The following is a 55,896-nucleotide window of genomic DNA, read 5'->3' on the forward strand; positions in this document are numbered from 1 at the left end:
CGGGTGTCGAGCAGGACGGTGCACCGCAACTGCGCCGGATCGGCGTACTCGCGCACCATCAGCTGCCCGGTACGGGCGGACGCTTTCCAGTGCAGGTGCCGGACTTCGTCGCCGAGCGCGTACGGCCGGACCGCGCGCAGGTCCGCCGAGCCGCGCAACGGCGGGTCAGTGATCGGCCCGTCGTAGTGGTGCCGCGGGTACCCGGCCCGCGCCGGGCGCACCGCGTGCCGCCGCGGATGCACCCACAGGCTCGCGGTGCCGCCGACCGCCCGCTCGCCGCGGGCGAGCGCGAACAGGTCGGGCCGGTCGAGCACGAGCGGGCCCACCTCGATCCGGCCGCGCCGGCTGGTGGGCAGTTCGTAGTGGTAGGTCGCCGCCGCGCCGGGCGCGAGCGGGCGCACGCGCACGCCGTGCGTCTCCTCGCCCATGCGGTCGCCGGCCGAGACCCCGCCGTGCCGGCGGGTGCCGGTGTTGCGGACGGTCAGCGAAGCCAGCGCGGGCTCGCCGCGTTCGATCCGGTCCGGCAGCACCGTCCGGTCGACTTCGACCTCCGGCCGGAACCGGACCACCGCCACCGCGACGAGCACCGCGCCCGCCGCGATCCCGCCCAGCGCGCGGAAAAAGCCGTACCCGGCGGCCTCGCCCGCGACGTAGAGCACGATCGCCGAAACGAGCACGAAGACACCGCGGCGGGTGAGCCGCATCGCTACCGCCCCGCCGCGGCCGCCGGTGCCGGCGTCTCGGCCAGCAGTTCGTCCACGACGTCCGCGGCGCGGCGCTGGTTCAGCTCCGCGTCCGCGGTCAGCACGAGCCGGTGCCCGAGCACCGGGTGCGCGACGTCCTTGACGTCGTCCGGCGTGACGAAGTCGCGGCCGTAGGTCGCGGCGAGCGCCTGTGCCGCCCGGATCAGCGCGATGCTGCCGCGCGGGCTGGCCCCGTACCGGACCGCCGGATGAGTCCGGCTCGCCGCGGCCAGCCGGACCGCGTAGGACACGATCTCCGGGGCCAGGTGGGACTTTCGCACCTCGGCGATCAGCGCCTGCACGGCACTGACGTCGAGCACCGGCCGCAGCTCGTCCGGCGTCACGCCCGCGCAGTCCGCCATCACGACCCGCATTTCGGACTCGTGATCGGGGTAGCCGACCGAAAGCCGCATCAGGAACCGGTCGAGCTGCGCTTCCGGAAGCCGGTAGGTGCCCTCCATCTCGATCGGGTTCTGCGTGGCCACCACGAAAAACGGCCGCGGCACGTCCTGGCCGACCGCGTCGACCGTCACCCGCCGCTCGGCCATCACTTCCAGCAGCGCCGCCTGCGTCTTCGGCGTGCCGCGGTTGATCTCGTCGGCCAGCACGACGTTGGCGAAGATCGCGCCGGGGTGGAACTCGAACCGCTCGGTGTTCTGGTGGTAGACCGTCACGCCGGTGATGTCGCCGGGCAGCAGGTCCGGCGTGAACTGGATGCGGTTCCAGCTCGCGCCGAGACTGCGGGCGAGGCAGCGCGCGAGGGTCGTCTTGCCCAGGCCCGGCACGTCCTCGACGAGCAGGTGGCCTTCGGCGAAGAGCGCGGCGACCGCGAGCCGGACGACCTCGGGCTTGCCGCGCACCACTGCCTGGACGTTGTCCGCGATCAGCTCGTATGCGGCCTTCGGAGTCGGGATCACTTTTCCTTCTTCGCCTTGGTTTTTCCGGAATTCTTGAGGCCGCGACGGGCGCCGAGCAGCGCCAGCGGCCCGAGCACGACCACGAACGCGGGCTGGCCCTGGTAGTGGTCCGAGCCGGTGCCCTCCGAGGACGTGATGGTGACGTCGATCCCGATCTGGCCGGCCCAGTAGACGTTCGAAATGGTGATGTTCGTCGTGCCGCTGCACGGTACCGGGGACGTGGTCGAGCCGAACACGGTCGCCGTGCACTTGGCGGGCGCGCCGTTGGCGTTGGCGATCACGGTCACGATCAACTGCTGGTACGGCGCGCCCCGCCCCTGGACGTGGGTGATCTTCACGGTCGGCGGTCCCGAAGGCACCTGCACGGTCTTCCGGCCGGCGCTGCCGGTGAGCGCGGAGCCCGAGCTGTACCGGGTCACCGCGCGGACGGTGACCGTGACCGACCCGGAAAGCCCGGAGAACTCGGCGGAGGTGCCGGAAACCTGGCGGTCCCCGGCGCCGGTCGCGCTCACCAGGTAGTGCACCAGGTCCGCGCCGTGCAGGTCCGGTTCGGACCAGCTGGCGGAGACCTTCCCGCCTTGCCCGGCGGTCAGCGTGACCGACGGCGCGTCGGCCGCCTGCCCCGGCGTCGCCGCCTGCGCGCTGGCGCCGGGCCCACGGCCGGCCGAGTTCTCGGCGACCACAGTGACCACATAGGACGTGCCGTTGTCCAGGCCGCTCAGCGTCGCGCGCCGGGCCGAGCCGGAGACCGTCGTCGATCCGCCGGACCAGGACAGGTGGTATGCGGTGATCCGCGCGCCGTTGTCCGCTGCCGCCGACCAGGTCACCTTGACCGCGCCGTCGGCGGCGGAGGCCCGGACGTTGCGCGGCGCGCCCGGCGGCGTCGCGTCCGCGACCGGAGGCGGCGCGGGAGGTGCCGACGGCCTCGGCGGCGCCGAACCGGTGTCGGACGGCTGCGGCGGGGCCGGCGGCGGAGACTCGTTCTGGTGCCGCGCCTGCTCGTCGACGGCCACGTCGGCCACCGAACCGTTGTCGCCGTCGACGACGAGCACGTGCGAACCGTCCGAGCTGTCGACGTAAAGGCGGTCGTCCTGGCCGTGCGACAGCCGCGGCCGCCCAGTGCCGCCAGGGACCTTCTTGGTGTTCTTGAGGCCGCCGTGGCTGTCGTAGGTCCGGACTTCGTTGCGGGTCTCGTCGACCAGCGCGACGACGTGCGAGGTGGCGACCGGGCCGCTGAACCGGCCGTCCTTGGGCAAGTCGACCGAAACCGGGCGGGCGGCCGGGCGGTCCTTGCCCAGTTCGGTGGTGTCGATCAGGTGCAGCTGGTTGCGGTCCGGGTCGGCGACCGCCAGCCGTCCGTCCACCGCGTTGTTGGCCACCTGCGCGGTGGCGGGCAGTTTGACGCCGATCGCGACCGGGTCGCCGAGCCCGTCCTTGCTCACCGGGCTCAGCGTGTCCGCGGTGACGTCCAGCAGCACCGGGCGGTCGTCGGCGAGGGCGAGCAGCCCGCTGTGCCCGGCGGGCAGCTGCGCCGGGCAGGTCGGGGTGGTGGCGCCGCGCGGCAGCTCGCACACCGCGCCGGTGTCGATCCGGTGCACCCACAGGGTTCCGTCGCTGGTCGCGACGGGAGTGGTCAACGGGCCGCCGGCGGAAACGGTGGCCACCGGGTCGCCGAGCCGGACGATCCGGCCCGCGTTGCGGTACACCAGGTACGGGCCGCCCGAGACCTCCAGCGCCACGGGCGTTTCGGCGGCGGGCGGCGTGATCGCGTTCTCGACGCCCAGTGTCGACTTGTCGAAGATGGTGATCCGCGACCGGTCGACGACGTAGCCGGACCGGCCGCCTTGCACGACTTGGCTGCCCGGCCCGGCGGGCAAGCTCGCCTGCGCGTCGACCTGGCCCGCGCCGCCGTCGACGTGCAGCGCCGACTGGAGCGAATCGCTGTACACCCAATGGCCGGCCTGGACGTATTCCAGGTCCGACGGCATCGGCGCACGGCCGGCGACAGCCACCCCGATCAGCGTGAGGCATCCGGCCGCCAGGAAGGCGATCACCAGCCGGGCCCGCACGGCGGCGCCCAGCCCGCGACGGTGCTTCTCGGTGCCCTCTTCGGTCACGTCGAACGGCCGCACGAGAGCGCGATCAAGGCATACATGGCCGCGACGTTAGGGCCCGATCATGAAATTTCGATGAAACGGACCGATGTCATCGAAACCTCAGGTCCGCCCGCGAAGCTGGCCCGCGACGGCAGGAGGAGGAGACGATGACGGATCTCGGCGCGGCCCGGGCGAACGCGCACCGCGCTGCGCCCGCGCCACCGTCCGTGCAGCGAACCGCCGTGCAGACGGCCGGGTTCGGCGCGCTGCCCGGTGCGGACGCGGCGGCCCGCGCGGCGGCCCGCGAAGTCGCTCTCGCCGCGTTGTCCGCGGCGCGGCAACCATCGTTCGAGGTCCCGGCCCCGGCGTCCGCGCCTGCGCCAGCCCCGCCGCGGACTCCCCCGCCGCCGGTGCGCCGCCGTGCCGCCGGAAAGCAGCGCACCATCGGCACCGGGCGAATCGTCTGCTGGCAGCTCGTCCTGGTCGCGCTCGCGCTCGCCGCGACCCGGTCGTGGCCGATGCTCGCCGCCGTCGCCGTGCCGGCCGCCGTGGTGGTGGCCCTGACCGCGGTCCGGGTACACGGCCGGTGGCTGTCCGAATGGCTCGTGGTCGGCGCGGACTACCTGTCGCGGAACCGGGCCGGCGACCTGCGCGGACCGGCCGAAGCGGGCCGCGGGCTCTTGCGCCTGCTCTCGCCCGGTGCGACCGGGACGGACTGCGACACCGGCTTCCTGCTCAGCCGTGCGGCCGGGATCACCGTGGTGCTGCAACCGAAATCGGCCGAGCGGGACCTGACGAAGGCCATGCCCGCTCCGGAAGCCCTGCTCCCTCCCCCGCACGAACAGACCGAGGCGGTCGCGGCACAGGTCGTCCACCACGCCGGCATCGCGAGGGACCGCCCGCCTCGGGTATGGCTCGCACTGCAAGCGCTGCGCACCGTCGAGGTCCAGCACGACGCCGACGTCCAGCGGGCGCTGGGCAACGCGGTCCGGCGGGTGCTGCGCCGGCTCCGCCGCGACGGGCTGCCCGCACGCGGCCTGACCGAAGCCGAGCTGCTGGGCGCGCTGGCTTCGCTGGCCCACGTCAACGCGGGACGCGGCCAGGTGCGGGAAGACTGGCGGTACTGGCACAGCGGACCGATCGCGCAGGCGACGTTCCGGCTCGACGGGTGGGCAGAGCTGTCGCCAGCGGTCGCCCCTCAGCTCCTGCGCTGGCTGCTCGCCAGCGTCCCCCGCGCGGCGGTCACGGTCGCGGTCACCGCTCACCGCCCGACCGCGACCGCGCCCATCAGCACCGTCGCGACCGTCCGGCTCGCGGCAGCCGGCCCTGCCGCGCTCGAGCACGCGGCCCGCGAGCTGACCCGCCTGGCCGGCGACTGGGGGCTGGCGGTGGACCGCCTCGACGGCCGGCACGCCGAGGGCGTCGCGGCAACGCTGCCTATCGGCCTCGCCGCTCCCTGAACGAGAATGCGGCCCGCGCTCGCGGGCGTGGCCGACGTAACCCCGGCCAGTTCCGGCCAGGCGAGCGGCGTCGCTGCCGTTGTCCCGCGTGCTCAGCAAGTCAGGGTCAGGCCTCGGTGTGGCCGAGCGACGGCTCGGGAACGAATTTCGCCTCCGGCCGCAGCAGTGTGTCCAGCTCCAGCACGACCAGCTCGTTGCGGCCCGCCCGGACCACCGGACCGGGAACGTAGAGCGTCCGTTGCGGCCCCCGTCGCCAATACCGGCCGAGCAGGAAACCGTTGACCCAGGCCATTCCCTTGCCCCAGTCGCCGGTGTCAAGGAAAAGGTCCGCCGGCTCTTCCGCTTCGAACTCGGCGCGTACCGCGACCGGCCCCGCCAGCGGACCGTCCGCCGGTATGCCGCCGGGTTCGCCGAACAGCCCGGGAACGCCGTCGAGGTCGATCGGCAGCACCTCCCAGCCGGACAACGGACGACCGTCGAACTCGGCGCCGCCGATGATGCCCTTCGGTTCGCCGATGCGGGGGCCGTAGTTGACCCGGCCCAGGTCCTCGACGAGCACCAGCAGCTCTCCGCCGCCGGGCAGCGGGACCGCACGGTCGTGGTGTTCCCGCAGCAGAGTGCCGACGAGGACGCCGTCCAGGAACACCGTGGCGCGGTCGCGTACTTCGCCGAAGGCCAGGATTCCCGGCTCGGTTCCCGGGATCTGGCCGCGCAGCAGCGCCAGCCGCGGGGCCGGGGTGAGCTCGTCGAAGGTCGGCAGCCGGTCGTGTGCTCGCCAGATTCCCCAGCGAGCCGGCTCTTCGAGCAGCCAGACCGGGTCGCGCAGCGGTGCCCGCAGGGCCGGCGCGGGCACCGCCGGCGCGGGTACCGCGTCGGGGACCTTGCAGTGCCGGGAAATGACGTCGCGGAACGCGTAGTACTTCTCGGTGGCGTGACCGGCTTCGTCGAGCGGAGCGTCGTAGTCGTAGGAGGTGACGAGCGGCTGGTAGACACCCTTGTCGTTGGCGCCGTTGGTGAGACCGAAGTTGGTGCCGCCGTGGAACATGTAGAGGTTCACCGACGCGCCCGCGGCCAGCAGCGCGTCGAGGTCTGCGGCGGCCTGCTCGACCGGAGTGGTGTGGTGGTGCGCGCCCCAGTGGTCGAACCAGCCGTTCCAGAACTCGCTGCACATGAGCGGCCCGGTGGGCTGGTGCGCGCGCAGCGTCTCCAGCCGTTCGGCCGAGTTCGAGCCGAAAGAGGCGGTGCGGTGCACGCCGTCGAGACCGCCGTTCTCGAGCATTTCCGGCGTCGGCTGGTCCACTGTGGTCAGCGGTACGGTGATACCCGCGGCACGCGTGTGCCGAACCAGTTCAGCGAGGTATTCCTTGTCTTTTCCGTAAGCACCGTATTCGTTTTCCACCTGGACCAGGATCACCGGTCCGCCGCGGCCGATCTGATGCGGCGCCACGATCCGGTAGACGTTGTCGAGGTACTCGCGCACGGCGGCGAGATAGCGGGGTTCTCGTTGCCGCACCCGCAGTTCGGGGTCGCGCAGCAGCCAGGCGGGCAGGCCGCCGTTGTCCCATTCGGCGCAGATGTACGGTCCGGGCCGGACGATCGCGTGCATCCCGGCGTCGGCGATCTGGCGGAGAAACCGGTCCAGGTCCAGTCCGCCGGTGCAGTCGAACCGGCCCGGCTCGGGAGAATGGGCGTTCCACGGAACGTAGGTTTCGATGGTGTTGAGACCCATCAAGCGAGCCTTCTCGATCCGGTCGGCCCACTGCGCGGGATGCACCCGGAAGTAGTGCAACGCACCGGAAAGAATGCGGAACGGCTTGCCGTCCAAGAGGAAGTCGGTGTCCCCGATCGCGAATTCAGGCATCGCGGCCGCCGGCCGGATCGAAGGCGAGCGCGGTCCAGGACAGCGGCGGGAGGGTGGCCGTCACGGTCGTTCCTTCCGGGTCGTGGTTCGTCGTGAAGCGCGGCAGCGGCACTGGCCGGACCGGTTCCGCGTCCGCGGAGTTCGCGGTGTGCCGGTCCTGTCCCGCCCCCGGGGCGATGGTCGAGGATTCCCGCGGCACCAGCCGGGCGCCGCGGATCCGGACCTGGAGATCAGTGGCCGAAGCCAGCGAGCGGTTCGCGAGGAAGAGCGCGCACCGGCCGCCGTCGTCGACGGTGGCCGCGGCGTCGACGACGTCCACCCGGCCGTACTGGGCGGTGTCGACGGTGTCACCGGTGACGGCCAGGCGCAGGCTCGCGCCACGGGCGAGACCGGCGACGAGGCGGAACGGGTGGAACGTCGTCTGCCGCCAAGCCGGGCCGCCCGGTTCGGTGCGGATCGGCGCGATGGCGTTCACCAGCTGGGCCAGGTTCGCGACGCTGACCCGATCGACGTTGCGCAGCAGGGAACTCAGCAACGAGCCGACGACAACGGCATCGGTGACAGTGTAGGTGTCCTCGATGAGCCGCGGATGCCGCTGCCAGGGCCCGGCGAGCAGCCGGGGTTGGTCGGTCTCGTTCCAGAGGCGCTGGTCCCAGACGTTCCACTCGTCGATGCTGATGCCGATCTTCTTGTCCAGGCCGCGTTCCGCGAGCACCTCGTCGATGATTCCCGCGGTGGTGCGGACGTAGCCGTCCAGGCCGGACGCGCTGGCGAGGTAGCTGTCGACGTCCCCGTCCTGCTCCTGGTAGTACGCGTGCAGCGAGATGTGGTCCACCAGGTCCGCCGTGTGGTGCAAGACGGTGCGTTCCCAGGAACCGAACGTCGGCATCTCCGGATTGGAGCTGCCCGCGACGACGAGTTCGACGCCGGGGTCGATCATCCGCATCAGCCGCGCCGTCTCGGCGGCGAGACGGCCGTACTCCTCGGCCGTCTTGTGCCCGGGCTGCCACGGCCCGTCCATCTCGTTGCCGAGGCACCACAAGCGGATGCCGAACGGCTGGTCGGCTCCGTTGGCCCGGCGCCGCTCGCTCAGCGCCGTCCCGCCGGGATGGTTGCAGTACTCCAGCAGGTCGGCGGCCTCCTGGATTCCGCGAGTGCCGAGGTTGAGCGCGTACATGATTTCCGCCCCGGCGGCCTGCGCCCACTCGGCGAACTCGTGCAGCCCGAACTGGTTGGTCTCCACGCTGTGCCAGGCGGGGTCGAGCCGGACCGGGCGCTCGCCGACCGGCCCCACCCCGTCCTCCCACCGGTAGGTCGACACGAAGTTCCCGCCGGGATAGCGGAGCACCGTCGGGCCGAGCTCGCGCACCAGCTCCAGTACGTCTCCCCGGAACCCGCGACTGTCCGAAGTGGAGTGTCCCGGTTCGTGGATGCCGGTGTACACGACCCGGCCCAGATGCTCGGCGAAGGAACCGAACAGCCGCCGCGGGACCTGGCCGATCGTCTCGGTGACGTCGGCTTCGATCTTGCTGCGCACCCGTTCACCCCGCGTTGACAGTGAAGCCCTGCTGGTTGCCGTAGTCCACCAGCGCCTTCTGCCAGCCGGCCAGTCCGGAATCGAGCCCGCCGCCGCTGAGGTAGACCTTGCCGACGGTGTCGTTGAAGATGCTGTTGGCGTAAGTCTGGTAGGGCAGGTAGCTCCAGCCCTTCGCGACGTGCTTGGACGCCTCCGTCAGCACCTGGTTGATCTTCTGCCCGCCGAAGTACTGCACGGACTGGCCGAGGAAGGCCGGCGAGTTCAAGTCGGCCGTGGTAGCCGGGAATCCGCCGCTCGCGAGGAACGGCTTGACCCCGTTGCCGTGGTTGAGCCAGCGCAGGAACCCCGCGGCGAGCGCCGGGTTCTTGCTCCCCTTCAGCACCGCCTCGGCGCTGCCGCCGTTCTCCGAGGTCAGCGGCTGCCCGTCGTAGGTCGGGATCGGCGCCACCGCCCACTTCCCGGCGCCGCCGGGAACCGAACTCTCGAAGTTCCCGGCCATCCACGCGCCGCTCACCAGGGAGGCGATGGTGCCGTCGCCGAGCGCGCGGAACCAGTCGTCGGACCATTCCTTGATCGAGGCCAGCTGCTTGCCCTCGACCAGCTGGTTCCAGACCGCGGTCCACTTCCGGCTGCCCGCGTCGGCCAGGTTGATCTTCACGTTCCGGCCGTCGGTGCTGAACGGGCGCCCGCCGGCCTGCCAGATCATGCTGGTGGTGAACCCGGGGTCACCGGTGTCGGAGGTCAGGAATTTGGCGGGGTCGGCGGCGTGCAGTTTCTTGGCCGCGGCCACGTACTCGTCCCAGGTCTTCGGCACCGAGATGCCGTACTTTTCGAAGACCTCTTTGTTGTAGAACAACGCCATCGGCCCGGAATCCTGCGGGAGCGCGTACAGCCCGCCGCCGATGCGCACACCGGACCAGGTCGAGGGCGTGTAGTCCTTCTCGAACCCGCCGAAGCCGTACTGGTCGAGATTCACGAGCGAATCGGTCAGCGCGAACTGCGGCAGGGCGTAGTACTCGATCTGCGCGACGTCCGGGCCGCCGGAACCGGCCTTGATCGCGTTCTGCAGCTTCGTGTACTCGTCCTTGTTCGTGCCCGCGTTGACGTAGTTGACCTTGACGTTCGGATATTCCTTCTCGAACGCGGCGACCTGCTGCGGCGCCGAGGGCGTCCAGCTCCAGTAGGTGATCGTGCCGCCCGCCTTCAGCGCGGCGTCGACCCCGTCCTGGTTTCCGGCGACCTGCGCGGACCCGGAGCCGGACGAACACCCGACCGCCAGCACCGCGGCGAGCGCGACGACGGCAGCGACCTTGCTGCGCCTGAGGAAACGTGACATCGAATGTCCTTTCACGACGGTGGCGGTCATTGTTTGACGCTGCCCGCGCTCAGCCCGGATTGCCAGAACCGTTGCATCAGCAGGAAAGCGAGGACCAGCGGAATAATGGTGAGCAGAGATCCGGTGAGCACCAGGTGGAAGATCGGCTGCGCACCGGCCCCGTTCGCCTGTGCGCTCCACTGGTTGAGCCCGACCGTCAACGGGTACCACTTCGGTTCGCTGAGCATGATCAGCGGAAGGAAGTAGTTGTTCCAGGTGGACACCATCGTGAACAGCGCGACGGTGACGATCCCGGGAACGAGCTGGCGCAGGGTCACGGTGAAGAAGATGCGCAGCTCGCCGGCGCCGTCGATCCGGGCCGCTTCCAGCAGTTCGTCGGGTATCGCGTCGGCGGCGTAGACCCAGATCAGGTAGAGCCCGAACGGGCTGATCAGCGACGGGATGATGACCGCCAGCGGAGTGTTGGTCAGCCCGAGCTTGCTGAACAGCAGGAAGGTCGGCACCGCGAGCGCGGTGCCGGGGACCGCGACCGCGCCGAGGACGACGGCGAACACCGCGCGCCGGCCGGGAAAGCGGTACTTGGCCAGGCCGTAGCCCGCCGCGGTGGCGAGGATCGTCGCGCCGCCCGCGCCGACGACAACGTACAGCAGCGTGTTTCCCAGCCAGCGCAGGAAAATCCCGTTGTCGTAGGTAAACGTCTGGCCGATGTTGTCGAACAGCGAGAACGGCCCGCCGAACGACAGCCCCGAGGTGGTGAACAACGCGCTCTGGGTTTTGGTCGCGTTGATCACGAGCCAGGCCAGCGGAATCAGGGTGTAGAGCAAGAACAAGGCCATGACCGCGGTGAGCGTCCGCGACTTTCGCGGACGGAGGAAGGAAACCGGGGCGCCCACTTCACATCCCCTTTCGGCTGCCGCGCAACTGCACGACATAGGCGATCACCGCGGTGATCACGCCCATCACGATCGCCACGGTGGCGGAGTAGTTGTACTGCTGGCCGCCGAAGGAAAGGTTGTAGGCATACATGTTCGGCGTGTAGTAAGTGCCGATCACGTTCGGCGCGAGGTTGCGCATGATGTTCGGCTCGTTGAACAGCTGGAAGCTGCCGATGATCGAGAAGATGGCGGCGATCACGAGCGCCCCGCGCAGCGCGGGCAGTTTCACGCTCAGGATGGTGCGGAACGCCCCGGCGCCGTCGATCGCCGCGGCCTCGTACAGCTCGGCCGGGACGACCTTCAGCGCGGAGTAGAAGATCAGCATGTTGTACCCGGTGAACTCCCAGGTGACGACGTTCCCGATGGACGCGAGCATCCAGTTGCCCGACAACGGTTTCACCACGTCGCCGCCCAGCAGGTGGTTGAGGTCGGCGGCGAGGCCGAAATGGTCGCCGTACATGAAGCCCCACATCAGCGTGGCCACGACGGCAGGGACCGCGTACGGCAGGAAGATCACGATCCGGAAGAAACCCGCCGCGTGCAGCCGCGCGCTGTCGATCGCCAGCGCCGCGACGAGCGCGAGCAGCAGCATCACCGGCACCTGCACGGCGAGGAACACCAGCACGCGGCGGAAGGACTCCCAGAACTTGGGGTCCGTCAGGACTTCGGCGTAGTTGCCGGCCCCGACGAACGTCGTCCCGCCGAAGAACGCCTGGTCGCGAAAGAGACTGAGGCCGACCGCGTAGCCGATCGGAGCCAGGAACACCAGGGCGAACACCAGCAGGAAGGGGCCCACGAACAACCACCCGCGCCATCGCGCGCCGGACCGGGCCCGCGGTGCCGGGCGCGGGGCCGCGGCGGCGACAGGAACGGCTGCGGACATCGTTGCCCTCCGGAGAAATTCTTGATCGAATCGGCGACCCGGTGCCGATGTTCACGTCAACATCGTGCGGCGAAGGGTAACGTGTTGACGTAAACATGTCCAGCAGCCGAGGGAGCGCAACCGTGGTCCGGCAGTCCCCCGCCCCGCCGCCCGCCGAACCCGCCCGTCGCGGCGGAGGACGCGGTCCGTCGATGGCCGACGTGGCCGAGGCCGCTGGAGTGTCCGGCCAGACGGTGTCCCGGGTGGCCAACGGGAAGACCAACGTCGACGACGCCACCAGGGAGCGAGTGCTCGAGGCGATGCGCCGCGTCGGCTACCGGCCCAACAGCGCCGCCCGGGCGCTGCGCAACGGCCGGTTCCGCAGCATCGGCGTGATCATCTCCGACCTGCTGGCCGTCGGCAACAACCGCACCCTCGACGCCGTCGCGTCCGCGGTCAGCGCCGAGGGATTCTCGATCGTGCTGATGCCGGTCGCGCAGCCCAGCCAGCACGAGGTCTCCGGCGCTTTCAGCCGCCTCGACGAGCAAGCGGTCGACGGCATCATCATCCTCATCGAACGCCACGAGCTCGACGAAAGCGATCTCGAACTCCCGCACGGACTCCCGGTCGTGGTCATCGGTTCCAGCGGCCGCCGGGACTATCCGCTGGTGGACGCCGACCAGGAAGCGGGAGCCGCCGCCGCGACCCGCCATCTGCTCGGCCTCGGCCACCGGACGGTCCACCACCTGACCGGCCCGCCCGAGTCCTACGCCGCCGAACGCCGCCGGAAGGCGTGGCGGACAACGCTCGAAGCCGCCGGCTCTCCGGTCCCCCCGGTGCTGGCCGGCGACTGGTCGTCGCGCTCGGGCTACGAACACGGCTTGGCGCTGGCCGCCGACCCCGCGGTCACCGCGGTGTTCGCGGCGAACGACCAGATGGCGCTCGGGCTGCTGCGCGCGCTCCACGAAAAGGGCCGGTCCGTCCCCGGCGACGTCAGCGTGGTCGGGTACGACGACACGAGCGAGTCGGCCTACTTCTGGCCGCCGCTCACCACGGTCCGCCAGTCCTTCGAGGAGATCGGCCGCCGCGCGGTCGCCGGCTTGCTCGCCGAAATCACCGGCGCCGACCCGCTGGCCACGACCTCGCTCGCCGTCCCGAGCGAACTCGTCGTTCGCGCCAGCACCGCACCCCCCGCGGCGGATCGTCCGGCCGGGACGCCGAAAGGCACCGCAGGAGGGACCGCCAAAAAGCCGCGAACGTCGCGTTGAAACCGACCGGGGCAGCGATCCCGCCAGCCTGCGGCGCGAACGGCGGAGGCGGCTGGATGTCCCCATTGTCCGGCACCGCCAGGGTCTGTCCCGACGGCAGAGCCTAAGGTCCCTTCCTGGCCTCCGAACGGGGGTCCTCCGGCCCTGGCCGACGCCCGCCTCACCGCCGTACCACGGGAGCATGGCAACTTTCACTCCCGCCGACATCCGGATCGCGGTCGACGAGCGCGTGCTGCCGGGCACGTCCGAGTACGCCCAGGACAAGATCGGGAACCTGCTTCGCCTGGCGCATCGCCCGGTGCTGTCCGCGCGGGTCAGAGTGACCCGGCACGGCGACCCGGCGGTGCCTCGCCCGGTGGTCGCCCAGGCGAACATCGACGTCAACGGGCGGCTGGTGCGCGCTCAAGCCGAAGGCGAGAACGCACGGGAGGCCGTCGACCGGCTCGAGGAACGGCTGCGGCACCGCCTGGAACGGATCGCCCAGCACTGGGAGGCCCGGCGCGGCGGGCAGCCCTCGGCGGAACCGCACGAGTGGCGGCACGAATCCGAGCCTGCCCACCGGCCGCACTGGTATCCGCGGCTGGAAGGCGAACGAGAGATCGTGCGGCACAAGTCCTACACCCCGGTGCATTGCACGATCGACGACGCCGCCCGCGACATGGGGCTGCTGGACTACGACTTCCACCTGTTCACCGAGTCCGGCACCGGCCGGGACAGCGTGCTCTACCGCGCCGGCGACACCGGCTACCGGCTCGCGCAACTGACCCCGCCCGGAGCGCACGAACTTGCCCCGTTCCAGCTTCCCGTCACCATCAGCGAACAGCCGGCCCCGCTGCTGTCGACCGACGAAGCGGTCACCCGGCTCGGCCTGCTGGACCTGCCGTTCCTGTTCTTCCTCGACTCGGACCGGGGTCGCGGAGCGGTGCTCTATCACCGTTACGACGGGCATTACGGGCTCATCACGCCGGGTCCCGAAGAACCGTGACCGACGGCCGTCGCACCGCGCGCCGGCCCGCGGATCGCGGGCCGGGCACGAAAAAGGGCCCACCCGAGGGCGGATTCCCCGTCTTGCGACGATGGGTCAATCCAGGCTCGAGAGCCTCGGCAACCAATCCAGTACCTCGGGCGGGTCACCGGGTTTCCCCGGCGATATCAGCGTCGCGCGAACCGCGCGCGCTGTCAGGGGTCGAAAGTCCTCGATTCCTGCCCGCGGGCGCCGGACAGCCCGGCGTCCTCGCCGAGCAGGACCAACGTCCGTCCGCTGCTTGCTTGCTCCTGGCAACGCGGGACTTTCGCCTCTGTCGGCACCGGCCGGCAGGCGCGGACGGTTCGGGAGTCCGCACCACCAACGCACGCGAAGGGAGCCGACATGGACTCGTTCTCCCAGCAGGACCTTGACACGCTGCTCCAGCAGCAGGGATCACCGTCGGTATCGCTGTACCTGCCCACTCACCGGACCGATCCGGAGACACAGCAGGACTCCCTCGAGCTGAGCAACGCGATCCGCCGCGCCCAGGCCGAGCTGTTGCGAGCGGGGGTGCGGCGGCCGGCGGCACAGGACATCCTCCAGCCCGCGCACGTTCTCGTCGAGGACGAGCGCTTCTGGCGGGACCGTCGCGACGGGCTCGCTGTGTTTCTCCGTGCCGGCTGGTGGCGTGCGTACCGGGTGCGGCTGTCCTTCCCCGGGCTGGTCGTGGTCGCCGACCGGTTCCACGTGTATCCGCTGCTCCCTCTGCTCAGCGGGGACGCCAGCTTCTTCGTGCTCGCCCTGAGCGAGAACGAAGCACATCTCTATCGGGGCTGCCGGTCCGGCATGGACGAGGTCGAGGTGCCCGGCCTGCCGGAAGGCGTCGCGGACGCGCTGCGTTACGACGACACGGTGCAGCAGCGAGGTCAGCACCTGGGCGGCAAGGTCGGGGCCAAAGCGGGCGCGGTGATGCACGGGAAAGGAATCGGCGGCGAACTTCAGAAGGAACGGCTCGACCGGTACCTGCAGGCGGTGAGCCACGCCGTCGACGCGGTCCTGGCACAGCAGAACTGCCCGCTCGTGCTGGCCGGGGTCGGGCACATCCGCGCGGCGTACCGCGAGATCACCCGCTATTCGCACGTTCTGGAGGCCGGGATCGCCGGCAGTCCGGACCGCGTGCCGCCGGCGCAGTTGCACCCGCACGCGTGGACGCTGGCCGAGCCGGTCGCCAACCGCGGCCGGGACGACGCCGCCGCTCGCTACGCGAAACTCGCCGGTACCGGCCTGGCATCCGATGACGTCCGCGATGTCGTCGCAGCCGCCGAAGCCGGCCGCGTCGAAGCCCTGTTCGTGCCCGACACGCCGCCCGGTCCCGACGGCGACGGGCTCGAATCCGCCGCGGTCCGCACCCTCCGGACCGACGGAACCGTCTACGCGGTCCCCTCCGCGGACATCCCCGGCCACGGACCGGTCGCCGCGGTGTTCCGCTACTGAGCGGGCGCATTGCCGCCCCGCCCTCGGCCCGGCGTTCCACAAAGGTGTGTCACACACTAGTTGTGTTACACAATAATTGTGTGACACACTAATGCTGGCTGAGCTGACCACGGCAACGTCGAGGGAGGGGAACCGATGGGGCGTACCACCCGCCGCGAGGCGGAGGCCCGGGTACTGGCCGCGCTGCCGAGCTGGGTCAACGCCATCTCGCAGCTCAACCGGCTGGTCGCCGAGCGGATCGGGGTCGCCGCCAGCGACCTGGACTGCCTGCACGCGTTGAACCGGGGCGGTCCCGCCACCGCGGCCGAACTGGTCGGGCAGATCGGCCTGACGCCGGGGTCGGTGTCCCGGATGATCGATCGGCTCGACGCCGCCGGCTGCATCAAGCGGACCGCCGATCCGCGGGACCGGCGGCGGGTGCTGATCGAACCGACCGCCGACGGACTGGCCCGCATCGCGGCCTACTACGACGGGCTCACCGCCCGCACCCGCGACGACCTCACGATCTTCCGCTTGGACGAACTGGAGTCACTGCTGCGATTCATCGAACGCTCCCAGCGCAGCGCGGGCGACGAGCTCGCCCGGCTGCGCCACGACCACGACAGTTCCGGTTCGCCCAGGACAGGCACATGACGGCGCACGACTCCGCGCGGCAGACCGGGCAAGCCGGTCTCGCCTGGAACTCGGCGAAACTGGCCAGCGCACGGACACTGACACTGAACAGTCCGGACTTCGCCGGCGAGGGCGCGATCCCGGCCGTGCACGCCTCGGTGCGAGCCGGCGGCCGGAACCTGTCCCCCGCGTTGACTTGGTCCCCGGCACCAGCGGACACCGCACAGCTGCTGCTGGTCATCGAAGACCCGGACGCGCCCATGCCCACGCCGTTCGTGCACTGCGTGGCTTTGCTCGACGCCGCGGTGACCGGTCTGGCGGCGGGAGCGCTCGACGCCGACAACCCCGCTGGGGGCGTGCACATCCTGCGTTCCAGCCGCGGCCGTGGCTATTTCGGACCCGAGCCGCCGAAGAGCCACGGCCCGCATCGGTACGTGTTCCAGCTCTTCGCCCTGGCGACACCGGTCGCCTTGGGACAGAGCGCCGCCGCACTGGACGCCGCCAAGCCGCGCGACGTGCTGGCCGCCGCGGGCAACGTCCTGGCTCGCGGTCGGATCGACGGTTTCTACCAGCGCGGCTGACTCCCGCTTCCGCGCCAAGGCCGTGAAGGGAACATTGAGGGACTCTGAGTCCCTCAATGTTCCCTTCACAGACGCCGAGTGCCGCGAGCGGCCCCTCACGGACTTCCGCATCGCGTAGCCGCTACGTCCGCGCACCCGCTTCGTCCGGTTTCCCCCGTCGCGACGGCCTTCGCCCGAGCAAGATCCGCTGGTCCGCGGAGGAAGGACCGCCTGTTCACTTGCTTGGAACAGTTGTGCAACGAAGGGTTGACCTGGCCGATGTTATCGCTAACATAGCCGTACTCCCCACCCCGGAACACCGCGAGGAGGCACCTGGATGCCCACCGATGCAGCCTCGGGCAAACGTCAGCCCGGACTGGCCGAAGTCGCCGCGCTGGCCGGTGTTTCGCACATGACGGTCTCCCGCGTCGTGAACGGCGCCGGCGCCGTCCGCGCCGAAACGCGGGCTCGCGTGCTGGCCGCGGTGGACCAGTTGGGATATCAGCCGAACTCCGCCGCGCGGACGCTGGCGACCGGACGGTCGAACACGCTCGGCGTCGTCGCCCTCGAATCCAATTTGTACGGTCCGGCGAGCACCCTGTACGGGATCGAGCACGCCGCCCGTGAAGAGGGCTACGGCATCACGATCTCCAGCGTCAGCCGGCCGCGCCGGTCGTCGATCGCGGAGGCGGTGGACAACCTGCGCCGCCAGGCGGTCGGCGGGATCGTCGTGATCGCGCCGCATGTCAGCGCGGGCGCGGCGCTGCGGCAGGCGCCCGCGGACGTGCCGATGGTGGCGGTCGGCGGCGGAAAGTCGTCGCCGGTGCCGGTGATCTCGGTCGACCAGCACGACGGGGCCCGCCGGGTCACCGAGCACCTGCTGTCGCTCGGCCACGAGACGGTGTGGCACGTCGCCGGACCGGAAGACTGGCTGGAATCGCTGGAGCGGGAACGCGGCTGGCGGGAAACCCTCGAACGGCGCGGCGCGCGGGTACCGCCGCCGCTGCGCGGGGACTGGAGTCCGCGCTCGGGTTACGAGGCGGGGCGGCGGCTGGTCGAGGAAGCGGACCTGGACGCGGTGTTCGTCGCGAACGACCAGATGGCGCTGGGCGTGCTGCGCGCGTTCGCCGAAGCCGGGATCTCCGTGCCCGGCCAGGTGCGCGTCGCCGGTTTCGACGACGTGCCCGAGGCGGCCTACTTCAGCCCGCCGCTCACCACTGTCCGGCAGGACTTCATCGAGGTGGGCAGGCGGACCTTCCGCCTGCTCGTCGAACGCATGGAGGGCGGAGCCCCGGACATCCGCCATTTCGTAGCCCCCGACCTGATCGTCCGGGACAGCACCGGGCCCCGGTAAACCCGGCCTCGCGACCGTTCCCTCGGCATCCGCCAGCTATCGATTGTTAGCGCTAACAGAAGCAGGAAGGCACGACCTCCAGTGGCAGCAGATCCTCTTGTCGTCGGTGTCGACTTCGGCACCCTGTCCGGCCGCGCGGTGGTGGTCCGCGTCCGCGACGGGGCCGAACTGGGCACCGCGGTCTCGGAATACCGGCACGGCGTCGTGGACGACCGGCTGCCCGGGACCGCCGCGGAACTGCCGCCGGGCTGGGCGCTGCAGGTTCCGTCGGACTACCTGGACGTCCTGCGCACCGCGGTCCCGGCCGCGCTGGCCGAAGCGGGCGCGGATCCGCGCGACGTGATCGGGATCGGCACGGATTTCACTGCCTGCACGATGATCCCGGCCACCGCGGACGGCACGCCGTTGTGCGAACTGCCGGAGTTCGCCGGCGATCCGCACGCATACGTGAAGCTGTGGCGCCACCACGCCGCGCAGCCGCAAGCCGACCGGATCAACGAGCTGGCCCGCGAGCGCAGCGAGCCGTGGCTGGCCCGGTACGGCGGGCTGATCTCGTCCGAATGGGAGTTCGCCAAGGCACTGCAGGTGTTCGAGGAGGCACCCCAGGTTTACCGCGCGATGCGGCACTGGGTCGAAGCCGCGGACTGGATCGTCTGGCAGCTCACCGGAACCTACGTGCGCAACGCCTGCACAGCCGGCTACAAGGGGATTTATCAGGACGGCCGCTACCCGGACCGCGATTTCCTCGGCCGGCTGGCCCCCGGATTTGAGTTCTTTGTGGACGAAAAGCTGGAGCACGAGATCGGGCAGCTGGGCGCGCTCGCCGGGAAACTCAGCCCGGAAGCGGCGGCGCTGACCGGGCTCCCCGCCGGGATCGCGGTCGCGGTCGGCAATGTCGACGCGCACGTCACCGCGCCCGCGGCGCAGGCGGTCGAGCCGGGCCAGATGGTCGCGATCATGGGCACTTCCACCTGTCACGTGATGAACGGCGCCGAGCTGCGCGAAGTGCCCGGCATGTGCGGAGTGGTCGACGGCGGCATCGTTCCCGGGCTCTGGGGCTACGAAGCGGGCCAGAGCGGCGTCGGCGACATCTTCGGCTGGTTCGTCGATCAGTGCGTCCCGGCTTCCTACGCCGCCGAATCCGGCCAGAGCATGCACGACCACCTCACCGAACTGGCGTCCCGGCAGGAAATCGGCGAGCACGGGCTGATCGCGCTCGACTGGCACAGCGGCAACCGCTCGACCCTGGTCGACCACGAGCTGTCCGGGCTGATCGTCGGGCAGACCCTGGGCACCCGGCCCGAGCACACCTACCGCGCGCTGCTGGAAGCCACCGCGTTCGGCACCCGGAAGATCATCGAGACCTTCCGTGCCGCCGGAGTGCCGGTCACCGAGCTGATCATCGCCGGCGGGCTGGCGAAGAACCCGCTGCTGATGCAGATCTATGCCGATGTGACCGGGCTTCCGCTGTCCGTGATCGGTTCCGCGCAGGGCCCCGCGCTCGGCTCCGCGATCCACGCCGCGGTCGCCGCCGGGGCTTATCCGGACGTGCGCGCGGCCGCCGCCGCGATGGGTTCGGTCCAGCGCGCGGTGCACCAGCCGGTGCCCGCCAACGCGGCCGCCTACGACGAGCTCTACGCCGAGTACACGACCTTGCACGACTACTTCGGCCGCGGCGGCAACGACGTGATGCACCGCCTCGCCGCGCGCCGCCGCGAACTCGCGAAAGGACAGGACCGATGACCCTGACCGCCCAGGCGCGCGGGACGATCGCCGAACTGCGGGAGACCGTCGCCCTGCTGCACCGCGAGCTGACCCGCAACGAGCTGGTCATCTGGACCGCGGGCAACGTGTCGGCCCGGGTGCCCGGCGAGGACCTGATGGTGATCAAGCCGTCCGGCGTCTCCTACGACGACCTGACCGCGGACACGATGGTCGTGACCGACCTGCACGGAAACCTGGTGCACGGCGAACTCGCGCCGTCCTCGGACACCGCCGCGCACGCCTACGTCTACCGGCACCTGCCCGAGGTGGGCGGAGTCGTGCACACGCATTCGACCTACGCCACCGCCTGGGCCGCCCGCGGCGAGCCCATCCCGTGCGTGCTGACGATGATCGCGGACGAGTTCGGCGGGGAGATCCCGGTCGGCCCGTTCGCGCTGATCGGCGACGACTCGATCGGCCGCGGCATCGTGGATACCCTGCGCGCCACCCGCTCCCCCGCCGTGCTGATGCGCAACCACGGCCCGTTCACCGTCGGCCGCACCGCACGGGACGCGGTGAAAGCCGCGGTGATGGTCGAGGACGTCGCGCGCACTGTCCACATCGCACACCAGCTCGGCACGCCGGCCCCGCTGTCGGACGACGACGTCGACCGGCTGCACGCGCGCTACCAGAACGTCTACGGACAGCACTGAACTCGTGACACTGCAAGGAGAACAGATGACCAAGCCGCAGGTGTGGTTCCTCACCGGCAGCCAGGCGCTCTACGGCGAGGAGACCCTGGACCAGGTCGCCGGGCAGTCGCTGCGGATCCAGCAGCTGCTCGCCGGCTCCGGCGAGCTGCCCTGCGAGCTGGTCGGGAAGCCGGTGCTGACCGAGTCCGCCGGGATCCGCCGGGTCCTGCGGGAGGCCGACGCGGACCCCGGGTGTGTCGGCGTGATCGCCTGGATGCACACCTTCAGCCCGGCCAAGATGTGGATCACCGGCCTGGACGCGCTGCGCAAACCGTTGCTGCACTTGCACACCCAGCTCGACAGCGCACTGCCGTGGGCCAGTCTCGACATGGACTACATGAACCTGAACCAGGCCGCGCACGGCGACCGGGAGTTCGGCTTCATCCAGACCCGGCTCGGCGTCCCGCGCAAGACCGTCGCCGGACACGCGGCCGACCCGGCGGTGGTCGCGCGCATCGACGCGTGGGCGCGGGCCGCGATCGGCGCGGCGCATCTGCGCACGACGAAACTGGCCCGGTTCGGCGACAACATGCGCGACGTCGCGGTCACCGAAGGCGACAAGGTCGAAGCGGAACTCCAGTTCGGCGTTTCGGTGAACACCTACGGCGTCACCGAACTCGTGGAGCGCGTCGACGCCGCGTCTCCCGCGGACGTGGACATGCTGGTCGCGCAGTACGCCGACGAATACCGGCTCGACCCGGCGCTGGCTCGCGACGGGGAACGGCACGCGTCGCTGCGCTACGCCGCGCAGATCGAACTCGGTTTGCGGTCCTTCCTGACCGAAGGCGGCTTCGGCGCGTTCACCACGAACTTCGAGGACCTCGGCGGGCTGCGCCAGCTGCCCGGACTGGCCGTGCAGCGGCTGATGGCCGACGGCTACGGCTTCGGCGGCGAGGGCGACTGGAAGACCTCGGCGCTGCTCGCCGCGGTCAAGGCGATGGGCCGGGGCTCGGACCGCGGAACGTCCTTCATGGAGGACTACACCTACCATTTCGGGCCGGGCGAACCGAAAATCCTCGGCGCGCACATGCTGGAAGTGTGCCCGAGCATCGCGGCCGGGACACCGTCCTGCGAGATCCACCCGCTCGGCATCGGCGGCCGCGAGGACCCGGTCCGGCTCGTCTTCGACGCCAAGCCCGGTCCCGGCGCGGTGCTCGGGCTCGCCGACCTCGGCGACCGGTTCCGGCTGGTGGCCAACGAGATCGAGGTCGTCCCGCCGGACGAGCCGCTGCCGAACCTGCCGGTCGCGCGCGCGGTCTGGAAGCCCCAACCGTCGCTCACCGCGTCCGCCGAAGCGTGGATCACCGCGGGCGGACCGCACCACACCGTGCTGACCCAGGCGGTCGGCACCGAAACCGTCCGGGACTTCGCCCGGATGCTCGGCGTCGAGCTCCTGGTCGTCGACAACTCGACCACCGCCGCGGACTTCGCGGACCGCATTCGCTGGAACCAGGCCTACTACCGGCTCGCCCAGGGCTTCTAGGAAAAGGAGAACGAACAATGAGGTTCATTCGCAGCATTCGCACCGTCGCCGCGGCGACCGGCGTGGCCGTGCTCGGGTTCGGAATGGCCGCCTGCGGGTCGAGCGCGAAAAGCGCCGACCAGCAGTCGGGCAGTGCCGCCGGCGCGCTGATCGGCGTCACCATGCCCACCAAATCGTCCGAACGCTGGATCCACGACGGCGACAACATCAAGTCGGCGCTGGAAAAGCTCGGCTACAAGGTGGACCTGCAATACGCCGAGAACGACATCCCCACCCAGGTCAACCAGATCGAGAACCAGCTGACCAAGGGCGCCAAGCTGCTGATCGTCGCGTCCATCGACGGCACCGCGCTGACCACCCAGCTGCAGGAAGCGGCCGACCGCAAGGTCCCGGTGATCGCCTACGACCGGCTGATCCGCAACTCGCCCGACGTCGACTACTACGCGACCTTCGACAACTTCAAGGTCGGCGTGGAACAGGCGAACTCGCTGCTCAAGGGGCTCGGCAACGGGCCGGGGCCGTTCAACATCGAGCTGTTCGGCGGTTCGCCCGACGACAACAACGCGACCTTCTTCTTCAACGGCGCGATGTCGGTGCTCAAGCCGTTGATCGACAGCAAGAAGCTGATCGTCAAGAGCGGCCAGACCGACTTCGCCCCCACCGCGATCCTGCGCTGGGACCCGGCCACCGCGCAGCGCCGGATGGAGGACCTGCTCACCAAGACCTACACCGGCGGCACGAAGGTCCAGGGCGTGCTGTCCCCGTATGACGGCTTGTCGATCGGCATCCTGTCCGCGCTCAAGAGCAACGGCTACGGCACCGCCGGCCAGCCCTACCCGGTCGTCACCGGCCAGGACGCCGAGGTCGCCTCGGTCAAGTCGATCATCGCCGGCGAGCAGTACTCCACGGTCTTCAAGGACACCCGCAAGCTCGCCGACGTCACGGTGAAGATGGCCGACGCCGTCCTCAAGGGACAGAAGCCCGCGGTGAACAACACCAGCGACTACAACAACGGCAAGAAGGTCGTTCCCGCCCAGCTGCTGCAGCCGGTCGTGGTCGACAAGTCCAACTACCAGAAGGAACTGCTCGACTCCGGCTACTACACCGCGGGTCAGCTGAAATGACCGAACTGCTCGGGATGCGCGGGATCACCAAGACCTTCCCCGGCGTCACCGCGCTGTCCGACGTCACGCTTTCCGTGCGGCGCGGCGAGATCCATGCCGTCTGCGGGGAGAACGGGGCCGGGAAGTCCACGCTGATGAAGGTCCTGTCCGGGGTGCATCCGCACGGCTCCTACGACGGCGAGATCGTCTTCGACGGCGAGCAGTGCGCGTTCGGGTCCGTCCGGGACAGCGAGCGGCGCGGCATCGTGATCATCCACCAAGAGCTGGCGCTGTGCCCGCAGCTTTCGATCGCCGAGAACATCTTTCTCGGCAACGAGCGGGCCCGGCGCGGCTGGGTGGACTGGAACCGGACCAATTCCGAGGCGGCCGACCTGCTGCGCCGGGTCGGCCTGCGGGAGAACCCGGTGACGCCGGTCAGTGATCTCGGCGTGGGCAAGCAGCAGCTGGTCGAGATCGCCAAAGCCCTGTCCAAGCGTGTCGAACTGCTCATCCTCGACGAGCCGACCGCCGCGCTCAACGACGACGATTCGGCACACCTGCTCGCCTTGCTGCGCGAATTGCGCAACGAAGGCGTGACCTGCGTGATCATCTCGCACAAGCTGGGCGAGGTCACCGCGATCGCGGACACGGTCACGATCCTGCGCGACGGGAAGACCATCGAGACGCTCGACGCGGCCGGGCTGAGCGAGGAACGCATCATCACCGGCATGGTCGGGCGCGACCTCGAACACCGGTTCCCGCCGCGGGAACCGCAGATCGGCGAGGAGGTGCTCCGGATCGAGGACTGGACCGTGCACAGTTCCAGTCAGCCCGGCCGGGTCGTCGTCCAGGGGGCGAACCTGACGCTGCGCCGCGGCGAGATCGTCGGGCTCGCCGGGCTGATGGGCGCCGGCCGCACCGAGCTCGCGATGAGCGTCTTCGGCCGTTCCTACGGCACGAACATCTCGGGACGGCTGGTCAAGGACGGCCGGGAGATCTCCGTCCGGTCCGTGCGCGACGCCATCCGGAACGGCCTCGCCTACGCCACTGAGGACCGGAAACTGTACGGGCTCAACCTGATCGACGACATCCAGCGCAACACGTCGGCGGCCGGGCTGCCCTCGCTCTCCCGCCGCGGCTGGGTGAACGAGCACGCCGAACACGATGTCGCCACCCGGTTCCGCCGTGACCTGCGGATCAAGGCGCCGTCGGTGCGCAGCGTCACCGGGAAGCTCTCCGGCGGCAACCAGCAGAAGGTCGTCCTGGCGAAGTGGATCTTCACCGACCCGGACGTGCTGATCCTCGACGAGCCCACCCGGGGCATCGACGTCGGGGCGAAATACGAGATCTACACGGTGATCAACGAGATGGCCGCGCAGGGCAAGGCGGTCCTGGTCATCTCCTCCGAACTGCCGGAGCTGCTCGGCCTCTGCGACCGGATCTACACGCTGTCCGCCGGCCGGATCACCGGCGAGCTCGACCGCGCCGAGGCCACTCAGGAAGTGCTCATGCGACACATGACGAAGGAACGGCCATGACCACCACCAAACCCGCGCGGGCGGAGGCGGCCGTCCCGCCCGCCGGCCGGAGTCCCCGCCGGGTCTCGATCAACCTCCGGCAAAGCGGCATCTACGTGGCGTTCGCGCTGATCGTGGTGCTGTTCGAGGTGATCACCGGCGGCGCGCTGCTCGAACCGCAGAACATCTCGAACATCATCGTGCAGAACTCCTACGTGCTGATCCTGGCGATCGGCATGATCCTGGTGATCATCGCCGGGCACATCGACCTCTCGGCGGGCTCGGTGGTGGCGATGACCGGCGCGGTCGCCGCCGTGCTGATGGTCAACCTCGGCCTGCCCTGGCCGCTCGCCGCGCTGATCACCCTCGTCGTCGGCGCGGTGATCGGGGCTTGGCAGGGATACTGGGTGGCCTACTTCGGCATCCCCGCCTTCATCGTCACGCTGGCCGGGATGCTCGCTTTCCGGGCGCTGACCCTGACCGTGCTCGGCAACCAGGGCATCGGCCCGTTCCCGGACGCGATCCGCACCCTGTCCAACGGCTTCACCGGCGGCTACCTCGGGAACATCGGCCTCGGCCCGCTCGGCGGCGCCGACCTGGTCAGCCTGCTCGCCGGGGTGGCCGTGGTCGCCGGGATCGTGGTGTCGCGGTGGCGCAACCGGGCCGGACGGCTGAGCTACGGCCAGGAAGTCGACCCGTTCCCGCTGTTCGTCCTCAAGATCGCCGCGGCCGCGGTACTGGTGCTCGCTGTCGTCGTCCAGCTCGCCCGGTTCCGCAACCTGCCGTGGGTGCTGGTCCTGCTCGCCGTGCTCGTGCTCGGCTACTCGCTGGTGGCGGGCAAATCCGTATTCGGCAGGCACATCTACGCGATCGGCGGGAACCGGCAGGCCGCGACGCTGTCCGGGGTGAAGGTCAAGTCCGTCACCTTCTGGGTCTTCGTGAACATGGGCGTGCTCGCCGCGCTCGCCGGGATCATTTTCGCCGGCCGGCTCAACCAGGCCGGGCCGACCGCGGGCGTCAACTTCGAACTGGACGCGATCGCCGCGGCGTTCATCGGCGGCGCCGCGGTGCAGGGCGGTGTCGGCAAGGTCGTCGGCGCGATCACCGGCGGCTTGATCATGGCGGTCATCAACAACGGGATGTCGCTGATCGGCGCCCCCAGCGAGCGCGTCATGCTGGTCAAGGGCGCGGTCTTGCTCGCCGCGGTCGCCTACGACATCTGGACCAAGCGCCGCGCCGGGGCCGCCGCCCACTGACCACCGCCGGTTGCCCTGGCCCCGATCACCCCAATGCCACATTGGGTGCGTCAGATGCACCCAATGTGGCATTCGGTGCGTCAGATGCACCCAATGCCACATTGGGGTGGTCGGGGGCCGGGGGGTGATAACCGGTGGCTTCCGCGCTCGCCGATCGATGCTCACGTTCTTCAGCGGGGCGCGACAGCCACAGTGAAAAGGGCTCGCGGTTCAGCGTTCCTCGTCGGAGTTGAGCAGGTTGCTGACCGCCGTCGCACTGATCTGGGCATACGCACCGATACCGCGCGTCGTCAGCGGCCTCCGCGTAACGACCTTCCCGTGATTACGAAAGACCCCCGCCACCGCCTCGGAACTAAAGCACCGGAGAACCTGAGTAGAACCACGCTGTCCGGCTGCCCCTCCTCCGGCGAGGATTGCTGCGACCGAAGGAGTCCCGATGTCCGATGCCGGCGACCCGGCCCGATCCGCCGCCCGGTTCTCCGTCGGCGGCCGGGCAGCGATGATGGCCGCTGGCGCGGCGCTGTCCGAAGCCCTGTTCTTCGCCTGTGTAGCAGGGTTTCTGCACGGCCGCTCCCTCTGGGAGTTCGGCGTGCCAGGCACTTTGGCGCCTGCGCTCCCGGTGGCGGGAGCGTTGGCCGGACTGGTTGCCGCCGCACGCAGGCCCGCCAAGGAGAAGATGCTCACGATCGCTCGCGGGGCTTTCCTGGCGGGACTGGTGCTACTGACCGGAGGCGTGCTGGCGTTGTTGCTGGACCGTGGCATGTCGGGCTGACCATCGCGAGCCCGCGAACCAGGTCAGTCGAGGACGACGTCCAGCCGATCCGGAGGTGGCGGGGCGAGCAGCAGCTTGCCGGACGTGCGCCGGGATTCGATGTCGCGGTGGGCCTGTTCCGCGTCGCTCAGCGGGTAGCGGCGGCTCACCTCGATGCGCAGCTGCCCGTCGCGGATCTTCCCGAACAGGTCGGCGGTGTGGCGCAGCAAGTCCTCCCGCGTCGCGATGTGGTCGGAGTAGACCGGGTAGACGAGCTTGATGCTCTTGGGCAGGTCCAGCATCCGCACGGTCGGGATGTCTCCGTTCAGCGGGCCGAAGTAAGCCATCGTCCCGGACCGGCGCAGGACTTCGAGCGACGCGCGGAACGTGGCCGAGCCGCCGCCGTCGAAGACCGCGTGCACGCCTTCGCCGCCGGTCAGGTCGAGGACGCGCTGGACGAAGTCGCCGTCCGACGACACGAGCACGTCGTCCGCACCCGCGTCCTTGGCCGCCGCGACCTTTTCCTCCCGCGACACCAGGCCGATCACCCGCGCCCCGCGCAGCTTCAGCAGCTGCGCCAAGGTGCGCCCGACCCCTCCGGCGGCCGAATGCACCAGCGCGATCTCGCCCTCGGCGAGCGGCGCGGATTCGGTCACGAAGTGGTGCGCGGTGATGCCCTGCATCATCGTCGCAGCCGCGATGTCGCTCGGGATGTCGTCCGGCACCGGCACCGCCTGCACCGCGGGGACGGCCAGCCGCTCGGCGTAGCTGCCGTAGACGCCGACCCAGGCGACCCGGTCGCCGACCGCGAAATCTGTCACCCCTTCGCCTAGTGCGACAACGCGTCCGGCGCCTTCCACGCCGGGGATGACCGGCGGTTGCCCGGCCAGCCCGAAACCGACCCGGGAGCCGGTGTCCATGAAATTGATCCCGGCGAACTCGACGTCCACCAGCAGGTCGCCGGCGGCCGGTTCCGGATCGGGCCATTCCCGGTACTTCAGTACTTCCGGACCACCGTATTCTTCCACTACTACCGCACGCATTATCTTGTCCTTAACGGGTCGGGTCAGGCTTGCAGGAGGGTCGCGGCGTAGGCCGCGTCGGTGTAGTCGCGCCACGCGGCGATCCGGCCGCCGGCGATCTCGTAGACGGCCATGTTCCGGATCGGCGCGAGTTTCCCGCCGGGCAGCGACAGGCCATGGACCTGCTCGGCGAGCACGACGTCGCCGTCGACGGCCTGGTGGAGTGTCTCGAACTCGACCCGCTCGAAGTTGCCGAACACCCCGGCCCACACCGCGACGACCGCGTCGCGTCCGCGCACCGGCTGCTCGCCGTAATTGACGAAGACGACGTCCTCGGCAAAGAACGGCGCGAGCGCGGCGGCGTCTTTCTTCGCGAAGGTGCCGACGAATTCACGGATCAGCTTGTCGTTGTCGGCCGAAGCCATGGAGAACATCCCCTGTCGATTCCTGGCAGTTTCGTTGCCGGTCGTTTTCGATCGGCTGTGCCAGCGAGGATAGGAACCTGATTTTGGACCCGCAAGTCCAGAAACCGGGGGCGGGGGCCGGAAACGGCACGGAATGGACGACGGCCTCGGCCAAGCTAGCCGAACCAGGCTGGGAAGGCCGGCCGCGTGGTCCGACCGGCTCCCCCACGCCGATGCGGCGGACTCGCGGGCGAGGTTGTCCTTCAGCTCAGCGCAGGTCGACGACTCCGTCGGTCGCTCCGGTTCAGATCGATCCGCCACGACTCGGCATACGCCATCGTCAACGGCGCGGCGTCGGCGCGCTTGACCGGACCGAGCTGGTCGCGGCTCATCGGGACTCCCGCGCGGAAGATCTCGTGCGACGGCAGGGAATCCGTCCCCGCCGCCGCGTGCGTGCTCGCCGCCGGGAAGAAACCGAACCGCGTCACCGCAGCTCAGCGCACTGCATCCAGCGGACGTACACGAGATGTAGGCAGCCCCGTCCTAGCGTCGGACGCGTGCACTCGCCCCCCACGCGTCCCATCCGGACCGCGGGCGGGCATCGCCCCGAGAACCTGAGGAAACCATGAAACGCTGGGCAAGAATCGTGCCGTTCGCGGCACTGGTCCCACTGCTGGTGGGCACTGCCGGGGCGCTCAGCCCCACCGCCGCTGCCGCACCGGCTCCGACGTGCGCCGCGACGGCCGTCACCGCTCCGCCCGGAGCGCAAATCGAAACCACGCACGCCGAACGGCATCCCGGCGGCACCGTCACCTTCCCCGCTACCCCGTTCACGCCGGCCCAGACCGTCCCCGACGTCCCGGCGTACTGCCAGATCGAGGTCACCCTGACGCACCCCGGCGCGAACGACCACGTCAAGGTCGCGGTAACGCTGCCGGAGTCCCACTGGTCCGGCCGGCTGCAGGCCGCGGGCGGCAGCGCGTACAACGCGGGCGACTTCACCGCACCGCTGGTCCAGGCGGTCAAGGACGGCTACGCGGGCGTCACCACCGACGCCGGGCTGCCGCTGACCTTCATCGACACCTCCTGGGGCCTGCGCGCCGACGGGACCGTCAACCAGCCGCTGCTGACCAACTTCGCCAGCCGCTCCGCCCATGAGGAAGCGTTGCTGGGCAAGGACATCGCGCTGAGGTACTACGGCAAGGCGGTGTCCTACTCGTACTGGAACGGCTGCTCGACCGGCGGCCGGCAGGGCTATTCCGAAGCGCAGAACTACCCCGGCGACTTCAACGGCATCCTGGCCGACGCGCCCGCCGTGCAGTGGAGCCAGTTCGCGGTGGCCACACTGTGGCCGCAGACCGTGATGAACAACGAGCACGACTTCCCCAGCAACTGTGTCCTGGCGAGGTTCCAGCAGGCCGCGATCCAGGCGTGCGACGCGAAGGACGGCGTACGAGACGGGATCGTTGATATCCCGGACGAGTGCGGCTACGACCCGCGGAGCCTGATCGGCACCAAGGTGCTGTGCGAGGGCAAGGAAATCACCGTCACCGCCGCGGACGCCCGCGTGGTCGGCAAGATCTGGGACGGCCCGGCTGACGAGCGAGGCCGCAAGCTGTGGCCCGGGCTGCCCAAGGGTGCGTCTTTCGCCGGCGTCGCCGCGACCCGCCCGGCCGCCGACGGCACGCTGACCTCCGACGGCTTCGTCGTGGCGACCGCCTGGGTCAAGGCGTTCGTGAAGAAGGACCTCGGCTTCGACACCGCGAATCTCAGCTACCGCCAATACGCCGACGTGTTCCGCCAGTCCGTGCGCGAGTACGACCGGACCATCGGCACATCGAACGCCGACCTGTCCGCGTTCCGGCGCGCCGGCGGGAAGCTGATCAGCTACGTCGGCACAGCGGACCAGCTGATCCCGCCGGACGGCACGCTCCTCTACCGCGAGCGTGTCCAGCGCGAAATGGGCGGCGCGCGGCGGGTGAACGACTTCTACCGGCTGTTCCTCGCGCCGGGCACCCCGCACTGCCAGTCCGGACCGGGCGCGGCGTACCCGGTGAACCCGCTCGGCGCGCTGGTCGACTGGGTCGAGCACGGGACCGCCCCGGCGACCCTGCCGGCGAAGTCGGACACCGGGCGCACCCGCGACCTGTGTCCGTACCCGCAGATCTCGCGGTACTCCGGCCACGGCGATCCGGCCGTCGCGGCCAGCTACCGCTGCCGCTGACGGACTTCCAGTCCGTGAAGGGCCCCTTGCCGGACTTGGATTCCGGCAAGGGGCCCCTCCCGGACGTGCGGCAGCCATCCCCCGCACCGGCCATCCACCCACCGGCCATCCCAGCAAAGGAAACCGCGACCATGCCGGTCATCAAGTTCCATCTCGTGTCCTCGCTCAGCGTCGCCGAACTGGTCGGCGTGCTGACCGACTTCACGCCGAACCGCCCGCTCGTCTGGCCGACCATCGACGAGAAGCACTTCGTCGTGCACCAGCTCGGCGAAGACTGGGCGGAGGTGACCGAAGGCACCGAGTCGGCATGGGAACGAGCGCGCTACGAGTGGTACCCGTCGCAGGGCCGGGTCGTGGTCACCACGCTCGATTCGAAGGTCTTCGGCCCGGGCGGCGGCTGGGTCTTCGAGTGCACGGCCACCGACGGCGGCACTCGGGTCGACGTCGAACTGACCCGCCGGCCGGAGGGCCTCGGCCGCAGACTGCTCGCGGCTCTGCTGCCGCTGATCGCGCCGAAGAGCCTGAAGAAGGCGTTCGCCGGTCCACTCAAGGCGAAGTGAGCCGGCCCGGCTCGGTCCGTTGAGGACCGAGCCGGGCGTACGCCCGCTGAAGTCCCTCGCCCGGGTTCAGCCCTAGTTCCGCGTCGAGCAGGAGCGAGATCCGGTGGTAGGCCGACGCCGCTTGCTCGGCTTGGCCATTGCGCGCCAATGCGTCGATCAGCAGCTCCCAGCGCCGTTCCTGGAACGGCTCGGCGGCGGTGGCCGCGGTCAGCGCCGTGATTACTTCGACGAGCCGGCCGCGTTCGAGGTCGAGCTCCCACTGTTCTTCCAGGGCGCTCTCCCGCAGCTGCTCCAGCCACCGGCGACGGCCGGCGAAGAACGCGCCGTCCAGGCCGGCCAGCGCCGTGTCGCGCCACAACGCGCAGCCGAGCCGGAGCTCTCGCGCCGCTTCCTCCGGGTCGCCGGTGGCGCGCGCGGTCGCGACGTGCTGCCGGAACGCCGTCACGTCCACCTCGGCCGGGTCCGCCTCCAGCCGGTAGCCGCCGCCTTCGGTGTGGATCTCCTGCCGGTCCTCCCCCAGCAGCCGGCGCAGCCGGGACACGTAAGTGCGGACGGTCTGCACCGCGCGCGCCGGCGCATGCGCGCCCCACACCGCGAGGATGATCTCCTCAGTCGGCACCTGCCGCCCCTTGCCGAGCAGCAGCGCCGCGAGCACGCCGCGCTGCTGCGGCGAACCGATGTTCACCGGCGCCCCGTCTTCCCAGGCGACGACGGGACCAAGGATTCCGAATCTCACTTCCGCGATTATGGAGCCAGCCCCGCTGCCACCGAGGCGACGTACAGCGACTACGCCATCCGACGGTCGCCGCCGCGGCCCCGGCTCGGCTTGGCTGGCAGCTATGAAGCTCCTCCGGAACGCGCGGCTGACCATTCTCGGGCCGCCAGTGCTGACCTGCGCCGGCGCCCGGGTGGATCTGGGCACCCCGCAGCAGCAGGCGGTGGCGACCGTCTTGCTGGCGAACGCCGGCAGCTACGTCCCGCTGGCCCGGCTGGTGGACGACCTGTGGGGGCCGTCCGCGCCGTCCGGGCCGGGCTCGGTGGTCCGCACCTACGTGTCCCGGCTGCGCCGGGTGCTCGCCCCGTTCGGGCTGGACCAGGCGATCAAGTCCCGGCCCGGGTGCTACCTGCTGGACCCGGTCCCGTTCGCGGTCGACGCGGAAGAGTTCGACTCGCTGAGCACAGCGGCCCGCCGCGAACCGGGAGTGAGGGCGGCGAAGCGGCTGCTCGACGACGCGCTCGCGCTGTGGAGCGGCACGGCGCTCGCCGGAGTGCCCGGGGAAACGGCGGAACGCGAGCGATCCCGGCTGTCGCGGCTGCGGCTGGACGCGGTCGAGGACTGGCTGTGGCTGCGAATCGAACTGGGCGAACACCGGGAGGTGGCGGCCGGGGCGCGGCTGCTCATCGACGAGAACCGGTGGGAGGAGCCGTTGTACGAGATCTACCTGACGGCCCTGCACCGAAGCGGGCGGCGAGCCGAGGCGCTGGCGGCGTACCGGTCGACGCGCGAGCTGTTCAGCCGCGAACTCGAAGTGGTGCCGGGGCCGAGGCTGCAGGCAGTGCACGAGGAGATCCTGGCCGGGGTGAGCCGGCGCGCGTCCTGAACGCGCTACTTCTCCCCGGCCAACACCGGACTCGTCGTCCGCTCCGCCCTGTCTGGCCTGCGCAGCACGGTGATCAGGCCGGCCGCCCCGATCACTCCTGCCGCGACCAATGCCGTCGATGCCCAGCCGAGGCCCTCCGCGGCCGTCGCGCCGAACGCGGTGCCGAGGCTTCCGCCTGCGAAGTAGACCACCAGGTACGCGCTGTTGAACCGGGCCGGCGCGTCCGGTTCGATCGCCAGCACGGTGCTCTGATTCGCCACCTGCGCCGCGAAAAGCCCGGCGTCGAACAACGCCAGGCAGCCCAGTGTCCCGATCGTGCTGGGCAGTGCCGCCACGAGCGCGACACTGGCGATCCCAGCGAGCGCCAGTCCCCACCGGACTACCCGCCGCGCCCCCACCCGGTCCGTCCACACCCCAGCGATCCGGGTGGCCAGGATGCCGAGAATCCCGGCGAAGGCGTACTGGCCGATGCGCTCCGCCGAGTACCCGTAGGGTGCTTCCGACAACGCCACTGCAAGCCCCGACCACACCGCGCAGAACGCGAAGAACCACAACGTCCCCCGCATCGCCGCGAACCGCAGCGCCGAATATCGTCGGTACAGCCCCGGAATCGACCGCAGGGTGGCCAGGTAGCCGCGCTCGTTCGCGCCGGAATCCTTGGGCAGCAAGAAGAACATCGCGACGGCGACCGCCGCGCAGGCGGCGGCGAACACCCCCAGCATCGCCCGCCAGCCGATCAGCTCGGCCAGCCCTCCCCCGACGATCCGGCCGGCGAGAATGCCCGCCGAAATCCCGGCGGTGACGATTCCGAGTGCGGTCGCCCGCCGCTGCGGGCTCGCCGTCCGGGCGACCACCGAACTCAGTCCCGCACCGGCCGAGGAGCAGCCGCCGATCACCCCGAGCACCAGCCCGAGCTGCCACACCTGGCCGACGATCGCGTTCACCGCCAGCGCCGCCGCGAGCGCGCCGAACTGCACGGACAGCACGGAACGCGGCCGGAACTTGTCGACGAGCGGTACCAGCAGAGCCAGCCCGCACAGGTAGCCGATCGGACCGCAGGCGAGCGCGATCCCGACCGAGGCCAGCGACGCACCGAGTTCGCCGCCGACCTCGGCGATAGCGGGCTGCAGCGGGTAGACCGCCGCCGTTCCCAGTGCTGCTGCCAAAGAAATGAACCCGATGACGGGACCGCGAGTCGTGTGCACCCGGCCGAGGCTAGGAACGGACCCGGCCTCAGCGCTGGCGAGAAAACGCCATCACCCACCGGACCCGGAGCGGCCGCAGCGAGCGCGAGCACGGCAGCGAGCCACCCCGGTCTCGACGCCCGGCCGGATTTTCTGGGATGCTCAGGTTCCATGACCTACTGCCTGCCGTTGCCGTCCCGCGCGTCATGAGTGGCCCTCAGCAGTTCGATCTCGCCCGGCTGCCCGCCGAATTCGGCAGACTGGTCGACGCGCTGGCGCCGGGCGAAGAACTGGTCCTGACCCGGGCCGGGGAGCCGGTCGCGACGATTTCCGGCCGCGCGGCCGAACCGCCGCCGGTCGAGGACTGCGCTGAACTGACCGTGGTCGCCGCCGCGATGAAGCTGTCCGCTTCGGCCCGGCAGTCGCTGGCCGCCGAGCTGGGCCCGGACTATCTGGTGCTGGACCTGCATTCCGCGCCCGCCACCGCCGACGTGGTGCTGGTGCCGCCGGTCAGCCCGCAGCTGATCGGCAGCCTGCGCGGGAAATTCCCGAAGGCCCGTGTGGTGATCGCCGAAATCGAGGACGCTGAGCTGGGCGTCAGCTACGAAGGCCCCGTCCGCCGTCTGCTCGACGCCGGCGCGGAGACCTACCTGACCCCGGCGACCGTGCCGCATCTCGCGCGGCAGCTGGACTACGCCGTCACGCGGCTTCAGCTCGGCGGCGGATCCGCCGCGCGGCCCGAGATCAGCCCAGCACCTCCACCCCCAGCGCCTTGACCTGCTCGACGATCGCGTTGTCGGCGTCGGTGACCAGCCCGCTGATTTTCGCCCACGGCAGCACCCGAAACCGCGATGCCGCACCGATTTTCTCCGACGAGGCAAGGATGTAGGTCTCCGCCGCGCGCCCGGCGAGAGCCCGCTTCATCGCGGCTTCCTCCGCGTCGGCCGTCGTCAGTCCCGCTTCGGGATGCACGCCGGTGACGCCCAGCAGGCACAGATCCGCCGATACGTTCTGCGCGGCTTCGACCGCCGCCGCCCCGCACGTCACCGCCGAGTGCTTGAAAACCCGCCCGCCAAGCAGGAAAAGCTCCGCGCGCGGGTGGTCGAGCAATGCCGCCGCGACCGTCGGGCTGTGCGTGATCACTGTGCAGTCGAGGTCCGGCGGAAGTGCCCGCGCGACCGCGAGCGCGGTCGTTCCGCCGTCGAGGAGCACCGCCCCGCCAGGCCGCACCAGCCCGGCCGCCACCGCCGCGACCCGCCGCTTGCCGTCCGGTGCCACGGTCTGCCGGGTCGCGTAGTCCGCGACCGCCGGGGACACCGGCAGCGCGCCGCCGTAGACCCGCTGGCACAACCCCTCGGCCGCGAGATCACGCAGGTCGCGCCGCACGCTGTCCTCGGAAATCCCCAGCTCGGCGGCCACGTCCTTGGCGACGATCTTGCCCTCGCGGGCGAGCAGGCCGAGCAGGTGCTCGCGGCGTTCGGCAGCCAGCATTCGCGTTCTCTCCTGTTCTTGCACGATCTTGCCGAGTATCGTAGCGCGGCATGACACCGATCTCGCCGGACGGCGGCCGCGTGACCGGCGGCCGCCCCGGCATCGAACTGCCCGACCACCGCGGCCGCACCGGCCTGAACCGGGCCGGGCGCGACCTGGACCGCAACCCCGGCGTCGTGGTCCGGGACGTCGAACTGACCTCCCAGGGCTGGCATGTCCTGCGGCGCACCACGTTCGACTACCGCCGCCGCGACGGACGCTGGGAAACCCAGCAGCGCGAGACGTACGACCGCGGCAACGGCGCGGTGCTCCTCCCGTACGACCTGAACCGCGGCCAGGTGCTGCTCACCCGGCAATTCCGCTACCCGGCCTACGTCAACGACCATCCGGACGGGATGCTGGTCGAAGCCGCCGCCGGACTCCTCGACGGCGACGACCCGCTCGCCGCCGTCCGCCGGGAAGCGGCCGAGGAACTGGGCGTCGCGCTCGGCCTGGTCGACCACGTCCTGGACGCGTATCTCAGCCCGGGATCGGTCACCGAACGGCTGCATTTCTTCGCCGCGCCCTACACTCCCGCCGACCGCACCGGCCGGGGCGGCGGACTCGCCGAAGAAGGCGAGGACATCGAAGTGCTGGAGATCCCGTTCGCGGAAACCCTCGCGATGATCCGCGACGGCCGGATCGTGGACGGCAAGACGATCCTGCTGCTGCACTGGGCGGCGCTGGAAGGACCGTTCGGCCCGGCGGGCTGAGACGGCCGCCGGTTAAGCTGGCGGCCGGGTCGAATGACCGCTGGCCAGGCACGCGAGTCCGCGGCGCCGGCCACGCTGCACGAAACGAGTAGGGAAATGACGACAACCGGCAATGTGATCAGCTTCGACGAGTCCAAGGGCTACGGTTTCGTGGCCCCGGACTCGGGCGGCGAAGACGTCTTCATCCATGTCAACGACCTCCAGTTCGACAAGCACCTGATGGAGGTCGGCAAGCGGGTGGAATTCGTCATCGACGACGGCGCCCGCGGACCGAAGGCGTCGAGGGTGACCCTGGCGGGCCCGGCCGCCCGAGGGGCGAAGCGCCCGCACGAGGACGAGCTCGAGGAGACCGAATACCTGCAGGACGTGACCGAAGCCCTCATCACCGGCTGCCCGTCGCTGACCGGCGAACAGATCCTGGCGGTCCGCAAGCAGATGGTGCAGCTCGCGATGGAGTACGGCTGGATCGAATCCTGACCGGACCGGGACGATTTCCGGTGGCTGGCGCGGATCCGGGCGGGCGCTGAGTTTCGCCCGGCCGGGCGGCCGGTCTCGTGGCCAGGGAACACCCGGCGGCGCATCGAGCCGCTCCGCTCGCCGGCCCTGCGCGGAACCGCGGCGCTGTCACATCCCGGCGCCCGCCGGTGTCTTGGAGGGCATGTCTGAGACCTCCACCATCACAGTCCTCGGCGGCGGTTACGCCGGAACCCTCGCCGCGAACCGGCTGCGCAAGCATCCCGGCGCCAAGATCACGCTGGTCAACCCGCGTCCGGAGTTCGTAGAGCGGATCCGCCTGCACCAGCTCGTCGCGCACACCGGTGACGCGACCATCGAGTACCAGACGCTCCTGGGCGACGGCATCGAACTCGTCGTCGACCAGGCCGTCCGGATCGACGCCGCCGCCCGGACCGTGCAGCTGGCGTCCGGCCGCGCCCTGGAGTACGACTACCTCGTGTACGCAGTGGGAAGCACCGGCGCGAAGCCGGCTGTTCCGGGCGGTGCCGAGTTCGCGTTCTCCATCGCGGACCTGGAATCCGCGCACCGTCTGCGGTCCACTTTGGACGACCTGCCGCGGCTCGCACCGGTCACCGTCGTCGGCGGCGGGCTGACCGGCATCGAAACGGCCGCCGAGCTTGCCGAACAGGGCCGCGCCGTGACGCTCGTGTGCGGTGGCGCCCTCGCCCCGACGTTGAGCGCCCCCGCCCGCCGGAATATCGCGAACTGGCTGGAAAAGCATGGCGTCGACGTGCTCGCCACCGCCCGGGTGACCGAGGTTCGGCCGGACGAGGTCGCCCTGGACGACGGCACGGCAAGGCCGAGTGCGGTGACCGTGTGGACCGCCGGCTTCGGCGTGCCCGGACTGGCCGCCGCCAGCGGCCTGAGCACCGACGACCTCGGCCGCCTGATCACCGACGAAACCCTCACCAGCGTGGACGACGACCGCATCGTCGCGGCGGGCGACGCGTGCGCGGTCACCGGTCATCCGGCGCGGATGAGCACCTACGCCGCGAGCCCGCTCGGCGCGCATGCCGCCGATACCGTCGTGCACCGCCTCGAAGGCACCGCGCCGGAGCCATTCGCGCTGGCGTTCTCCGGGTCGTGCGTCAGCCTCGGCCGCCGCGCCGGGGTCCGGCAGGTCGCGCGCCGGGACGATACCGCGGTGAACGTCTACGTCAGCGGACGGTTAGGCGCCGCGATCAAGGAACTGGCCTGTCGGTTCGTGGTGGGACAGCGGATCCGGCTCGAAGCCCGCAAGCCCGGCGCGATGAACTGGCCGAAGAGCGGCCTGCGCGTCGCCGAACCGGCCGCGTCCCGATGACGACCGACGAGCACGCCGAACGATTCACGCTGCTGCGGCCGCTGCTCTTCACGATCGCGTACGAGATCCTCGGCTCGGCCACCGAATCCGACGATGTGCTGCAGGACAGCTACCTGCGCTGGGCGAGCGTGGACCTCGCGCGGGTGCGCGACACCAAGTCCTACCTCGCCCGGCTGGTGACCCGGCACGCGCTCAACACGCTGCGGGCGCGCGGCCGGCGCCGAGAGGACTACGTCGGGCCGTGGCTGCCGGAGCCGCTGTTGCTGGACGACCACGACGCGTCCGCGGACCTGGTGCTCGCGGAATCGGTGTCGATGGCGATGCTCGTGCTGCTCGAAACACTCAGCCCCGACGAACGCGCGGTGTTCGTGCTGCGCGAGGTGTTCGGCTTCAATCACCACGAGATCGCCGCCGCGGTAGGGAAAACCGAGTCGGCGGTGCGGCAGGTCGCGCACCGCGCCCGGTCGCACGTGCGGGCGCGACGCAAACGGTTCGAGCCCGCTGACGCGGAGACGACCGAGCGGATCACCGAGCAGTTCCTGACCGCGGCCGCCACCGGCGACCTGGACGGGCTCCTCGCGCTGCTCTCCCCCGACGTCGTCTGGACCGCCGACAGCGGCGGCAAGGCGACCGCGGCGCGCCGGCCGATCGTCGGCGCGGAGCGGGTCTCGCGGGTCATGGTGGAACTGTTCCACCGCCAACCGCCGAACGTGCGGATCGAGACCGCGAATTGCAACAGCGCGCCCGCACTGCTCGCCTATCGCGACGAACGGCTGGAGGGCGTGTTCCTCATCGAGTTCGCGGACGGGCGGATCACCGGCTTGTACGCCGTGCGCAACCCGGACAAGCTCGTCTCGCTCGCTGTCCCGCGCCAGGTCAGCCGAAACTGAAGGGACGCGGGCCGTTGATGTCACGACGCCCGCCGACGTGTCGTGAAGGGAACATCGAGGGACTCTGATTCCCTCAATGTTCCCTTCACGACACCGGAGACATCCCGACGCGGCCCGCGTCAGCCGACCGGCGCCGAAACCCGCTCCCGGGCCTTCGGCCGGACCGTGAAGCCACTCGGCTTGAGGGTCAGGGATTCGGCGATCTTCAGCCGGTAACCCGGATCCGCTTCGAAGTCGTAGCGCTGCAGCATCATTCCCAGTGCCAGCACCGCCTCGTGCAACGCGAACTGCCGGCCGATGCAGGCCCGCTCGCCGGTGCCGAACGGCTTGTACGCCTGCGCGGGGCGCTTGCGCACCTCGGCCGGTTCGAAGCGGTCCGGGTCGAACTTCTCCGGATCCGCCCACACCTCGGGGTCCCGGTGCAGCAGCGGCAGCGGCACGACGATCCAGTCGCCCTTGCGCATCTGGTACTTCCCGCCCAGCAGCACGTCCTCGCGGGCGACCCGGGCGTACCCGGGCGCGGTCGGCCACAGCCGCATCGCCTCGTCCAGCACCCGGCGGACGTAGCGCAGCTTCGCGACGTCGCCGAACTCCGGCTCGCGCTCGCCCCACACCGTGTCGACCTCGGCGCGCGCCTTCGCCAGCAGGTCCGGGTTCTGCGTCAAGTAGTACAGCGCGAACGACAGCGCGCCGGAGGTCGTCTCGTGACCGGCGATGACGAAGGTGATGGCCTGGTTGCGGATGTTCACCGGGTCCAGCTGTTCGCCGGTCTCCGGATGACCCTCGGACAGCATCAGGCCGAGCAGGTCGCGGACCTCGCCGCCGTCGCGCCGGCGCGCCTCGATGACCTCGTCCACCAGGTTCGTCATGTACTCGATGTCGCGTTCGTTCTGCGCCGGGGTGCCGGCGAAAGAGCGCTGTACCAACGGGATCTTGACGTTCTGCAGCTGCGCGAACTTCAGCGCCCGGATCATCGCGGTGACGAACGGGTGCGGTTCGGCGCGCTCGAACGACCCGAACCGGTAGCCGAACCCGGCACGGCCGATCGTCTCCAGCGTCAGCCGCGTCATGTCGGCGGACACGTCGACCGGCCCGGTCGCGCGGTCCCAGGCCGCGGTCAGCTCGTGCGCGACCTCCAGCATCACCGGGTGGTAGCGGCGCATCGCCTCGGCGGAGAAGGCCGGCTGCAGGATGTCGTGCGCCAGCCGCCAGTTCGGCTCGTGCGTGTGCGCGGTGAACAGTCCGTCGCCGACCAGCGGGCGCAGGTTCTCGATGCCGAGGCCGACGTGCTTGCCGAACCGGGTCTCGTCGTGCAGCTCGGTGACCAGGTCGACGCCGCCGACGAACACGATCTCGAAGTCGAACATCTTGCGGGTGAAGATCGGCCCGACCCGCTGGCCGATGCGCAGGGTGTCCTGGACCGGGCTGCGCGGGTCGCTGCCGAGGATGTCGCCGATCACCGGCAGGCGGCCGGGACGGTGCGGGATGGCCGTGGTGTCCATGAAGACCCCCTTATTGAACACTCATCCAATAGGGCCACCTTCCCGCGCTACTGAACGCGTGTCAAGTAGGCTGCGGGCATGCGGACCCGGCTTTCGACCGAACAGCGGCGCGAGCAGTTGCTGGCGATCGGCGCCGGACTGTTCGCGGCCCGGCCGCACGACGAGGTGCGCATCGAGGAGGTCGCGGAGATCGCGCAGGTGTCCCGCGGGCTGCTGTACCACTACTTCCCGACGAAGAAAGAGTTCTTCGCGGAGATCCTCCGTACGCATCGGGACCGGCTGCTGGCGATGAGCGAGCCGGATCCGTCGCTTCCGGTCGCCGAGCAGCTGCGGCTCGGGCTGGACGTCTACCTCGAGTTCGCGCGGACGCATCCGGACGGGTACCGGATCGTGCACCGGAGCGCGGACGACGCGGATCGGGAGATCCGGGAGATCTGCGCGGAAGGGGTCTACGCGAACGCGGAGCGGATCCTGGCCGTGGTGGGCCGGGTCCGGGAAGTGACGCCGGTGACCCGGCTGGCGGTGCGGGGGTGGCTGGCCTTCGTGGCGGCGTTGATCCTGGACTGGCTCGACGAGCCGAAGATCTCTCAGGACGAGTTGCGGGATCTTTGCGTGCGAACACTGTTCGCCGCGGTCGACGTTGCCCCGTCCGCGGTCTCCGGCGAAGTCCGCGAAGGGCCCCATACCGGAATCTAAGTCTCGCAAGGGGCCCTTCACGGACGGCACCGGTGTCGCGCTCCGGGTACCGTGCCGGAAGGGACCTCGGGAGGACGTCGTGACCGACCACTGGCACCAGCCGCTGCGCCACATCCGCGGCGCCGACCTGACCGGCGACACCCAGCAGACTTCCGGGATGAACCGGCTCGAGGCGATCTCCGGCACAACGGTCGGCTCCAGCAAGGTGTGGATGGGCGAAACGCACGTCACTCCGCACACGAACTCCGGCGACCACCACCACGGCGAGGCGGAGACCGCGATCTACGTCAAGTCGGGCCATCCGGTGTTCGTCTTCGCCGAGGGCGACGAGGAGGTCCGGATCGAGGCCGGGCCGGGCGACTACATCTTCGTTCCGCCCTACGTCCCGCACCGGGAGGAGAACCCGACCGGCGAACCTGCGGTGGTGATCATCGCGCGCAGCAGCCAGGAGGGCATCGTGGTGAACCTGCCGAGCCTGTGGGCAGAGGTCGAAGTCCCGGAGAGCTGACCACGGCGACCGCGCGGCCGCCTGTGAGGGTGGTCACCGAAGGCACCGGGCATTCCTTCGGCCTGTCGGAAGAACCCGAGGAAGACCGTCGATCCCGAAGAGTTTTCCGGTTCGCCGGCCGTCCCGGCCAGGTCAACGTCCGATAACGATTCCGTGGAGATCTGTGCGTTCCGGGCGAGGATTTGCGGGTGCCCGCCCCTGCCGACCAGGTTCGCTTCGCCTTCGAGCCGCTGTACAGCCTTTACAGCGGCTCCGCGGTGGCCATCGAGGCAATCGGGCATCCCGCCGGCGGGTGGGTGCCGGACCTGCTCGAAGCAGGCGGCCAGGCGCGGCTCGCGGACACCGAACTGGACTTCGCGGCCCGGGCCGCGTTCGCCGCGCCCCCGCCGATGCCAGGTGTGTCGCTGCACTTCAACCTGACCGCGAGCACGGCCGGCGTGCCGGCGGAGCGGTTCATCCCGCTCCTGCAAGCGCTGGAACGCACGGGGCGCCGTCCCGCCGACGTCGTCTTGGAGGTCACCGCGCCGCTCGCGGTGCCGGAGCCGGACCGATTGCTCCAGGGCCTGAACCGGCTGCGCGACCTCGGCTTCCGGCTCGCGTTCGACCGGCTCGGCGCGGCCGGGCTGCCGATCAACCTGCTCGCCGAGGCGCCCATCGAAATGGTCAAGCTGGACCGCGCCACGCTGCGCCGGCTGCCGTCGAACGCCACGGCCGTCGCGCTGGTCGAGGCGCTGGTCCAGTTCGCCACCCAGACCGACCTCCGTCTGGTCGCGACCGGGATCGAGAACGACGCCGAACTGCAGGTCGCGCAGCGGGCCGGAATCCGGCTGGTGCAAGGGAATCTGTTCGCCACCGGCGCGCCCGCGCGGGTCACCCCCGACCGCGGCGACCAGCCGGGCACGACGGCCGTCTCCCCCGCCGCCGGGCTGCGCATCCCCGAGTTCCTCCGCCAGGCCAAGACCCTGCCCGACGACGCGACCTGCGACGACGTGCACGCGATCCTGTCCGCCGAGCACGCGCCGAAGGCCATCGTCGGGCTCGACCGGCAGGCACGTCCACAGTGGACGATCGATCGGATGCGCTTCCTGCTGGCCGTCACCGGGCGGTACGGGCACGCGCTGTACGCGGGCAAGCCCGCGGCGAAGCTGGCCGGGCCGCCGCGGCTGGTCGACATCGGCACCGGCACCCGCGAGCTGCTCGAAACGATCGCCGACGGCGGGGCCGAGAACAGCGGCGACGACCTGGTCGTCATCGATGCCTCCGGCCGTTACCAGGGCGTGGTGCGGCCCAACGAGGTGATGCGCCGGATGGCGGCGGTGAAGGTCGAGGCCGCGGTCGCGCTCAACCCGCTCACCCGGCTGCCCGGCAGCGACGCGATCGCACACGCCGTCAGCCGCCGCGCCGGAGCCGGCCGGCCGTTCGTCGTCGCCTGGCTGGACATCGACCACTTCAAACGGCTCAACGACACCGCCGGGTTCGCGGCGGGCGACGACCTGATCCGTGCTCTCGGCCGCGCACTGACCGACCACGCGAAACGCCTCCGCGACGCCACCGTCGGCCACGTCGGCGGCGACGATTTCCTGATCGTCTGCGGCGTCGAGGACATCACGACGCTCGCCGACGCGGTCCTCGGCCACGACTGGTCCGTCGACGGCCACCCAGTCACGCTCTCCCTAGCAAGCCTCGTGTGGACCGGCACGGCAGCGAGTTCGTACCGCGAAAGCGCGCGGCTGCTGGCGCCGTTGAAGAAGCAGGCCAAGGACATCGTCGGGACCAGCTGGATCAACAGCTGGCCGGGCGCGGGACGGGCGCAGGTGCTTCGCGGCGACGACCGGTCGCGCGCGCTGGCGTCCCACCGGTGATTCAGCCCGGCGGCAATTCCTCCGCGGACAGCAACCCGTGCACCCGCCCGACCCGTTCGCGCAGCTCCGGGTCCAGCTGATCGACCAGCACCGCGCAGCCGGCCAGCTCCGCACCCGCCTCGCTCACCAGCTCGCGCACCACCAGGGCCTGACTGCCGGTCTCGATCCAATCGTCCACCAGCAGCACCCAGTCGCCTGGCGCCAGCGCCGACCGCTGCACCCGCAGGACCTGGCGCAGGCCCCGGTAGTCCGGTGCGGTCTCCCGGGCCAGTTTCTCGCCGGGGAACAGCCCAGCCGCCTTGCGCACCGCGACGAACCCGACGCCCAGCTCCACCGCGACCGCCCCGCCCAGCAGGAACCCGCGGGACTCGATCCCGCACACCGCGGTCACCCCGGCGTCCCGGAACGGCTCGGCGAGCGCCCGGACCACCGCGGCCAGCGACTTCCCGTCCCGGAAGACCGACCACACGTCGGCATGGCCGTCGACCCACCGAAACCGGTCCAGCAGCGCGCTTGTCATCCGCCGATCCTGGCGCACCGGCCGTCCGGCGAGCGACCGATTACCGCGCGAGCCGCGCCTTCGCCGCCTCGGTCACCGGCGCGAACAGATTGACCAGATTGCCGTCCGGATCGCGGAACAGCAGCGACCGATTGCCCCACGGCATCGTGGTCGGGTGCTGCACCACCTCGTCGAGCAGCGGCCGCAACCGGTCGTGCTCCGCGTCCACGTCGGCGACCTGGAATTCCACGATGACCGTCCGGTTCGATTCCGGAACGGCCGCGCCCGGACCGAACAGCGTCATCGTCTCCGCGCTGCCGATCGCCAGCGTCGCCGATCCGGCCGGACCGGCGAACTCGGCGAACTGAGGCGCGGGCCGGCGCGCGGCCAGGCCGGTCACCCGCTCGTAGAACGCGACCAGCCGGTCGACGTCCGCGGTGATGATCCGAAGGGAAGCCAGGTGCACGGGAAGGTCCTTTCACTCGTTGACAAGCACCCACGCTAGGAGCAATACCGGGCAGGTTCCGCCCGGTATTCTGAACTCATGACCCGTCCGATCGCCCGCGTGCTCGCCCTGCTGGAAATCCTGCAGCGCGGCGGCACGCGGACGGTCGCCGACCTGGCCGAGCGGCTTGGCGTGGACGAGCGCACCGTCCGCCGATACGCGGAGCACTTGCTGGACCTCGACATCCCGGTCCGCTCGGTCCGCGGCCGCTACGGCGGCTACCGGCTGGCCCCCGGGTACCGGATGCCGCCGTTGATGCTGACCGACGAGGAAGCGCTCGCGGTCCTGCTCGGCCTGGTCGCCGGCCGGCGCGCGGGCCTGGTCACCACGTCGGTCGCCGCCGCGGAAAGCGCGGTCGCGAAGGTGCGCCGCGTACTTCCCGAGGCGCTCGGCCGCCGGCTGGACGCGTTGCTGGAGGTCGCCGACTTCACCTCGCCGGCGCGCGCACCTTTGACGGCGGAGGCCGAAGTGCTTCTCGCGGTCGCCGAAGCGGCGCGAGACCGCAGACCGGTCAAGCTCGCCTACACCGCCGCGCACGGACGGCGCAGCGAGCGGGTCGTCGAACCGTACGGCGTCGTGGCGCATTCCGGCCGCTGGTACCTGACCGGCTTCGACACGGCCGCCGGACAGGTGCGCACGTTCCGCGTCGATCGCGTCGCCAGCGCTGTTCCACAGGAAGGAACCTTCGCCGCGCCAACGGGTTTCGATCCGGCGGAGCGAGTCTTGGCCAGCATCGCCGAAGCACCGCACCGGCACGTCGTGTCCGTCCGGATCGAAGCGACAGCGGACGAAATCCGCGCGGTCTTCCCGCCGTCCATCGCCGTCCTGGAGCACGACGATCCCTGGGTGCGCGCCCGGATCCAGGCCGAACGGCTCGACTGGATCCCGGCCCGGCTGGCCGCACTCGACCGGCCCTTCGTCATCGAACAGCCCGCCGAACTCCGCGCCCTGACCCGCGCGATGGCCGGACGGCTTTCCGGCTACGCCTCGTCCGGCCCGAGCGCGACGTCCAGCAACTCCCCCAGCTGATTGAGCTGAGCCGCGGAAAGCGCGCTGAACGACGACTTCACCACCGCGTCCACCCGCTCCTGCCCGGCCGCGCGCAGTTGCGCGCCCTTCTCGGTCAGCCGGTGCCGCACCGCTCGCCCTGGGCCGGGGACGCGTTCGATCAGGCCGCGTTCGGCCATCCGGACCGCGAGGGTGCCGAACGACTGGTCGGTCTGGAAGGTCAGCACGGCGAGGTCGTGCAGCGACGCGTCCGGATGGTTGTGCAAGTGGCGCAACGTGTCCCACTGCACGAGCGAAAGCCCTAGCGGCGCCAGCTCCTGGCTCAGCGCGCGATGGTGGCGGTGCTGCAGGCGTTTGACGGCCAGTGCGACGTCGGCGTGGCGGTACCTCATGCGCGAGCAGCCTACCTGTCGCGAACCCAGGTTGCTTAACTAAGGATATTTATCTAAGGTTCCTGATATGACGACTTCGAAGATCCTCCAGTTCCCCGCCGCCGGCCCCGTCGAGATCGCCGTCCAGGACGACGACCGCACCCGGACTTTCCTGCTGCTGCACGGCGGCGGCGGGATCGCGACCATGACCGGCTTCGCCGCCCTGCTGGCCGGGCGCACGCATTCCCGGGTGCTGCTGCCCACCCACCCCGGCTTCGGCGGCACCCCGAAAGCCGCCGGACTCACCGACACCGTGGCGTTGGCCGAGGCGTACGTCGCGATGCTCGACCACCTGGACGTCTCGAACGTGACAGTGGTCGGCAACTCCTTCGGCGGCTGGCTGGCCGCCGAGATCGCACTGCTGAACAGCCCTCGGGTCAGCAGCGCGGTGATCGTGGACGGGGTCGGCATCGAGGTGCCCGGCCATCCGATGGCCGACGTCCGCGGCAAATCGATCGCCGAGATCCAGCAGTTCTCCTACCACGATCCGGCGAAGGCCCCGCAGGCCGGAGGCGGCCCCGGCCCGAGCCCGGACGTGCTGGCCCTGATCGGCTACGCGGGCCCGGCGATGACCGACCCGACACTGGCCGAGCGACTGGGCAAAATGGACATTCCGGTGCACGTGCTGTGGGGCGAAAGCGACCGCATCGCCGACCCGGGATATGGCGCGGCGTACGCGGCCGCGATCCCCGGCGCGACCTTCGCCGTGCTGCCCCGGACCGGCCACCTGCCCCAGCTGGAGACCCCGGAGGAGCTGCTGGCCGCACTGCTCGCGCTCCCCGGCGCGTGATCACCGCACCACAGGGAAGCGAGCCGCTAACACCAGATGACGAATAAAAAATAGCAACAACTCTTGCTGATATCTTAACTCAGACCTACTGTGATCCCAGTCGCTCGCTGAACGAAGGAGATCGCAGTGCCCCGCAGTCACGATCCTCGACCGGCCGGCTGGCGGGTCGGCGCCGACATTGGCGGCACGTTCACCGATGTCATCGCGCTGGGCCCGGCCGGAGAAGTCGTCCCGATGAAGGTGCCGTCGACGCCGCCCGACTACGGCGCGGGCGTGGTCGCGGCCACCACCGCGGTGCTCGCCGCCGCGGAGGCGAGGCCGGAGTCCGTGGTCGCGATGCTGCACGGCACGACGGTGGCCACCAACGCGATCCTGTCGATGAGCGGTGTCCGCACCGCGGTGGTCACCACCCGGGGCTTCCGGGACGTGCTGGAAATCGGCCGGCTGCGCCGCCCGGCGCTGTACGACCTGTCCTGGGCGAAGCCGGAACCGCTGGCCCGCCGGAGGAACCGCTACGAACTCGACCAGCGGATCACGGCCGACGGGCAGCTCGCCCCGGCCGCCGACGCGGCGGAAGTCCGCACCTTGGCCGCGCGGCTGCGCTCGGACGGCATCGAGGCAGTGGCGGTGTGCCTGCTCAATTCGTACCTCCGCCCGGACGAGGAACGGCGGGTCGCCGACTTGCTTCGTGCCGAACTGCCCGAGGTCTACGTCACCGCGTCGGTCGACGTTTCCCCGCAACCGCACGAATTCGAACGAACCAGCACGGCGACGGTCAACGCCTACGTCGGCCCCGCTGTGCACGGGTACCTCACCCGGCTGGAAGCGGGGCTGCGCGCCGAGAACGTGCGCGCACCGCTGATGGTCATGCAATCCAGCGGCGGTTTGCTCGACGCCGCTTCGGTCGCACAACGTCCGGTGCAGATCATCGAGTCCGGTCCCGCCGCGGGCGTCGCCGCGGCGCAGAAGCTCGCGCAGCTGGTCGGGCTGTCCACAGTTGTCGCTTTCGACATGGGCGGGACCACCGCGAAGGCGTCCTTGATCGAGCACGGCGAACCTTTCGTTTCGGCGGACTACGAGGTCGGCGGCGGAATGAACGTGGCGCGCGGACTCAGCTCCGGTGCCGGCTACCCGGTGCGCGCCCCGTCGATCGACATCGCCGAGGTGGGTTCCGGCGGCGGCAGCATCATCTCGGTCGACGCCGCCGGCGCGCTCCACGTCGGGCCCGCGAGCGCCGGGTCGCGGCCCGGCCCCGCGTGTTACGGGCAGGGCGGCGTACTGCCGACACTGACCGACGCCAACGTGACGCTCGGCTACCTGAGCCCCGAGTCACTCGCTGGCGGCCGCGTCGCGATCCACCCGGACCTCGCCGAGAAGGCACTGTCCACAGTGGCCGAAAAGATCGGCGACGACGTGCCGGGAGCCGCGCGCGGCGCGTATCAGGTCGCCGTGTCGAGCATGACCACCGCGGTCAAAGCGGTCACCAGCGAACGCGGCAGAGACCCGCGCGAAGCGACCATGGTCGCGTTCGGCGGCGCGGGCCCGCTTTACGCGGCCGCGCTGGCGCGAGAACTCGGCATCGACACCGTGCTCGTGCCGGTGCACCCGGGCCTCTTCAGCAGCATCGGGCTCCTCGTGGCCGACACCGAACGGCATGAGCTGACTCCGTATCGATCCGAGTTCGCCGACGTGCGCGCGCTCGCCGACGAGTTCGCACGCCTGTCCGCGAAGGTGCGCGAGGAACTCGGCGAAGCGGCCACGGTGGACCGGTTGCTGGACATGCGTTACCGCGGCCAGCGCTTCGAACTTCGGATCCGGGTCCCGGACGGCGACCTCACCGAGGAGCTGCTCGCCGAGACGCGCGGCCGGTTCCACGCCGAGCACAAGCGGACCTACGGCCGGGCCGGGACCGACGAACTGGTCGAGCCGGTCAACCTCCGGGTACGCGGCAAGCTGCCGACTCCAGTGTCCATTTCGGACGTTCTGGACCTTCGCACGGCGGACGCGGGCCTGCCTTCGGCTCGCGAATGCCGTTTCGAAGAAACAGTTTCCGCGCCGGTCATCGCCCGGTCCGCACTCAGCGCCCAGCCGGCCGACGGGCCGATGGTGATCGAGGACATGGACGCCACCACCCTTGTCCCGCCCGGCGCGCGGGCGCACCGCGACCGGTTCAACAACATCGTGATCACCTGGAGTGCCGCATGATCCGCGACGCCGTGACGTTCGAGGTCTTTCGCAACGCCGTCACCGGGCTCGCCGACGAAATGGCGATCACCATCCTGCGCACCGCGCACTCTCAGCTCGTCGCGTCCAGCATGGACTTCTCCGCCGCGCTCTGCGACGCCCGCGGCCGGGTGATCGCGCAGGCCAACACACTGCCGGTACACCTCGGGTCCATTCCGGACGCGATGGAAGCGGTCTTCGCCGAGTTCGGCGACAGCATCCGGCCGGGCGATCTGTTCCTGCTCAACGACCCGTCGCTGGGCGGCATGCACCTGCCGGACATCTTCGCGATCGCCCCGGTGTTCGCCGGGGAAACGCTGCTGGGCTTCGCGGTGACCGTGGTGAACCACACCGACGTGGGGGGCTGGGCGGCCGGGTCGATGGCAGTGCAGTCGACCAGTATCTTCGCCGAAGGAATTCAGATCCCGCCGTGCCGGTTGATCGACGCGGGCACCACCAACGAAACTTTCCTGCGGGTGCTGCTGCGCAACGTTCGCGAGCCCGAATTGCTGCGCGGCGACCTGGAATCCCAGCTTGCCGCCTGCCACACCGGAGCCGAGGGGCTGCGCGCGCTCGCCGCCCGGCACGGCGTGGAAGGGCTGGCCGGGCTGGTCGACGAACTGCTCGACTACTCCGAAACCCTGCTGCGCGCCGCACTCGCCGAAGCAGTGCCCGGCACCTACGAGTTCACCGACCACATCGACGACGACGGCCTCGGCTCCGGCCCCATCCCGATCCAGGTCAAGGCCACGCTGTCGGCAGCCGGGATCGAACTCAACTTCACCGGTTCCTCGCCCCAGGTCGGCTCCGCTCTCAACGCGACCTCGTCGTTCACCCGCTCCGCCGCTTACGCCGCGCTGCAGGGCGTGCTCTCGTCGGACATCCCGGCGAACAGCGGCTTCTACCGGCCGTTCAGCTTCGTCATCCCGGACGCCTCGATCCTCAACGGTCAGCGGCCGGCCGCCCGGGGCGCACGCGGGCTGGTCGGCTTCCGGATCATCGACGCGGTGCTCGGCGCGCTCGCGCCGGTGTTCCCCGGCCGGGTGCCAGCGGCGGGAGAAGGCGGGCCGGACGGGATCGCGATCGGCCTGGCCGGTCCGGACGGCGCGTCGACGGTGCTGTGGGATCCGCTGGCCGGAGCGTGGGGCGCCCGACCGGACCAGGACGGGGTCGACGGGATCAGCTCCCTCGGCGCGAACCTCACCAACACACCGGTCGAGGAGTTGGAGCGTTCCGGGCACGTGCGCATCGACGGCTACGGCTACCTGCCCGACAGCGGCGGGGCCGGCCGGTGGCGGGGCGGACTCGCGACCTTCCGCGACATGACCCTGCTAGCCGCCGAGGCCAGCGTGCAGATCCGATCCGACCGGCGGAAGTTCCTGCCCTACGGGCTGTCCGGCGGCGCACCGGGGACCCCGTCGCTCAACGTGCTCGAACCGGGCGGGCCGGACGAGCGAGTGCTGGAGTCGAAACCGCACTTCACGATGACCGCCGGGTCCCGGCACCGGCACGTGACCGCAGGCGGGGGCGGCCACGGACACCCGTTCGACCGCGAGCCGGAACGGGTTCTCGAAGACGTCCTGGACGGCAAGGTCACCCGTGAAGGGGCCGAACGGGATTACGGCGTCGTCATCGACGCCGGGGGGATCGACCATGCCGCCACCGCCGCTGCCCGCGGCGTGGCGCGCTGAACGCAGGCACCGCCCTCCCAGTTCCCTGACAGATCGGACTTCGCCATGAGTTCCCGTGTCGCCGCCATCGCCGGCACTGTCTCGCCGCACACCTGGCGGAAAGCAGGAATCCGGATCATCCCGCTCGTCGGCCTCGCATACGTGGCCAGCTACATCGACCGCGCCAACGTCGGCTATCTCGCCGCGCCTATGTCGCGCGACCTGCACCTCAGCACCGGCCAGATCGGGCTCGCCGCCGGGCTGTTCTTCATCGGCTACATCCTCGTCGAGGTGCCGAGCAACCTGATGCTTCGCCGGTTCGGCGCGCGGAAGTGGATCGCGCGCATCATGATCACCTGGGGTCTTGTCACTGCCGCCACCGCACTGGTGAACTCCGCCGCGGCGCTGTACCTCGCGCGACTGCTGCTCGGATTCGCCGAGGCCGGACTGGCCGCCGGCATTCTGCTCTACCTGACACTGTGGTTCCCCCGCCGCCAGCGAGCCTGGGCACTGTCGGCGTTCTTCCTGATGACCCCGGTGTCCTCGATGATCGGTTCGCCGCTGGCCGCCGCGCTGCTCGAGTGGGGCCGGCAACTGTTCGGCATCGCCGGCTGGCGGGCGCTCTTCCTCGTGGAGGGCGGGCTGACGGTCCTGGTCAGCGTCCTGATCTTCGCCTTCCTTCCGGACCGGCCGGGCACCGCGCGCTGGCTCGACGACGAGGAGAGGGCCGCGATCGAGGCCACGCTGGCCGCGGAAGCCGAAGAACACCGGGCACACGGGGCGCTCTCCGGGCTCCGCGAGGCGCTGACCAGCCGACGGGTCTGGATCATGGCCGTGACGTGGTTCGCGATCGCGTTCGGGCTTTACCCGCTGCAGTTCTTCCTGCCGACCATGCTCCGCTCGATCACGCACAACATCGGCGGCGCCGGAGATGTCAGCAGCGTCCTGCTGTCCGCGATCCCGTACGCGGTGGCATTGCTCGCACTGCTGCTGTGGGCGCGTTTCGCAGCCCGGCGTTCGGCAGTCACCGCCACTGCCATCCCCATGGCCGTCGGCATCGTCGGCCTGCTGCTGGCGACGCTCACCAGCAGCGGCCCGCTGTTCGTCGTCGCCGTTTGCCTGAGCGTCGCCGGGATCCTCACCGCGATGCCGCAGTTCTGGCGGATCCCGGCGATCGGGCTGACCGGTGCCGCGGCCGCCTCCGGCATCGCGCTGATCAACTCGGTCAGCAATCTGAGCGGATTCATCGGCCCGTACTTCACCGGCGCGATCGCATCCGCTACCGGCAGCTTCACCTACGCGTTGCTGGCGATCGCGGTCGTCATGACAGCCGGAATGACCGCACTGCTCACCACCGGGCGGCGCATGGAACGACTGGACGGAACCCTCGGATGAACACCACCGCCCTGATCGTCGGCGACGTCCAGCGGGGCATCACGAACGGCTACCCGTTCGCCCGCCAGGTCGTTCCGCCGCTCACGGATCTGCTGCCGCGGACCCGCGAAACTGGCGCACTCGTCGTGCTGGTGCACTTCGCTTTGCGGGACAACGGAGCTGACCTTCCCGCGGACGATCCGCTGTACCGCTCGTTCTTCGACGCCGGAGACGCTTTTCACGAAGGAGCCGAAGGAACCGAACTCGCCTTGCCCACTGCCGAAAGCGATGTCGTCGTGGTCAAACGCCGCGCCAGCGCCTTCGCCGGCACGGACCTCGACCTCGTGCTGCGGTCCCGCGGCATCCGCTCGCTCGCGGTCGCCGGAGTCGCGACGAGCGCGATGGTCACCGCGACCTGCTACGACGCCGCGGATCGCGGCTACCAGGTGACGGTCCTGCGCGACGGATGCGCCGACGCGAGCGCCGAGGTCAACGATTTCTTGCTGGAGAAGGTCTTCCCCAGCCGAGGGTTCGAGATCGTGTCCTGCGCCGACTGGGCAGGAGGCACTGCGTGAACGCGGCATTGCTGGACCGCCTTAGCGCCGAACTCGACAGCCGCCGTCCCCGGCACGACCTCGTGGTCACCGGGGCGCAGGGGCCAACGCTGGAAGTGGACGGCGAAGCACTAGTGAACTTCGCATCCAACGACTATCTCGGGCTCGCCGCGGACCCCGAGGTCCTGGACGCGGCCCGGAAGGCGATGGATGACCAGGGGCTCGGCGTAGCGGCCGGTCGGGTGCTCTGCGGTACCCGCAGCGTCCACCACGAACTGGAATCCGCTATCGCCGACCTGACCGGCGCTGAGGACGCGGTGCTGTACGGCTCGTGCTTCGACGCGAACCTCGGGGTGTTCGCCGCGCTGCTCGGGCCGGACGACGTGATCTTCAGCGACGCGCTCAACCATGCCAGCCTGATCGACGGCATCCGGTTGTCGCCGTCCCGGCGCCAGGTCTTCGCGCACTCCGATCTCAACCAGCTCGAGCGATATCTCACCGAGAGCGAGGGCGCACGCCACCGATTGATCGTCACTGACGGCGTGTTCAGCATGGACGGCGATCTCGCGCCGCTGCCCCGGCTGGCCGAGCTGGCTCGGCGGCACGACGCGGTGCTGATGGTCGACGACTCGCACGCCACCGGAGTGCTGGCCGGGGGCACCGCGGGGCATCTCGGTCTGGACACCGGGGTCGACATCCTGACCGGGACGCTCGGCAAGGCGCTGGGCGGCGCAGCCGGGGGTTTCGTCGCCGGGTCGCGCGCGATCACGGAAACCCTGCGGCTGGTTTCGCGTCCGTACCTGTTCACGAATGCGATGGCGCCACCGCTGGCAGCGGCGGCGCTGACCGCGATCCGGATCGCCGCCCGCCGCCCAGAGCTGCGGGACCGGCTGGCGGCCAACACTGCCCGCCTTCGCGGCGCCCTGACCGGACTCGGTTACGAGGTGCTGCCGGGCGAACATCCGATCATCCCGGTGATGCTGCGCGGCGGAACGCTGGCAGCCGACACCGCGGCCGAGTTGCGCCGCGAAGGCGTTCTCGTCTTCGCGCTCTCGCACCCGATCGTCCCGGCTGGTGAGGAGCGCATCCGAGTCCAGGTTTCGGCTTCGCACCGGCCAGAGCAGCTCGACCGCGCGGAGGCGGCCTTCGCTCGAGTGCGCGCGAAGGCGGGAGCGGCATGAGCGTCACAGCAGGTCTCCGCGCACCGACGAGCGCCGACAGCACGGAGCTGGCCGGCCGGGTCGCGGTCGTGACCGGCGGCGCAAGCGGCATGGGCCTGGCGGCAGTGCACGCACTCGCCGCCCGCGGCGCGACAGTCGCGGTGTTCGATCTGGCGGCACCGGACGCCGAGGAGATCGCGACCGCGCTTGTGGTTCCGGCGGAACGGATCCGGTCGATCGCGGTGGACGTCACCGACGGCGGGCGGGTAGGCCGCGCTTTCGACGCGGTGCTGGCCGAGCGGGCCCGGCTCGACATCCTGGTCAACGCCGCCGGGATCGCTCCGCCGACCGCTTTCGAGGACATCACCGAAACCGAATGGCATCGCGTGCTCGCGGTGAGCGTGCATGGAACTTTCCTGTGCTGCCAGCGCGCCTTGCCCGCGATGCGGGTGGGCGGATGGGGCCGGATCGTCAATTTTTCTTCCACCGCAGGCAAAACGATCAGCACCGCAGGCGGGGCGCACTACACGACCGCCAAACACGGCGTCCTCGGCCTCACCCGGCATCTCGCGAAGGCCTACGGACCCGGCGGAATCACCGTGAACGCCGTCTGCCCGGGCCTGATCGACACGCCGATGGCCCGCGGCCTGCTGCCGCCGCCGGTGCTCGAAGAGGCCGTCCGGTCGTTCCCGGTGCCGCGTGTCGGGCTGCCGTGGGAGGTGGCCGAACTCGTCGCGTTCCTCGCGTCCGACCGGGCCGCCTACATCACCGGCGCCGCCGTCGACATCAACGGCGGCGACCTCATCGTCTGACCGAATTGCTCCGTTCCCGTCCCGAAAAGAAGGCGAGTTCTTCCGTGCACCCGATCATCCGACACCGCATCGGCGGCCGCCCCGCCGCCGGGCAGTCGACCCGGACCGCACCAGTCTGGGATCCCGCGACCGGCGAACGCCGGGCCGACGTGCTGCTGGCCGAGCCCGCCGACGTCGATGCCGCGGTGCGAGCCGCCCGCGGCGCGCTGGCGGACTGGGCCGACACTTCGGTCATGCGCCGCGCGCGATTGCTGTTCGCGTTCCGCGGCCTGGTCGAAAAGCACCTCGACGAGCTGGCCCGGCTCGTGTCCGCTGAGCACGGCAAGGTCCTCGAGGACGCCAAGGGCGAGCTGGTCCGCGGCCTGGAAGTGGTCGATTTCGCCTGCGGCATACCGCAGCTGCTCAAGGGCGACTACTCAGACCAGGTGTCGACCGGGGTCGACCTCTTTTCGTTCCGGCAGCCGCTCGGCGTGTGCGCGGGCATCACGCCGTTCAACTTCCCCGCGATGGTCCCGATGTGGATGCACCCGATCGCCATCGCGACCGGCAACACGTTCGTGCTCAAACCGTCCGAACGGGACCCGTCGGCCTCGGATTTCGTCGCCGAGCTCTACACCGAGGCCGGCCTGCCCGACGGCGTGTTCAACGTCGTGCACGGCGACAAGGCCGCGGTGGACGCCCTGCTGGACCATCCGGACGTCGCGGCGGTGTCGTTCGTCGGTTCGACGCCGGTCGCGCGGTACGTACACGAACGCGCGACCGCGAACGGCAAGCGCGTGCAAGCGCTTGGCGGCGCCAAAAACCACGCTGTCGTGCTGCCCGACGCCGACCTCGAAAACGCCGCCGAGCATCTGGTTTCGGCCGCCTACGGTTCCGCGGGCCAGCGTTGCATGGCGATCTCGGTCGCGGTCGCCGTCGGCGAAGCGGCCGACCCGCTCGTCAAGCTGCTCCGGGACAGGGCGCGAGCGGTGAAGGTCGGGCCGGGGCTGGCGGCGGGATCCGAGATGGGGCCGCTGGTGTCCCCGGAAGCGCTTTCCCGCGTCCGCGGCTACCTCGAGGCAGGCGTCGCGGCGGGCGCGGAACTTGTAGTCGACGGCCGTGATATCTCAGTGGAGGGCGACGGCTTCTTCCTCGGGCCGACGCTGTTCGACCAGGTGACACCGGAAATGGACGTGTACCGCGACGAGATCTTCGGCCCGGTGCTAGTCGTGGTGCGCGTCGATTCGCTGGCCGAGGCGATCGATCTGGTCAACGCGAACAGCTTCGCCAACGGCGCCGCCGTCTTCACCGGCAGCGGGAGGGCGGCGCGGTTGTTCCAGCGGTCGGTGCAGGCCGGGATGATCGGCGTGAACGTCCCGGTCCCGGTGCCGATGGCGTTCCACTCGTTCGGCGGCTGGAAGCAGTCGCTGTTCGGCTCGCACCACATGCACGGGCCGGAAGGCGTGGCCTTCTACACGCGGGCGAAAGCCGTGACGAGCCGATGGCCGGAGGCGGCGGGCGAGGCGAGTTTCCATTTCCCGACCGCGGTCTGAGTCCGGTCCGGTCCGGGGAGGCCCGCACTCCCCGGACCGGACCGGCTAGCGCAGGGGCATTTCGATATTGGCCCGGCTGACCGACGCGCTTTTCGTCAAGACCTCGAGCACGTCGTGGCGCACTCGCTCGCACCTCGCCTTCATAGCGTTGCGCGCCAAGTCCGCGTCGCGCTCGCACAGCCGCCGCAAGACAAGGTCCAGTTCGCCCGGCGGGCTAGCGACATCCGGAGCGATCAGCAGCACCATGCGCAGCAC

General features: G+C 70.4%; 53 protein-coding genes (2 of these 53 only partly in view). 34 read left to right on the top strand and 19 right to left on the bottom strand.

Annotated elements, in window-relative coordinates:
- The 3 genes in view from AMYBE_RS0121880 to AMYBE_RS0121890 are tightly spaced (at most 2 nt apart) and all read right to left on the bottom strand, a layout consistent with a single transcriptional unit that may run on beyond the window.
- Positions 1 to 704, bottom strand: partial view of a DUF58 domain-containing protein gene (locus AMYBE_RS0121880; RefSeq protein ID WP_020661525.1) — the 5' portion only. 430 nt of this gene lie to the left of the window's left edge; only the first 704 of its 1,134 coding nucleotides appear in the window; it begins with the start codon at positions 702 to 704; its stop codon lies beyond the left edge, outside the window.
- A 2-nt stretch (positions 705 to 706) separates the two neighbouring features.
- Positions 707 to 1,660 (bottom strand): AAA family ATPase, encoded by a 954-nt coding sequence (locus AMYBE_RS0121885; protein ID WP_020661526.1) that lies wholly within the window; start codon positions 1,658 to 1,660, stop codon positions 707 to 709.
- Positions 1,657 to 3,792, bottom strand: a complete 2,136-nt coding sequence (locus AMYBE_RS0121890) for a fibronectin type III domain-containing protein (RefSeq protein ID WP_020661527.1) — start codon at positions 3,790 to 3,792, stop codon at positions 1,657 to 1,659. Before AMYBE_RS0121890 ends, AMYBE_RS0121885 begins: the two co-directional genes overlap by 4 nt.
- Positions 3,793 to 3,923: 131 nt before the next feature.
- Here AMYBE_RS0121890 and AMYBE_RS0121895 point away from each other — a divergent pair, with 131 nt between their 5' ends.
- Positions 3,924 to 5,216, top strand: coding sequence for a type VII secretion protein EccE (locus AMYBE_RS0121895; protein ID WP_020661528.1), 1,293 nt, complete (start codon positions 3,924 to 3,926; stop codon positions 5,214 to 5,216).
- 106 nt (positions 5,217 to 5,322) lie between these two features.
- Here the strand turns inward: AMYBE_RS0121895 and AMYBE_RS0121900 are convergent, their stop codons facing one another.
- From AMYBE_RS0121900 to AMYBE_RS0121920, 5 genes are read right to left on the bottom strand one after another with little or no spacing between them, the layout of a single operon-like run.
- Positions 5,323 to 7,077, bottom strand: coding sequence for a glycoside hydrolase family 35 protein (locus AMYBE_RS0121900; RefSeq protein ID WP_020661529.1), 1,755 nt, complete (start codon positions 7,075 to 7,077; stop codon positions 5,323 to 5,325).
- Positions 7,070 to 8,614, bottom strand: coding sequence for an arabinosylfuranosidase ArfA (gene arfA, locus AMYBE_RS0121905; RefSeq protein ID WP_020661530.1), 1,545 nt, complete (start codon positions 8,612 to 8,614; stop codon positions 7,070 to 7,072). Before arfA ends, AMYBE_RS0121900 begins: the two co-directional genes overlap by 8 nt.
- 4 nt (positions 8,615 to 8,618) lie before the next feature.
- Positions 8,619 to 9,950 (bottom strand): ABC transporter substrate-binding protein, encoded by a 1,332-nt coding sequence (locus AMYBE_RS0121910; protein ID WP_027927881.1) that lies wholly within the window; start codon positions 9,948 to 9,950, stop codon positions 8,619 to 8,621.
- Positions 9,951 to 9,976: 26 nt separating this feature from the next.
- The gene (locus tag AMYBE_RS0121915) at positions 9,977 to 10,786 is read right to left on the bottom strand and encodes a carbohydrate ABC transporter permease (protein ID WP_051124984.1); all 810 of its coding nucleotides are present in this window, start codon (positions 10,784 to 10,786) and stop codon (positions 9,977 to 9,979) included.
- A gap of 58 nt (positions 10,787 to 10,844) precedes the next feature.
- Entirely contained in the window at positions 10,845 to 11,768 is a 924-nt protein-coding gene (locus AMYBE_RS0121920) for a carbohydrate ABC transporter permease (RefSeq protein WP_020661533.1), read from the bottom strand.
- Between the two features lie 191 nt (positions 11,769 to 11,959).
- Here AMYBE_RS0121920 and AMYBE_RS42125 point away from each other — a divergent pair, with 191 nt between their 5' ends.
- The 13 genes from AMYBE_RS42125 to AMYBE_RS0121985 all read left to right on the top strand — a co-directional run bounded on the left by AMYBE_RS42125 (position 11,960) and on the right by AMYBE_RS0121985 (position 26,589).
- Positions 11,960 to 13,015, top strand: a complete 1,056-nt coding sequence (locus AMYBE_RS42125; protein WP_020661534.1) for a LacI family DNA-binding transcriptional regulator — start codon at positions 11,960 to 11,962, stop codon at positions 13,013 to 13,015.
- Between the two features lie 181 nt (positions 13,016 to 13,196).
- The gene (locus AMYBE_RS0121930) at positions 13,197 to 14,000 is read left to right on the top strand and encodes a ribosome hibernation promotion factor (RefSeq protein WP_020661535.1); all 804 of its coding nucleotides are present in this window, start codon (positions 13,197 to 13,199) and stop codon (positions 13,998 to 14,000) included.
- A gap of 384 nt (positions 14,001 to 14,384) precedes the next feature.
- Positions 14,385 to 15,476 (top strand): baeRF3 domain-containing protein, encoded by a 1,092-nt coding sequence (locus AMYBE_RS0121935; RefSeq protein ID WP_020661536.1) that lies wholly within the window; start codon positions 14,385 to 14,387, stop codon positions 15,474 to 15,476.
- A gap of 135 nt (positions 15,477 to 15,611) precedes the next feature.
- Positions 15,612 to 16,109 carry a MarR family winged helix-turn-helix transcriptional regulator gene (locus AMYBE_RS0121940; RefSeq protein WP_020661537.1) on the top strand — a complete coding sequence of 166 codons (498 nt, stop codon included), beginning with the start codon at positions 15,612 to 15,614 and terminating at the stop codon, positions 16,107 to 16,109.
- Positions 16,106 to 16,669 (top strand): YbhB/YbcL family Raf kinase inhibitor-like protein, encoded by a 564-nt coding sequence (locus AMYBE_RS0121945; protein ID WP_020661538.1) that lies wholly within the window; start codon positions 16,106 to 16,108, stop codon positions 16,667 to 16,669. The genes AMYBE_RS0121940 and AMYBE_RS0121945 overlap by 4 nt, the downstream gene beginning before the upstream one ends.
- A gap of 316 nt (positions 16,670 to 16,985) precedes the next feature.
- The gene (locus AMYBE_RS0121950) at positions 16,986 to 18,002 is read left to right on the top strand and encodes a LacI family DNA-binding transcriptional regulator (protein ID WP_020661539.1); all 1,017 of its coding nucleotides are present in this window, start codon (positions 16,986 to 16,988) and stop codon (positions 18,000 to 18,002) included.
- A gap of 81 nt (positions 18,003 to 18,083) precedes the next feature.
- Positions 18,084 to 19,745, top strand: coding sequence for a ribulokinase (araB, locus tag AMYBE_RS0121955; protein ID WP_020661540.1), 1,662 nt, complete (start codon positions 18,084 to 18,086; stop codon positions 19,743 to 19,745).
- On the top strand, positions 19,742 to 20,419 hold the full coding sequence (locus AMYBE_RS0121960) for an L-ribulose-5-phosphate 4-epimerase (protein WP_020661541.1): 678 nt from the start codon (positions 19,742 to 19,744) through the stop codon (positions 20,417 to 20,419). Before araB ends, AMYBE_RS0121960 begins: the two co-directional genes overlap by 4 nt.
- Before the next feature lie 25 nt (positions 20,420 to 20,444).
- Positions 20,445 to 21,941, top strand: a complete 1,497-nt coding sequence (araA, locus tag AMYBE_RS0121965) for an L-arabinose isomerase (RefSeq protein ID WP_020661542.1) — start codon at positions 20,445 to 20,447, stop codon at positions 21,939 to 21,941.
- A 17-nt stretch (positions 21,942 to 21,958) separates the two neighbouring features.
- On the top strand, positions 21,959 to 23,065 hold the full coding sequence (chvE, locus tag AMYBE_RS0121970) for a multiple monosaccharide ABC transporter substrate-binding protein (RefSeq protein WP_020661543.1): 1,107 nt from the start codon (positions 21,959 to 21,961) through the stop codon (positions 23,063 to 23,065).
- Positions 23,062 to 24,582 (top strand): multiple monosaccharide ABC transporter ATP-binding protein, encoded by a 1,521-nt coding sequence (gene mmsA / locus AMYBE_RS0121975; RefSeq protein WP_020661544.1) that lies wholly within the window; start codon positions 23,062 to 23,064, stop codon positions 24,580 to 24,582. The genes chvE and mmsA overlap by 4 nt, the downstream gene beginning before the upstream one ends.
- Positions 24,579 to 25,817, top strand: a complete 1,239-nt coding sequence (mmsB, locus tag AMYBE_RS0121980) for a multiple monosaccharide ABC transporter permease (protein WP_020661545.1) — start codon at positions 24,579 to 24,581, stop codon at positions 25,815 to 25,817. The genes mmsA and mmsB overlap by 4 nt, the downstream gene beginning before the upstream one ends.
- Positions 25,818 to 26,253: 436 nt before the next feature.
- Positions 26,254 to 26,589, top strand: coding sequence for a hypothetical protein (locus AMYBE_RS0121985; protein ID WP_020661546.1), 336 nt, complete (start codon positions 26,254 to 26,256; stop codon positions 26,587 to 26,589).
- A 23-nt stretch (positions 26,590 to 26,612) separates the two neighbouring features.
- On the opposite strand, the gene AMYBE_RS0121990 is transcribed toward AMYBE_RS0121985, so the two are convergent.
- From AMYBE_RS0121990 to AMYBE_RS0122000, 3 genes are all read right to left on the bottom strand, one after another.
- Entirely contained in the window at positions 26,613 to 27,611 is a 999-nt protein-coding gene (locus tag AMYBE_RS0121990) for a quinone oxidoreductase family protein (protein ID WP_051124764.1), read from the bottom strand.
- A 23-nt stretch (positions 27,612 to 27,634) separates the two neighbouring features.
- The gene (locus tag AMYBE_RS0121995; RefSeq protein WP_034289042.1) at positions 27,635 to 28,015 is read right to left on the bottom strand and encodes an SgcJ/EcaC family oxidoreductase; all 381 of its coding nucleotides are present in this window, start codon (positions 28,013 to 28,015) and stop codon (positions 27,635 to 27,637) included.
- Positions 28,016 to 28,257: 242 nt separating this feature from the next.
- Entirely contained in the window at positions 28,258 to 28,482 is a 225-nt protein-coding gene (locus AMYBE_RS0122000) for a hypothetical protein (protein ID WP_020661549.1), read from the bottom strand.
- A 137-nt stretch (positions 28,483 to 28,619) separates the two neighbouring features.
- Here AMYBE_RS0122000 and AMYBE_RS0122005 point away from each other — a divergent pair, with 137 nt between their 5' ends.
- Positions 28,620 to 30,218: a tannase/feruloyl esterase family alpha/beta hydrolase gene (locus AMYBE_RS0122005; protein ID WP_027927883.1), complete on the top strand. Its 1,599-nt coding sequence runs from the start codon at positions 28,620 to 28,622 to the stop codon at positions 30,216 to 30,218.
- 131 nt (positions 30,219 to 30,349) lie between these two features.
- Positions 30,350 to 30,778: a hypothetical protein gene (locus tag AMYBE_RS0122010; protein WP_020661551.1), complete on the top strand. Its 429-nt coding sequence runs from the start codon at positions 30,350 to 30,352 to the stop codon at positions 30,776 to 30,778.
- On the opposite strand, the gene AMYBE_RS0122015 is transcribed toward AMYBE_RS0122010, so the two are convergent.
- Positions 30,765 to 31,514 (bottom strand): AfsR/SARP family transcriptional regulator, encoded by a 750-nt coding sequence (locus tag AMYBE_RS0122015; RefSeq protein WP_020661552.1) that lies wholly within the window; start codon positions 31,512 to 31,514, stop codon positions 30,765 to 30,767. The two genes, AMYBE_RS0122010 and AMYBE_RS0122015, sit on opposite strands and share 14 nt — an antisense overlap.
- Before the next feature lie 103 nt (positions 31,515 to 31,617).
- Between AMYBE_RS0122015 and AMYBE_RS42130 the strand changes: the two genes are divergently transcribed.
- Positions 31,618 to 32,379, top strand: coding sequence for an AfsR/SARP family transcriptional regulator (locus AMYBE_RS42130; RefSeq protein ID WP_169515266.1), 762 nt, complete (start codon positions 31,618 to 31,620; stop codon positions 32,377 to 32,379).
- A 5-nt stretch (positions 32,380 to 32,384) separates the two neighbouring features.
- Here the strand turns inward: AMYBE_RS42130 and AMYBE_RS0122025 are convergent, their stop codons facing one another.
- Complete coding sequence (locus AMYBE_RS0122025) at positions 32,385 to 33,584, bottom strand: MFS transporter (RefSeq protein ID WP_020661554.1); 1,200 nt, start codon at positions 33,582 to 33,584, stop codon at positions 32,385 to 32,387.
- 185 nt (positions 33,585 to 33,769) lie between these two features.
- On the opposite strand from AMYBE_RS0122025, the gene AMYBE_RS0122030 reads away from it, so the two are divergent.
- Complete coding sequence (locus tag AMYBE_RS0122030; RefSeq protein WP_020661555.1) at positions 33,770 to 34,339, top strand: type II toxin-antitoxin system Phd/YefM family antitoxin; 570 nt, start codon at positions 33,770 to 33,772, stop codon at positions 34,337 to 34,339.
- On the opposite strand, the gene AMYBE_RS0122035 is transcribed toward AMYBE_RS0122030, so the two are convergent.
- Entirely contained in the window at positions 34,308 to 35,054 is a 747-nt protein-coding gene (locus AMYBE_RS0122035; protein WP_020661556.1) for a DeoR/GlpR family DNA-binding transcription regulator, read from the bottom strand. The genes AMYBE_RS0122030 and AMYBE_RS0122035 overlap by 32 nt on opposite strands.
- A gap of 50 nt (positions 35,055 to 35,104) precedes the next feature.
- On the opposite strand from AMYBE_RS0122035, the gene AMYBE_RS0122040 reads away from it, so the two are divergent.
- The 4 genes from AMYBE_RS0122040 (at position 35,105) to AMYBE_RS0122055 (ending at position 38,515) form a co-directional block, all read left to right on the top strand.
- On the top strand, positions 35,105 to 35,806 hold the full coding sequence (locus AMYBE_RS0122040; protein WP_020661557.1) for an NUDIX domain-containing protein: 702 nt from the start codon (positions 35,105 to 35,107) through the stop codon (positions 35,804 to 35,806).
- A gap of 96 nt (positions 35,807 to 35,902) precedes the next feature.
- Positions 35,903 to 36,283 (top strand): cold-shock protein, encoded by a 381-nt coding sequence (locus AMYBE_RS0122045; RefSeq protein WP_020661558.1) that lies wholly within the window; start codon positions 35,903 to 35,905, stop codon positions 36,281 to 36,283.
- A 181-nt stretch (positions 36,284 to 36,464) separates the two neighbouring features.
- Complete coding sequence (locus AMYBE_RS0122050) at positions 36,465 to 37,625, top strand: NAD(P)/FAD-dependent oxidoreductase (RefSeq protein ID WP_020661559.1); 1,161 nt, start codon at positions 36,465 to 36,467, stop codon at positions 37,623 to 37,625.
- On the top strand, positions 37,622 to 38,515 hold the full coding sequence (locus tag AMYBE_RS0122055; RefSeq protein ID WP_020661560.1) for an RNA polymerase sigma-70 factor: 894 nt from the start codon (positions 37,622 to 37,624) through the stop codon (positions 38,513 to 38,515). The genes AMYBE_RS0122050 and AMYBE_RS0122055 overlap by 4 nt, the downstream gene beginning before the upstream one ends.
- Before the next feature lie 119 nt (positions 38,516 to 38,634).
- Here AMYBE_RS0122055 and AMYBE_RS0122060 read toward each other — a convergent pair whose 3' ends face one another.
- On the bottom strand, positions 38,635 to 40,017 hold the full coding sequence (locus tag AMYBE_RS0122060) for a cytochrome P450 (RefSeq protein ID WP_020661561.1): 1,383 nt from the start codon (positions 40,015 to 40,017) through the stop codon (positions 38,635 to 38,637).
- A 78-nt stretch (positions 40,018 to 40,095) separates the two neighbouring features.
- Here AMYBE_RS0122060 and AMYBE_RS0122065 point away from each other — a divergent pair, with 78 nt between their 5' ends.
- The 3 genes from AMYBE_RS0122065 to AMYBE_RS0122075 all read left to right on the top strand — a co-directional run bounded on the left by AMYBE_RS0122065 (position 40,096) and on the right by AMYBE_RS0122075 (position 43,083).
- Positions 40,096 to 40,713 carry a TetR/AcrR family transcriptional regulator gene (locus AMYBE_RS0122065; protein ID WP_020661562.1) on the top strand — a complete coding sequence of 206 codons (618 nt, stop codon included), beginning with the start codon at positions 40,096 to 40,098 and terminating at the stop codon, positions 40,711 to 40,713.
- Between the two features lie 79 nt (positions 40,714 to 40,792).
- The gene (locus AMYBE_RS0122070; RefSeq protein ID WP_020661563.1) at positions 40,793 to 41,221 is read left to right on the top strand and encodes a cupin domain-containing protein; all 429 of its coding nucleotides are present in this window, start codon (positions 40,793 to 40,795) and stop codon (positions 41,219 to 41,221) included.
- 188 nt (positions 41,222 to 41,409) lie between these two features.
- A complete protein-coding gene (locus AMYBE_RS0122075) occupies positions 41,410 to 43,083 on the top strand; it encodes an EAL domain-containing protein (RefSeq protein ID WP_020661564.1) in 1,674 nt (557 codons plus the stop codon).
- A gap of 1 nt (position 43,084) precedes the next feature.
- Here the strand turns inward: AMYBE_RS0122075 and AMYBE_RS0122080 are convergent, their stop codons facing one another.
- Together AMYBE_RS0122080 and AMYBE_RS0122085 are read right to left on the bottom strand one after the other, a co-directional pair.
- Positions 43,085 to 43,603, bottom strand: a complete 519-nt coding sequence (locus AMYBE_RS0122080) for a phosphoribosyltransferase family protein (RefSeq protein WP_020661565.1) — start codon at positions 43,601 to 43,603, stop codon at positions 43,085 to 43,087.
- Positions 43,604 to 43,643: 40 nt separating this feature from the next.
- Entirely contained in the window at positions 43,644 to 44,048 is a 405-nt protein-coding gene (locus tag AMYBE_RS0122085) for a VOC family protein (RefSeq protein WP_020661566.1), read from the bottom strand.
- Positions 44,049 to 44,126: 78 nt separating this feature from the next.
- On the opposite strand from AMYBE_RS0122085, the gene AMYBE_RS0122090 reads away from it, so the two are divergent.
- Positions 44,127 to 45,116 (top strand): helix-turn-helix transcriptional regulator, encoded by a 990-nt coding sequence (locus tag AMYBE_RS0122090; RefSeq protein ID WP_020661567.1) that lies wholly within the window; start codon positions 44,127 to 44,129, stop codon positions 45,114 to 45,116.
- Here the strand turns inward: AMYBE_RS0122090 and AMYBE_RS0122095 are convergent.
- Positions 45,068 to 45,487, bottom strand: coding sequence for a MarR family winged helix-turn-helix transcriptional regulator (locus AMYBE_RS0122095; protein WP_020661568.1), 420 nt, complete (start codon positions 45,485 to 45,487; stop codon positions 45,068 to 45,070). The genes AMYBE_RS0122090 and AMYBE_RS0122095 overlap by 49 nt on opposite strands.
- A gap of 67 nt (positions 45,488 to 45,554) precedes the next feature.
- On the opposite strand from AMYBE_RS0122095, the gene AMYBE_RS42135 reads away from it, so the two are divergent.
- From AMYBE_RS42135 to AMYBE_RS0122135, 8 genes are all read left to right on the top strand, one after another.
- Entirely contained in the window at positions 45,555 to 46,316 is a 762-nt protein-coding gene (locus tag AMYBE_RS42135) for an alpha/beta fold hydrolase (RefSeq protein WP_020661569.1), read from the top strand.
- 126 nt (positions 46,317 to 46,442) lie between these two features.
- Complete coding sequence (locus tag AMYBE_RS0122105; RefSeq protein WP_020661570.1) at positions 46,443 to 48,521, top strand: hydantoinase/oxoprolinase family protein; 2,079 nt, start codon at positions 46,443 to 46,445, stop codon at positions 48,519 to 48,521.
- Positions 48,518 to 50,230 (top strand): hydantoinase B/oxoprolinase family protein, encoded by a 1,713-nt coding sequence (locus tag AMYBE_RS0122110; RefSeq protein WP_020661571.1) that lies wholly within the window; start codon positions 48,518 to 48,520, stop codon positions 50,228 to 50,230. Before AMYBE_RS0122105 ends, AMYBE_RS0122110 begins: the two co-directional genes overlap by 4 nt.
- A gap of 45 nt (positions 50,231 to 50,275) precedes the next feature.
- Positions 50,276 to 51,604, top strand: a complete 1,329-nt coding sequence (locus tag AMYBE_RS0122115) for an MFS transporter (protein WP_020661572.1) — start codon at positions 50,276 to 50,278, stop codon at positions 51,602 to 51,604.
- Positions 51,601 to 52,158: a cysteine hydrolase family protein gene (locus tag AMYBE_RS0122120; RefSeq protein ID WP_020661573.1), complete on the top strand. Its 558-nt coding sequence runs from the start codon at positions 51,601 to 51,603 to the stop codon at positions 52,156 to 52,158. The genes AMYBE_RS0122115 and AMYBE_RS0122120 overlap by 4 nt, the downstream gene beginning before the upstream one ends.
- A complete protein-coding gene (locus tag AMYBE_RS0122125) occupies positions 52,155 to 53,318 on the top strand; it encodes an aminotransferase class I/II-fold pyridoxal phosphate-dependent enzyme (RefSeq protein WP_020661574.1) in 1,164 nt (387 codons plus the stop codon). The genes AMYBE_RS0122120 and AMYBE_RS0122125 overlap by 4 nt, the downstream gene beginning before the upstream one ends.
- Positions 53,315 to 54,109, top strand: coding sequence for an SDR family NAD(P)-dependent oxidoreductase (locus tag AMYBE_RS0122130; RefSeq protein WP_020661575.1), 795 nt, complete (start codon positions 53,315 to 53,317; stop codon positions 54,107 to 54,109). Before AMYBE_RS0122125 ends, AMYBE_RS0122130 begins: the two co-directional genes overlap by 4 nt.
- A 44-nt stretch (positions 54,110 to 54,153) precedes the next feature.
- A complete protein-coding gene (locus AMYBE_RS0122135; RefSeq protein ID WP_020661576.1) occupies positions 54,154 to 55,641 on the top strand; it encodes a CoA-acylating methylmalonate-semialdehyde dehydrogenase in 1,488 nt (495 codons plus the stop codon).
- 45 nt (positions 55,642 to 55,686) lie between these two features.
- On the opposite strand, the gene AMYBE_RS0122140 is transcribed toward AMYBE_RS0122135, so the two are convergent.
- Positions 55,687 to 55,896: the 3' portion of a GntR family transcriptional regulator gene (locus AMYBE_RS0122140; RefSeq protein WP_034287176.1), read on the bottom strand. 549 nt of this gene lie beyond the right edge of the window; 210 of the gene's 759 nt are visible here — the last part of the coding sequence; its start codon lies beyond the right edge, outside the window; it ends in the stop codon at positions 55,687 to 55,689.

The sequence above is a fragment of the Amycolatopsis benzoatilytica AK 16/65 genome (assembly GCF_000383915.1).
Lineage (GTDB): Bacteria > Actinomycetota > Actinomycetes > Mycobacteriales > Pseudonocardiaceae > Amycolatopsis > Amycolatopsis benzoatilytica.

Coding starts and splice junctions, on each gene's coding strand:
- AMYBE_RS0121895 (WP_020661528.1), top strand. CDS start 3,924: ATGACGGATCTCGGCGCGGCCCGGGCGAACGCGCACCGCGCTGCGCCC.
- AMYBE_RS0121900 (WP_020661529.1), bottom strand. CDS start 7,077: ATGCCTGAATTCGCGATCGGGGACACCGACTTCCTCTTGGACGGCAAG.
- AMYBE_RS0121910 (WP_027927881.1), bottom strand. CDS start 9,950: ATGTCACGTTTCCTCAGGCGCAGCAAGGTCGCTGCCGTCGTCGCGCTC.
- AMYBE_RS0121915 (WP_051124984.1), bottom strand. CDS start 10,786: ATGGCCTTGTTCTTGCTCTACACCCTGATTCCGCTGGCCTGGCTCGTG.
- AMYBE_RS0121920 (WP_020661533.1), bottom strand. CDS start 11,768: ATGTCCGCAGCCGTTCCTGTCGCCGCCGCGGCCCCGCGCCCGGCACCG.
- AMYBE_RS42125 (WP_020661534.1), top strand. CDS start 11,960: ATGGCCGACGTGGCCGAGGCCGCTGGAGTGTCCGGCCAGACGGTGTCC.
- AMYBE_RS0121930 (WP_020661535.1), top strand. CDS start 13,197: ATGGCAACTTTCACTCCCGCCGACATCCGGATCGCGGTCGACGAGCGC.
- AMYBE_RS0121935 (WP_020661536.1), top strand. CDS start 14,385: ATGGACTCGTTCTCCCAGCAGGACCTTGACACGCTGCTCCAGCAGCAG.
- AMYBE_RS0121940 (WP_020661537.1), top strand. CDS start 15,612: ATGGGGCGTACCACCCGCCGCGAGGCGGAGGCCCGGGTACTGGCCGCG.
- AMYBE_RS0121945 (WP_020661538.1), top strand. CDS start 16,106: ATGACGGCGCACGACTCCGCGCGGCAGACCGGGCAAGCCGGTCTCGCC.
- AMYBE_RS0121950 (WP_020661539.1), top strand. CDS start 16,986: ATGCCCACCGATGCAGCCTCGGGCAAACGTCAGCCCGGACTGGCCGAA.
- AMYBE_RS0121960 (WP_020661541.1), top strand. CDS start 19,742: ATGACCCTGACCGCCCAGGCGCGCGGGACGATCGCCGAACTGCGGGAG.
- araA (WP_020661542.1), top strand. CDS start 20,445: ATGACCAAGCCGCAGGTGTGGTTCCTCACCGGCAGCCAGGCGCTCTAC.
- chvE (WP_020661543.1), top strand. CDS start 21,959: ATGAGGTTCATTCGCAGCATTCGCACCGTCGCCGCGGCGACCGGCGTG.
- mmsA (WP_020661544.1), top strand. CDS start 23,062: ATGACCGAACTGCTCGGGATGCGCGGGATCACCAAGACCTTCCCCGGC.
- mmsB (WP_020661545.1), top strand. CDS start 24,579: ATGACCACCACCAAACCCGCGCGGGCGGAGGCGGCCGTCCCGCCCGCC.
- AMYBE_RS0121985 (WP_020661546.1), top strand. CDS start 26,254: ATGTCCGATGCCGGCGACCCGGCCCGATCCGCCGCCCGGTTCTCCGTC.
- AMYBE_RS0121990 (WP_051124764.1), bottom strand. CDS start 27,611: ATGCGTGCGGTAGTAGTGGAAGAATACGGTGGTCCGGAAGTACTGAAG.
- AMYBE_RS0121995 (WP_034289042.1), bottom strand. CDS start 28,015: ATGGCTTCGGCCGACAACGACAAGCTGATCCGTGAATTCGTCGGCACC.
- AMYBE_RS0122005 (WP_027927883.1), top strand. CDS start 28,620: ATGAAACGCTGGGCAAGAATCGTGCCGTTCGCGGCACTGGTCCCACTG.
- AMYBE_RS0122010 (WP_020661551.1), top strand. CDS start 30,350: ATGCCGGTCATCAAGTTCCATCTCGTGTCCTCGCTCAGCGTCGCCGAA.
- AMYBE_RS42130 (WP_169515266.1), top strand. CDS start 31,618: ATGAAGCTCCTCCGGAACGCGCGGCTGACCATTCTCGGGCCGCCAGTG.
- AMYBE_RS0122030 (WP_020661555.1), top strand. CDS start 33,770: ATGAGTGGCCCTCAGCAGTTCGATCTCGCCCGGCTGCCCGCCGAATTC.
- AMYBE_RS0122035 (WP_020661556.1), bottom strand. CDS start 35,054: ATGCTGGCTGCCGAACGCCGCGAGCACCTGCTCGGCCTGCTCGCCCGC.
- AMYBE_RS0122040 (WP_020661557.1), top strand. CDS start 35,105: ATGACACCGATCTCGCCGGACGGCGGCCGCGTGACCGGCGGCCGCCCC.
- AMYBE_RS0122045 (WP_020661558.1), top strand. CDS start 35,903: ATGACGACAACCGGCAATGTGATCAGCTTCGACGAGTCCAAGGGCTAC.
- AMYBE_RS0122050 (WP_020661559.1), top strand. CDS start 36,465: ATGTCTGAGACCTCCACCATCACAGTCCTCGGCGGCGGTTACGCCGGA.
- AMYBE_RS0122055 (WP_020661560.1), top strand. CDS start 37,622: ATGACGACCGACGAGCACGCCGAACGATTCACGCTGCTGCGGCCGCTG.
- AMYBE_RS0122060 (WP_020661561.1), bottom strand. CDS start 40,017: ATGGACACCACGGCCATCCCGCACCGTCCCGGCCGCCTGCCGGTGATC.
- AMYBE_RS0122065 (WP_020661562.1), top strand. CDS start 40,096: ATGCGGACCCGGCTTTCGACCGAACAGCGGCGCGAGCAGTTGCTGGCG.
- AMYBE_RS0122080 (WP_020661565.1), bottom strand. CDS start 43,603: ATGACAAGCGCGCTGCTGGACCGGTTTCGGTGGGTCGACGGCCATGCC.
- AMYBE_RS0122090 (WP_020661567.1), top strand. CDS start 44,127: ATGACCCGTCCGATCGCCCGCGTGCTCGCCCTGCTGGAAATCCTGCAG.
- AMYBE_RS0122095 (WP_020661568.1), bottom strand. CDS start 45,487: ATGAGGTACCGCCACGCCGACGTCGCACTGGCCGTCAAACGCCTGCAG.
- AMYBE_RS42135 (WP_020661569.1), top strand. CDS start 45,555: ATGACGACTTCGAAGATCCTCCAGTTCCCCGCCGCCGGCCCCGTCGAG.
- AMYBE_RS0122110 (WP_020661571.1), top strand. CDS start 48,518: ATGATCCGCGACGCCGTGACGTTCGAGGTCTTTCGCAACGCCGTCACC.
- AMYBE_RS0122115 (WP_020661572.1), top strand. CDS start 50,276: ATGAGTTCCCGTGTCGCCGCCATCGCCGGCACTGTCTCGCCGCACACC.
- AMYBE_RS0122120 (WP_020661573.1), top strand. CDS start 51,601: ATGAACACCACCGCCCTGATCGTCGGCGACGTCCAGCGGGGCATCACG.
- AMYBE_RS0122130 (WP_020661575.1), top strand. CDS start 53,315: ATGAGCGTCACAGCAGGTCTCCGCGCACCGACGAGCGCCGACAGCACG.